Source organism: Cognatishimia sp. WU-CL00825 (assembly GCF_040364665.1).
Lineage (GTDB): Bacteria > Pseudomonadota > Alphaproteobacteria > Rhodobacterales > Rhodobacteraceae > Cognatishimia.
On record NZ_BAABWX010000005.1, the window covers coordinates 171,505 to 214,185 of the forward strand.

General features: G+C 53.5%; 30 protein-coding genes and 3 pseudogenes (1 of these 33 only partly in view). 24 read left to right on the forward strand and 9 right to left on the reverse strand.

Annotation, left to right across the window (positions count from 1 at the left end; translation table 11 throughout):
* Together ABXG94_RS15475 and ABXG94_RS15480 are read left to right on the forward strand one after the other, a co-directional pair.
* A protein-coding gene (locus tag ABXG94_RS15475) for an autotransporter assembly complex protein TamA (protein WP_353535710.1) crosses the window boundary here: on the forward strand, nt 1-374 show its 3' portion. 1,405 nt of this gene lie to the left of the window's left edge; the window shows 374 of its 1,779 coding nt (coding positions 1,406-1,779); its start codon lies beyond the left edge, outside the window; it ends in the stop codon at nt 372-374.
* Complete coding sequence (locus ABXG94_RS15480) at nt 371-3,589, forward strand: translocation/assembly module TamB domain-containing protein (protein ID WP_353535711.1); 3,219 nt, start codon at nt 371-373, stop codon at nt 3,587-3,589. The genes ABXG94_RS15475 and ABXG94_RS15480 overlap by 4 nt, the downstream gene beginning before the upstream one ends.
* A gap of 9 nt (nt 3,590-3,598) precedes the next feature.
* On the opposite strand, the gene ABXG94_RS15485 is transcribed toward ABXG94_RS15480, so the two are convergent.
* The gene (locus ABXG94_RS15485) at nt 3,599-4,390 is read right to left on the reverse strand and encodes a FadR/GntR family transcriptional regulator (protein ID WP_353535713.1); all 792 of its coding nucleotides are present in this window, start codon (nt 4,388-4,390) and stop codon (nt 3,599-3,601) included.
* 416 nt (nt 4,391-4,806) lie between these two features.
* On the opposite strand from ABXG94_RS15485, the gene ABXG94_RS15490 reads away from it, so the two are divergent.
* From ABXG94_RS15490 to dld, 3 genes are all read left to right on the forward strand, one after another.
* Complete coding sequence (locus ABXG94_RS15490) at nt 4,807-5,859, forward strand: TRAP transporter substrate-binding protein (RefSeq protein ID WP_353535714.1); 1,053 nt, start codon at nt 4,807-4,809, stop codon at nt 5,857-5,859.
* Between the two features lie 104 nt (nt 5,860-5,963).
* Nucleotides 5,964-8,030: a TRAP transporter large permease subunit gene (locus ABXG94_RS15495; RefSeq protein WP_353535716.1), complete on the forward strand. Its 2,067-nt coding sequence runs from the start codon at nt 5,964-5,966 to the stop codon at nt 8,028-8,030.
* A gap of 21 nt (nt 8,031-8,051) precedes the next feature.
* Nucleotides 8,052-9,806: a D-lactate dehydrogenase gene (gene dld / locus ABXG94_RS15500; protein ID WP_353535717.1), complete on the forward strand. Its 1,755-nt coding sequence runs from the start codon at nt 8,052-8,054 to the stop codon at nt 9,804-9,806.
* Nucleotides 9,807-9,833: 27 nt separating this feature from the next.
* Here dld and ABXG94_RS15505 read toward each other — a convergent pair whose 3' ends face one another.
* Nucleotides 9,834-11,063 carry a CaiB/BaiF CoA transferase family protein gene (locus ABXG94_RS15505; RefSeq protein WP_353535719.1) on the reverse strand — a complete coding sequence of 410 codons (1,230 nt, stop codon included), beginning with the start codon at nt 11,061-11,063 and terminating at the stop codon, nt 9,834-9,836.
* 682 nt (nt 11,064-11,745) lie between these two features.
* Here ABXG94_RS15505 and ABXG94_RS15510 point away from each other — a divergent pair.
* The 7 genes and pseudogenes from ABXG94_RS15510 to ABXG94_RS15540 all read left to right on the forward strand — a co-directional run bounded on the left by ABXG94_RS15510 (nt 11,746) and on the right by ABXG94_RS15540 (nt 18,857).
* Nucleotides 11,746-12,729 carry a TRAP transporter substrate-binding protein gene (locus ABXG94_RS15510; protein ID WP_353535721.1) on the forward strand — a complete coding sequence of 328 codons (984 nt, stop codon included), beginning with the start codon at nt 11,746-11,748 and terminating at the stop codon, nt 12,727-12,729.
* Nucleotides 12,730-12,821: 92 nt separating this feature from the next.
* The gene (locus ABXG94_RS15515) at nt 12,822-13,316 is read left to right on the forward strand and encodes a TRAP transporter small permease (RefSeq protein ID WP_353535722.1); all 495 of its coding nucleotides are present in this window, start codon (nt 12,822-12,824) and stop codon (nt 13,314-13,316) included.
* Nucleotides 13,313-14,623 (forward strand): TRAP transporter large permease, encoded by a 1,311-nt coding sequence (locus ABXG94_RS15520; RefSeq protein ID WP_353535724.1) that lies wholly within the window; start codon nt 13,313-13,315, stop codon nt 14,621-14,623. The genes ABXG94_RS15515 and ABXG94_RS15520 overlap by 4 nt, the downstream gene beginning before the upstream one ends.
* A 95-nt stretch (nt 14,624-14,718) precedes the next feature.
* A complete protein-coding gene (locus tag ABXG94_RS15525; RefSeq protein WP_353535726.1) occupies nt 14,719-15,462 on the forward strand; it encodes an SDR family NAD(P)-dependent oxidoreductase in 744 nt (247 codons plus the stop codon).
* A gap of 222 nt (nt 15,463-15,684) precedes the next feature.
* Nucleotides 15,685-16,881 carry a mannonate dehydratase gene (gene uxuA / locus ABXG94_RS15530; protein ID WP_353535727.1) on the forward strand — a complete coding sequence of 399 codons (1,197 nt, stop codon included), beginning with the start codon at nt 15,685-15,687 and terminating at the stop codon, nt 16,879-16,881.
* 1,045 nt (nt 16,882-17,926) lie between these two features.
* A pseudogene (locus ABXG94_RS15535) lies at nt 17,927-18,037 on the forward strand (IS481 family transposase); the annotation flags it as partial.
* Between the two features lie 409 nt (nt 18,038-18,446).
* Nucleotides 18,447-18,857 (forward strand): hypothetical protein, encoded by a 411-nt coding sequence (locus ABXG94_RS15540; protein ID WP_353535729.1) that lies wholly within the window; start codon nt 18,447-18,449, stop codon nt 18,855-18,857.
* A 292-nt stretch (nt 18,858-19,149) separates the two neighbouring features.
* Here ABXG94_RS15540 and kduI read toward each other — a convergent pair whose 3' ends face one another.
* Complete coding sequence (kduI, locus tag ABXG94_RS15545) at nt 19,150-19,986, reverse strand: 5-dehydro-4-deoxy-D-glucuronate isomerase (protein WP_353535731.1); 837 nt, start codon at nt 19,984-19,986, stop codon at nt 19,150-19,152.
* Nucleotides 19,987-20,034: 48 nt separating this feature from the next.
* On the reverse strand, nt 20,035-20,817 hold the full coding sequence (locus ABXG94_RS15550) for a GntR family transcriptional regulator (RefSeq protein ID WP_353535733.1): 783 nt from the start codon (nt 20,815-20,817) through the stop codon (nt 20,035-20,037).
* 165 nt (nt 20,818-20,982) lie between these two features.
* Here ABXG94_RS15550 and ABXG94_RS15555 point away from each other — a divergent pair, with 165 nt between their 5' ends.
* From ABXG94_RS15555 to ABXG94_RS15570, 4 genes are read left to right on the forward strand one after another with little or no spacing between them, the layout of a single operon-like run.
* On the forward strand, nt 20,983-21,954 hold the full coding sequence (locus tag ABXG94_RS15555; protein ID WP_353535735.1) for a sialic acid TRAP transporter substrate-binding protein SiaP: 972 nt from the start codon (nt 20,983-20,985) through the stop codon (nt 21,952-21,954).
* Nucleotides 21,955-21,975: 21 nt separating this feature from the next.
* Complete coding sequence (locus tag ABXG94_RS15560; protein WP_353535737.1) at nt 21,976-22,557, forward strand: TRAP transporter small permease; 582 nt, start codon at nt 21,976-21,978, stop codon at nt 22,555-22,557.
* A 16-nt stretch (nt 22,558-22,573) separates the two neighbouring features.
* Entirely contained in the window at nt 22,574-23,851 is a 1,278-nt protein-coding gene (locus ABXG94_RS15565; protein WP_353535738.1) for a TRAP transporter large permease, read from the forward strand.
* Between the two features lie 45 nt (nt 23,852-23,896).
* Nucleotides 23,897-24,667 carry an SDR family oxidoreductase gene (locus tag ABXG94_RS15570; protein ID WP_353535740.1) on the forward strand — a complete coding sequence of 257 codons (771 nt, stop codon included), beginning with the start codon at nt 23,897-23,899 and terminating at the stop codon, nt 24,665-24,667.
* A gap of 283 nt (nt 24,668-24,950) precedes the next feature.
* Here the strand turns inward: ABXG94_RS15570 and ABXG94_RS15575 are convergent, their stop codons facing one another.
* The 3 genes from ABXG94_RS15575 to ABXG94_RS15585 form a co-directional block, all read right to left on the reverse strand.
* Complete coding sequence (locus ABXG94_RS15575) at nt 24,951-26,774, reverse strand: BCCT family transporter (RefSeq protein ID WP_353535741.1); 1,824 nt, start codon at nt 26,772-26,774, stop codon at nt 24,951-24,953.
* 145 nt (nt 26,775-26,919) lie between these two features.
* Nucleotides 26,920-29,427 (reverse strand): CoA transferase, encoded by a 2,508-nt coding sequence (locus ABXG94_RS15580; RefSeq protein WP_353535742.1) that lies wholly within the window; start codon nt 29,425-29,427, stop codon nt 26,920-26,922.
* A gap of 40 nt (nt 29,428-29,467) precedes the next feature.
* Nucleotides 29,468-31,135: a GMC family oxidoreductase gene (locus tag ABXG94_RS15585; protein WP_353535743.1), complete on the reverse strand. Its 1,668-nt coding sequence runs from the start codon at nt 31,133-31,135 to the stop codon at nt 29,468-29,470.
* Nucleotides 31,136-31,344: 209 nt separating this feature from the next.
* Here ABXG94_RS15585 and ABXG94_RS15590 point away from each other — a divergent pair, with 209 nt between their 5' ends.
* On the forward strand, nt 31,345-32,256 hold the full coding sequence (locus ABXG94_RS15590) for a LysR family transcriptional regulator (protein ID WP_353535744.1): 912 nt from the start codon (nt 31,345-31,347) through the stop codon (nt 32,254-32,256).
* Between the two features lie 673 nt (nt 32,257-32,929).
* A pseudogene (locus ABXG94_RS15595) lies at nt 32,930-33,523 on the forward strand (recombinase family protein).
* 76 nt (nt 33,524-33,599) lie between these two features.
* Here the strand turns inward: ABXG94_RS15595 and ABXG94_RS15600 are convergent.
* Entirely contained in the window at nt 33,600-34,517 is a 918-nt protein-coding gene (locus ABXG94_RS15600) for a LysR family transcriptional regulator (RefSeq protein WP_353535746.1), read from the reverse strand.
* 92 nt (nt 34,518-34,609) lie between these two features.
* Here ABXG94_RS15600 and ABXG94_RS15605 point away from each other — a divergent pair, with 92 nt between their 5' ends.
* The 6 genes and pseudogenes from ABXG94_RS15605 to ABXG94_RS15630 form a co-directional block, all read left to right on the forward strand.
* On the forward strand, nt 34,610-36,109 hold the full coding sequence (locus tag ABXG94_RS15605) for a CoA-acylating methylmalonate-semialdehyde dehydrogenase (RefSeq protein WP_353535748.1): 1,500 nt from the start codon (nt 34,610-34,612) through the stop codon (nt 36,107-36,109).
* Between the two features lie 24 nt (nt 36,110-36,133).
* Nucleotides 36,134-37,411, forward strand: coding sequence for a CaiB/BaiF CoA transferase family protein (locus ABXG94_RS15610; protein WP_353535750.1), 1,278 nt, complete (start codon nt 36,134-36,136; stop codon nt 37,409-37,411).
* A 23-nt stretch (nt 37,412-37,434) separates the two neighbouring features.
* Nucleotides 37,435-38,298 (forward strand): enoyl-CoA hydratase-related protein, encoded by an 864-nt coding sequence (locus tag ABXG94_RS15615; protein ID WP_353535751.1) that lies wholly within the window; start codon nt 37,435-37,437, stop codon nt 38,296-38,298.
* A gap of 20 nt (nt 38,299-38,318) precedes the next feature.
* On the forward strand, nt 38,319-39,278 hold the full coding sequence (locus tag ABXG94_RS15620; RefSeq protein ID WP_353535752.1) for an enoyl-CoA hydratase/isomerase family protein: 960 nt from the start codon (nt 38,319-38,321) through the stop codon (nt 39,276-39,278).
* Between the two features lie 55 nt (nt 39,279-39,333).
* Nucleotides 39,334-40,935: a GMC family oxidoreductase gene (locus ABXG94_RS15625; protein ID WP_353535754.1), complete on the forward strand. Its 1,602-nt coding sequence runs from the start codon at nt 39,334-39,336 to the stop codon at nt 40,933-40,935.
* Between the two features lie 339 nt (nt 40,936-41,274).
* Nucleotides 41,275-41,721: pseudogene (locus tag ABXG94_RS15630) on the forward strand (IS21 family transposase); the annotation flags it as partial.
* Nucleotides 41,722-41,758: 37 nt separating this feature from the next.
* Here the strand turns inward: ABXG94_RS15630 and ABXG94_RS15635 are convergent.
* Nucleotides 41,759-42,172 (reverse strand): helix-turn-helix transcriptional regulator, encoded by a 414-nt coding sequence (locus ABXG94_RS15635; protein WP_353535755.1) that lies wholly within the window; start codon nt 42,170-42,172, stop codon nt 41,759-41,761.
* Between the last annotated feature and the right edge of the window lie 509 nt (nt 42,173-42,681).

The window sequence follows — 42,681 nt, forward strand, 5'->3', positions numbered from 1 at the left end:
GATCTATCGGGTCTTTGCCACCGGACTGGCTGTTTTATTCTGGTGGGCCAGACACTGTGCGCGGGCTGAGCTATCAGTCACTGGGGGCGCTGCAAGGCGGCGTGGCCACTGGCGGGCGCAGTTTTGCGGGTGCTTCGTTTGAAATGCGCCACGACATTACCGGACCCTGGGGGGCCGCAGTTTTTGCAGACGCTGGGATGATTTCGGCGGGGGCTGGCTGGACCGGCAGCAGTGATTGGCATGCGGGTGTGGGCATTGGTGCGCGGTATAATACGCCAATTGGGGCCATTCGCGTTGATGTGGCCACCCCGGTGCGCAGCCCAACTGCCAGCAACAATCTGGCCTTTTATATCGGAATAGGACAGTCGTTTTGAGGCAGGTTTTTGTGATCTTGGCGGTGCTGCTTTGGGCTCCAATGGCTTTGGCACAGCAAGAGGCTCAAGAAGGCCAGTCGCGCATTGTCGCCTTTCTAGAGGAGGCTTTGTCAGATGGTGCACGCACGGTGCGTATTCAGGGCTTTAAGGGCGCGTTGAGTTCTTCGGCAGAGCTGGATTTGCTGACGATTTCTGACGCTAACGGCGTTTGGTTTAAGCTAGAACAAGCCAAATTGGTCTGGCAACGCTCGGCACTGCTGCGCGGGGCATTGAACATCGAAAAGATATCCGCAAAGCGCATCGAGCTGATCCGCACGCCTGTGCAAAGCGCTGCAGCGCCAACCCCAGAAGCAACCCCGTTTGCCTTGCCTGATTTGCCTGTCTCAGTGGCGCTGGGCGCGTTGGAATTTGCTGAAATCAAACTTGGGGACTCGCTGTTTGGTTTGGCGGCAACCGTGTCTGCGCGTGGCAATGCCAGCCTTAAAGATGGGGCGGGATCTGCGCGATTGGTGCTGACGCGGCTGGACGGGCCAAGCGGCACGTTTGATGTGGCGGCGACGTTTGACAATGTTGCGCGTGCCTTGGATTTGAACCTGAACGTCAGCGAAGATAGGGGCGGGGTGATTGCCACTCTGATTGATTTACCCGGCAAGCCCGCGCTGGAGGTAACCGCGCTGGGCAAGGGGCCCATCGATGATTTGGGCATTGACCTAAAGGTTGCAACAGATGGGGTAGCGCGGTTTGGCGGCCGGATTGAAACCCAACGCACAGAAACCGAGGCACGGGTGTTTCGTGCGGACCTATCGGGCGATCTGAGCGCGCTTTTTCTGCCGGAATATCAAAACTTTTTTGGGGATGATGTTGCCCTGTCGGCGCGCGCATTGCGCGCTGCGGATGGTGCGCTGGATGTCAGCACGCTTACGGTTTCCACGGCGGCGCTAGATATCAGCGGCTCGTTGGCGCTTGCACCAGGGGGGCAGCCAAAGCGAATAGCGCTGAACGGCAATCTGGGTCAGGGTGACCGGTCAAAAACACGGCTTCCTATTGCGGGACAAGCGATTGACGTCACTTCTGCGCAACTTGCGTTGAACTATGATGCCGCCCGCGGCGATGCGGTGTATGGCGTGCTGCGCTTTGATGCTCTGGAAACGCCGGACCTGGAAATTGCGAGCGGCCAGCTGCGACTGGACGGACGGTTGGACCCGGTTGATGCCTCTGAACTTTCGGCCAGGGTTTCGGCTCAGCTGGCGGGATTTCAACCACAAGACAGCAAATTGGCATCCGCGTTTGGGCCCAATCTGGATGTGTCGTTTCAGGCGGACTGGCAAAGGGGGGGGCCATTGCATCTTGGCGCGCTCGCGCTGCGCGGCCAGACGCTGAGTGTTACCGGGGATGCGGAAATTCTGACAGCGGATCGCAAGATCGCGCTGACCACCTCACTTTCTGGCACGGTGCAAGACCTTGCTGCTTTTGCAGAGCTGAGCGGCATGGCGCTGGCAGGGTCCCTGAAGATGGACCTGACCGCCGAAGCAGAGCTTTTGTCCGGAGCGTTTCAGGCCGATCTTGCGGCGACAGGGCAGGACTTGGCGATTGGCCAAGCGATGGCTGATAAAATGCTGCGTGGCTCAAGCCAGCTGACGCTTGCGGTGGCGCGGGATCACACTGGGGTGCAGTTAAAGTCACTGGCTGTTGAAAATCCATCGCTGTCGGTCACTGCACAGGGGGCCGTTTCGTCTGACGATGGGGCCTTGCATGTGAAAGCCCACCTGAATGATGCCGGACAGATCAGCACAGCTTTGGCGGGGGCGTTGTCGCTGGAGGCGGATTTGAACCGGGATGCGGCAGATGCCGCTTGGGTGCTAGATGCAAATGCGCAGGGAATTGCCGGATTGCAGGCACAAGTTAACGGGCAAGTGGGGTTGCCACAGGGGGCTGTGGCGCTGGATGTGTCAGGCACTGCACCTTTGGCGCTTGGCGACAGCTTTATTGCGCCCCGGTCTTTGCGTGGTGCTGCGCAGTTTGATTTGGCAATCAATGGGCCGCCCACGCTGGGGGCTGTCAGCGGGCAAATACAGACCAGAAATGCGCGTCTGTTTGATCCGCAATTGGGCACTTCGCTTGAAAACCTGAACTTGCAGGCAGATCTGGCAGGCGCACAGGCGCGTATTCAAGCCAAAGGATCCGCCCGCGCCGGGGGCACTTTTTCCGCCGAAGGTTGGGTGGATCTGGCAAAACCCGGGCTGCCGGGGCAGATTGATATCGGGTTTCAAGACCTGCAATATGTCAGCGCGGCCTTTGAGACCGAGATCGCCACAGGTGACTTGCGCTTGGCCGGTCCATTGGCCACCAACAGTCAGATAACCGGCGTTCTACGCCTGAAGCAAACCGACATCATGCTTGACGATCTGTCCTCTGGTGGGGCGGAACCCATTCCCGACATCCAGTTTACCGGGCAAAGTGCCGCGCAAATTGCGACGCGCAAAAAGGCGGGATTGATCAAGAGGCCCTCTGGCTCTCGTGCAACGCGGGTTGCTTTGGACGTGTCGGTGCAGGCCCCCAGTCGCATTTTTGTGCGCGGCAAGGGGTTGGATGTCGAGCTTGGCGGGGCCATTCGCCTGGGTGGCACAACCGACGACCTCGTGCCTTCGGGGGGCTTTGATTTGATCCGTGGTCGGTTTTCGCTGCAGGGGCAACGCTTTGATGTAGACGAAGCCTCTGTACGGTTGCGCGGCAGTTTTGATCCCTATATTCGCATTGTGTCCAGCGCATCAGCGGCCAATACCCGGATTACGCTGACGCTGGAGGGACCGGTGTCTGCCCCGGAATTATCGCTGACATCTGTCCCAAGCTTGCCGGAAGATGAAATTCTGGCGCGGCTATTGTTTGGACGTTCCGCTGCAAAGCTTTCACCGGTGCAGGCGCTACAGCTTGTCGACACCATTTCCAGTCTGGCTGGGGGGAAAACCCTGACCAGCGGCTTGCGCAAATCTTTGGGGGTTGATGATTTTGACCTGAGTACTGATGAAACGGGTCAGGCCCAACTGCGGCTGGGGCGTTACATTTCTGAAAACGCCTATTCCAATGTCGAATTGGATGGCAACGGCGATGTCGAGATTCAGTTGAACTTTGATGTATCGCCCAATCTGACCCTGCGCGGGCGGGTCAACAGCCAGGGGCAAAGCGGCGTGGGTGTCTATTTGGAGCGGGATTATTGACCGAGATTTCTAGTCCAGGACCCGTTCTGGAAACACCGCAATGCGGCCCAGAGCTGTGGCCTCGCGCGCAACGCGGGTTTGTTCAGTCTCATAGGATTTGCGCACAAACTCGATGTGGGCCACTGCGGCATCTGCAGCCCCGTCCGGGTCTCTGTTGATGATCGCATCACAGATATCATGGTGTTGCTGCAACAGGATTTCGCCGGTGCCATCAATCGACCGCAGCATTGCCCGGTTGTAAAAGATGTTCTGTTTGCTGAGCGCATAGATCGAAGACATCGTGTGCACCAGCAGGGAATTATGCCCCGCATCCACGATGGCGGAATGAAACTGAATATCTGCCCGTTCGGACGCAGCGGAATCTTGGTCCGCGTGGGCTTTGTCCAAGAGCTTCATCACTTCTGTCAGAATGGTGCGGTCATGTACCGTGGCCCGTTCCGCGGCCAATCTGGCGGCAAAGCGTTCTTGTTCTAATCTGAATTCAAGATAGTCGTGAAAGGCCGAAGTGTGGCGTGCATAAAGCTGGATCAGCGCATCTGACATGGCAGTGCCCAGCAATGGCGCGATGAAATTACCCTCGCCGTGCCGCACAAGGATCAGGCCATCACTCTCTAACTGCTTGATGGCTTCGCGCACTTTGGGGCGCGATACATTCATGCGCTCGGCCAAGTCCCGCTCGGACGGTAGTCGCGCACCGTCCTTTAGGATCCCATTCAAAATGAGCGTTTCGATCTGCTCTGTGACCGCCTGAACAACCGAAGATTGGTTGATGGGCTGAAACAATGTGTCATGCGAATTCATGGCTGATTCTTTCTGAAAAACCTATCCGGTTGTGGTGATCATTGAACGTCAGATGTGGTGACTGGTTGCAAAAATTGCCAGTGTGGTAAACATTCTAGTCCTTTTTTTTAAACTGACAACTCTGTTTGTGTTTGGTTTTGATAGCTTGAGGAATTTTTTCATAGAATGTTGATTTATAACGTTAAATTTTTAGGATGCGCATGTATTCAGGGACAAAATTGGCGTTAGAGGTCCGCAAAATCTTGCAGGGATTTCAGAATAAATTGTCGCAGTGGTTACGAAATTGTTGACGAACCTAAGTGGTAAACTTTATTAACCAGTATCAAGATTGCTGTTTTACGCTGACGCATCGCAGAGGAAACGATGCCGAGTTTGGCGGCGCCCAACGCCCAAAAGGCACCCTTAGGAGGAAGACTATGAAATCGATCTTAACCGGACTTACCCTTGCTGCATCGCTGGTAACGGCCCCCGCAGCCTTTGCCGCAGACAAGCTGCTGCTTAAGACACCCATTGCATTTTCCACAGCGTTGCCTGGATTGGGTTCTCCGATCCCACGTGTGGCTGAACAGCTTGGCCTGATGTCAGGTGGCTCGCTGAAAATGAAAGTTTATGAGCCCAGCAAACTGGTGCCGCCTTTTGAAATTCTTGATGCGGTTTCTTCGGGCAAAATCAATTCTGGTTATACGACTGCCGGATATTGGGCTGGTAAAATTCCAGCGGCACCCTTGTTCTCGGCTGTGCCATTTGGCCCAGAAGCCGGCGAATACATGGCTTGGATGTACTATGGCAACGGCTTAGCGCTGTATCAGGAAATGTATGACCAAGCCGGCTTCAACGTGCATGTGATGCCCTGCGCGGTGATTGCGCCAGAAACATCTGGTTGGTTTGCAAAAGAAATCAATTCCCCCGAGGATCTGAAGGGTTTGAAAATGCGTTTCTTTGGCCTTGGCGGCAAAGTGATGCAGAAATTGGGTGTTGCAACGTCACTGCTGCCCGGCGGCGAAATTTTCCCAGCGCTGGAAAAAGGCGCAATTGATGCGACCGAATTCTCGATGCCTGCGATTGATGCCCGTCTTGGGTTCCACAAGCTGGTCAAATACAACTACTTCCCAGGCTGGCACCAGCAAGCGACCGTATTTGAGCTGATGATCAACAAAGACGTTTGGAACGAGGCGTCCGAACAGCACAAAGCGATCATCGAAAACGCTTGTAAAGCTTCGATGACAGATAGTTTTGCCGAAGGCGAAGCCATTCAGCACGCAGCCTTGATCGATAATGTTGAAAACAACGGCGTGATCATGAAGCAGTGGTCCCCGGAAATGTTGGACACTTTCAAGACAACATGGAACGAGATTGCCGCAGAAGAAGCCGCCGCTGATGCCTTCTTTGCTAAAGTTCTGACTGACATGAACGAATTCCGCGACGGCTATGCTCTGTGGAAAGAAAACGCCTTCTTGCCACGCAAGTAAGCACCAAAGATTGGGGCGCATTTAGACGCCCCAATCGCCCATTCAATTTACCCGCAACAGATGACCATGACCGCATGTTCTGACGCGCATGCAAGGAGGGGACTATGGCTCAGATCGACCAAAGAATTGACGATCCGGTTCACACGTACGAAGAAATCACCGAACACAACGACAATGACAATCAGGCGATTGCCGTTGGCTTGGACAACTTTGTTAAACTGATCGGCCACATTGTCATGTGGGCAAATATTTTGCTCATCTCTGCCATCGTTGCGCAGGTTTCATTTCGCTATCTTGCCAATCAAAACTTTCCAAAACTGGATGAAATCCAATGGCATTTCTACGGTTTGGTGACGATGGTTGGCATATCCTATGCCTTGGTCACTGACAGCCACGTGCGCGTCGATTTATTGCATATGCAGCTCAGCCGTCGCTCCCAGCGGGTCATCGAAGTGATTGGTATCCTAACCCTTCTAGTGCCATTCATTTACCTGATGATTGACCAAGGCTATGATTATTTCTCGGAAAGTCTGCGCGTCAATGAACGCTCTGACAGCCCAACCGGATTGCCGGGACGCTGGGCCTTTAAAGCGGTCATTCCGATCAGCTTTTTCTTGCTGGCCATCGCAGCGCTTGCACGTTTGATCCACGACGGACATGCATTAATCGCAAATTATGCCGAAGAGCGTGCTGGCAAAGGATTGCGCATCATTGTCCTAGCGTTGCTGACCTTTGCGGTTGCCGCAACAGCTTTGACCTTCCTGGTGGAAACCACCGAGGAAAAACTGGTTATCGCGATGTTCATGACCTTTATTGCGTTGCTGTTCACCGGTTATCCCGTGGCGTGGTCTCTGGCAGGGGTTGGCGTGGCCTTTTGCGGGCTGGCCTATCTGTTTGACAACGGGTCGATGAATTGGACGGGACTAGAGGAAACCTTTACCGGACTTGATTATCTGACGCTGGGCGCAGTGGTGAACCGGGTCTATGCGACCATGTCCAACGCGGTTCTTGTGGCGCTGCCGATGTTCATTTTCATGGGGCTGATGCTGGACCAAAGCGGGGTTGCCGAACGGTTGATGACCGCGATGCAACGGTTGTTTGGCAAGACCCGCGGCGGATTGGCGATCACGGTCACCATGATCGGGATCATCCTTGCGGCCTCTACGGGCATCATCGGCGCTTCGGTTGTTTTGCTGGGTGTCTTGTCGCTGCCATCCATGATGGAGCAAAAGTATTCGCCAACGCTTGCGGCTGGTGTTGTGTCAGCCTCTGGCACCTTAGGGATTTTGATCCCGCCGTCGATCATGTTGGTGATCATGGCAGACCAAATGGCCTTGTCTGTGGGGGACCTGTTTATGGCAGCCGTCTTTCCAGGCATCATCATTGGTGGTCTGTATCTGGTCTATATCTTTATCATCGCGATGGTCAAAAAAGACGTTGCACCGGTGCCCGAAGGGGCGGTGTCTCCGGATTGGGTGGCCATCAAGGATGTAATCATCGCGGTCTTTCCAACTTTGGGCCTGATTTTGGCTGTGTTAGGGTCGATTTTTGCCGGTATCACCACGCCAACCGAAGCCTCAGGTATTGGCGCTCTTGGCGCCACGTTGTTGGCTATCCTGTATCGCAAGCTGACGTTTCAAAAGCTGGTGAATGTGTTGATCTCGACCTTTAACACCACCGCCTATATCTTTGCGATCTTCCTTGGCGCGACCGTGTTTTCCTATGTTCTGCGTGAACTGGGCGGGGACGAATTGATCGAACATATGATTGCGTCAACGGGCTTTGGGGCCACCGGCACAATCCTGTTCATTCTGTTTATTGTATTCCTGCTGGGATTTGTCTTGGATTGGATCGAAATCACCTTAATTGTGCTGCCGCTGATGCGCCCGATTGTGAATGGATTGGGGCTGGATATTCCGGGGTTTGGTGTGATTGATGAACCTGCATTGGTCTGGTTTGTGATCCTGGTGGCCGTGACCTTGCAGACATCGTTCTTGACACCTCCGGTTGGCTTTGCGTTGTTTTATCTCAAAGGGGTCTGCCCGCCCGAGATCAAGTTGCTGGACATCTATAGAGGTGTTGTGCCTTTCGTCTTGCTTCAGCTCACCGGCTTGGCCCTGGTCTTCCTGTTGCCCCAACTGGCCACATGGCTGCCTTCGGTTGCGTATTAAGAGTGAAAAAGGACTTGGCCCATGACTGACACCCTGACGGAAACCCGGTCTGAAACCCTGCCCAGTATTGGGGCTGACAGGCAGACGGGCACCACAAGCGACGCCGGTCTTTTGCAAAACTTTCGCGATATTGTTGGCAAGTCCAACGTCTTGACCGGGGCCAAAAAGACCGAGCGTTTCCGCAAGGGGTTTCGGTCGGGGCAGGGGGACGCGCTGTGTGTGGTGCGACCCGGCACCTTGATAGAACAGTGGCGGGTTTTACAGGCCTGTGTGGCGGCAGACAAAATTGTCATCATGCAGGCGGCCAACACCGGCCTGACCGAAGGTTCGACCCCAAACGGCAGCTATGATCGGGGGGTCGTTCTGATCAACACGCGGCGGCTGGATGGGTTGCATTTGGTGCGTGATGGCCAGCAGGTACTGGCCTTGCCAGGGTCAACTTTATTTGATCTGGAAAAGCGGTTGGCCCCATTGGGCCGGCAACCGCATTCGGTGATCGGGTCAAGCTGTATCGGCGCGTCTGTGGTCGGCGGCGTGTGCAACAATTCCGGGGGATCGCTGATTGAACGAGGCCCGTCTTATACCGAATTGTCGCTTTTTGCGCAGATCACGGCAGACGGCGAGCTGCAGCTGGTGAACCATCTGGGCATTGCGCTTGGGGATGACCCCGAAACGATTTTACACAATGTGCAAATCGGGGCATTTACCGAGCACGATTTAGAGCCGACCAACAAAAAGGCCTCGGACACCGATTATGCCGAAAGGGTGCGCGATGTGGATGCCGAAACCCCGGCGCGCTTTAATGCGGACAGCCGTCGGCTTTATGAAAGTGCGGGCTGTGCTGGAAAACTTGCGGTGTTTGCGGTGCGTCTGGACACCTATCCCATCAACGAACAGGAACAGGTGTTTTATATCGGCACCAATGATCCCGACGATCTGACAGAGTTGCGCCGGCATATGCTGGCCAATTTCAAATCCTTGCCGGTCAGCGCTGAATACATGCAGCGCGAAATCTTTGATATCTCTGAAAAATACGGCAAAGACACGGTATTGATGATTGATCTGTTTGGCACAGATAAACTGCCCCTGTTCTTTTCCATCAAAGGCGCTGTTGATGCCCGGCTGAACAAGATCCCATTTCTGCGGGGGTTTACCGATAAATTCATGCAGACCATTGGCAAGCTGTGGCCGCGCATTCTCTCCAAGCGTCTGATGGACTATCGTGACAGGTACGAGCATCACCTGATTCTGAAAATGCGCGATGGTGGGATCAAAGAAGCGGACAATTTTTTATCCGCATTCTTTGCGGAACGGGCAGGTGATTTCTTTGTGGCGGAAAAACGCGAAGGGAAATTGGCTGGATTGAATCGGTTTGCGGCGGCGGGGGCCGCCATTCGCTATCAGCATATACACGCCAAAGAGGTCGAAGATATCTTGGCTTTGGATATTGCCCTGAAACGCAACGAGCGCGCCTGGCTGGAAGAACTGCCACCACGTATCGCCGATAAACTGGTGCACAAATTGTACTATGGCCATTTCATGTGCCACGTGTTGCATCAGGACTACATCGTTAAAAAAGGCGTCGACGTCAAAGCACTTAAAGCCGAGATGCTAGAGCTGCTGGATGCGCGCGGCGCTGAATATCCGGCAGAACACAATGTCGGTCATATCTATGAAGCCAAGCCTGATTTAAGCGCTTTTTACAAATCGGTGGACCCGACAAATTCGATGAACCCTGGCATCGGCAAGATGTCGAAAAAGAAGAATTACGCCTGACGCGTAGTCTGCTTTAACGCCACAGGGCTAGTCACACTTGGGTTTTGCCTGTGTCAGGCCCGGCAACAGATCCGGCAGCGCATCCAGATCTTGACCAAACCGCGGGGGTGGTCGGCGATAGGTGACTGGGGTTTTGGAAAACTTCAGCGGATTCCCAAGCAATTGCACCGACTTGGTCGTGGTGCCGTTGTGCGGCACACGCACCGTTGCGTCACGCGCTTGTGCTTGATCAGAGGCCAGCGCATCTGCCACCGAATGAATGGGGCCACAGGGCACTTTGACCTGTTGTAGCCTCGATAAAATGTCCTGCATTGGCCGCAGGATCAGTGTCTTTGCGATCTCGGCAGTCAGCGCTTGGCGATGGGTTATCCGACTGGAATTCGTGGCAAACCGGGCGTCACCTCCAAGATCAGCACGATCAAGCGCGACGCAAAACCGCTGGAATTGAGCATCATTGCCCACAGCGATGATGACGTGGCCGTCTTTGGCACCAAACACGTCATAGGGCACGATGTTGGGATGGGCGTTGCCGCGACGTTGGGGTGGCGAACCAGAGGTCAGAAAATTGGTGCCCTCGTTGATAAGCCAGGCCATTTGCGTGTCGACGAGCGCAAGATCAATGTGCTGTCCTTCGCCGGTTTGATCGCGGTGTCTTAGGGCTGCCAATACGCCAATGGTGGCGTACATGCCGCACATCACATCGGCAATTCCGACGCCAACTTTCATCGGCGGGCCATCAGCATCTCCGGTCAGGGACATGATGCCTCCATAGCCCTGTGCCATAAGATCATAGCCGGGCTGATCCCGATTGGGGCCGGTTTGTCCAAAGCCTGAAATGGAACAATACACCAACTCTGGGTGTTTGGCGCAAAGGGTCGTGTGATCCAGGCCATATTTGCGCAATCCATCCGGTTTGTAATTCTCGACCACCACATCTGCCTGGGCGGCAATTGCTGTGACAAGCGCTTGTCCCTCGGGGCTGGAGAGGTCAGCAGGGATGGAATATTTATTGCGGTTTGCTGCCATGTAATAGGCGCTTAGGTCGCTGTTTTGGTCCGGGGTTTCGGCATAGGGCGGCCCCCAGGCGCGGGTGTCATCGCCCCCGGTTTTTGGGTTTTCAATCTTGAGAACTGTGGCCCCCAGATCCCCAAGCATCTGCGTCGCCGTTGGCCCTGCCAGGATGCGCGTCAAATCCAATATGATCAAACCATCCAAAGCCCCTTTGGTTGGCTTGTTGGCGGTGGGTTCATCTGTCATTGGGGCGGCCATTCATTGGGGAACACTCCGGCGAACTTGGCGGTATTTTTCGGGGCCGTCAAAGCGTTTTAGGGTAACGCTTGGGCAAGCGCAGTCTGAATGACCCAGGCGCGATAGGCCCAAGTTCAGACTAAGGGACCAAACCGCTTTGGGATTTGGACCTCGCGACACCATTGAGTGGTGCGGCGCGCCAGAGAGACGATTTCGAATGCAAAGTCTTGTCGTCCCAGGACACAAAGTAGCTTGTGGGACTGATAGTCAAATTCGTGAAACCTGGTGAGTCTTGCAAGCCGCCGATCAAGGGCGAAATGACTGCATGTCGTACATTCAAGCGTTCCCACGTTTGGTTTTTCTAACCTTAGGTTGACGCTAATTTTGCAGGATTGTGTCGAAAAAAAACGGACAATCGTGTGTGCTAGAAGGTTTTTTCTCTCTTTGTTTTCAACGAAAAATAGCAATTTTCTGGGAAACACCTAAAAATTATGTTGACTAGTATACCAGTTTTCGTGTTGATTGATGCCATAAACGAGGGCGGAACAATCGCATTTGCTGGAAGGAAAACAGGCCATCCAAAATAGGGTGAGCGCTGAACTGGCAACGCAACCCGTGAAGTTTTGAATTCCTGAATCGGCCTCGGTGGGCCGGTGGAGAACAAGATCTGAATCTATTCTGGGAGGATAGAATGTTTAATTTTTCACTTAAATCGATGGCTGTGACGGCTGTATTGCTAAGCGGTGTTTCGATCGCGCAGGCAGACGTTACCCTGCGCGGTGCAAGCATGTTTGATGAAGAACATGCATTTACCAAAACTCTGCGCGAATTTGAACGACAAGTAGCGGCAAACTATTCCGGTGATGTCAGCTTTGATCTGCGTCTGAATGGTGAATTGGGTGTCGAATCTGACTATGTGACCTATCTCAACCAGGGCGTCGCAGTGGATTATACAATCCTTGCGCCCTCCAACATGGCGGTCTTCTCTGAATCTATTCCGCTGATGGATATGCCTTTTTTGTTCCGTGACCTTGATCACTGGAACGCTGTGCTGTCATCGGATGCGCTGAAGCCTCTCGAGGATGACCTGCGCGAAGCGGCTGGCATTGTGATTGTCGGTTACCACGGTGGCGGCGTGCGTAACCTTGCCTCTGCTGCACCGATAACAAACATGGATGAACTGGCTGGGCACCGCATGCGTGTCATGGGCGCTCCTATTCAAGCGCAAACGTTTTCAGCGGTTGGTGCGGCACCGTCTGCCATTGCTTATAACGAAGTGTACAACGCCATCCAAACAGGCGTCATCGCCGGTTTCGAAAACGAAGCGGCTTCGATCCAAAACCTGAAGTTTTACGAAGTTGCGCCGCATATCTCGCTGACCCAGCACACAATCACGGTGCGCCCAATCGTTATGTCGGCAAAGATCTTTGATGGACTTCCCGCAGACCTGCAGGCAGCTATCCTTGCTGCCGGAGCTGGCGCTGGTGCATTTGGACGTGCACTGGAAAGTGGCCAGGACGGTGAAAAACTGCAGGCGATGATCAAAGCGGGGCAGATCGAAGTGCACGACTTTGCCGGACGCGAGAAGATGCTTGAATTGGTTCAACCGGTTCAAGACGCGTATGCAAAAGAGCTCGGTGCGACCGAATTGCTCAATAACGTTCGCGGTATGTGATCTCACAGCTGGCGGGCGATGCCTGCACCGACCCGCCAGTTGCCACTGCTATAACGTGGTTCGCCACGTCAGACCGCGAAGCGAGGGAAACCATGCTTGGAAATTATCTTGATACATTCTGCAAGGGGCTTCGCATTCTGCTTGGCGTGATGATGGGGGCCTTGGCGATACCAGTCGCGATGCAAGTCGTCTCACGTTACACGCCCTTGATCCCCACCTATCTCTGGACCGAAGAGGTCGCAACATTCCTTTTTGTCTGGATTGTTATGATTGGCTCCATTGTTGCCGTATGGGATGGCACGCATTTTGATGTCCGCATTACCCCCGATGCAGTCCGGCCCTTACCAAAACTTCTTCAGGACAGCGTTGTGCATATCGGCATCATGATATTCGGCGCAATGTTCCTGATCTATGGCATCGAATACGCCGCGTTTGGGGGCAATCAACGCTCTGTCATGATGCGCGCCAATCTGATGATCACACATATATCTGTTCCGATTGCGGGCGGCTTCTGGCTTCTCTTCGCAGGCTACCGGCTGTTCCAAGCAATCGCGCAATATCTGACCCGAAAGAACGGCCAGTCATGATCCTTGATACCTCTACTGCAGCCACGATGCTGATCGCCGGATTTCTGATCCTGATATTCATTCGAATTCCAGTGGCCTTTGCCCTGGGCCTGTCAACTATTCCCGTCGTCTTACTTGAACTGCGTTTGACTCCTTTCATTGTGCTAGATCGCATGTTCCAATCGTATAACTCCTTCATTTTGCTTGCGGTTCCGTTTTTTCTTTTGGCCGCTAACCTGATGAATTCCGGTAAGGTAACGGACCGCCTGATTGAGCTGGCACGTGTCCTCACCGGGTGGATGCCTGGCGGGCTAGGGCATGTGAATGTCGCGGTTTCAATGCTGTTTGCGGGCATTTCCGGGTCATCTACCGCAGATGCTGCGGGTATCGGGAAAATCCTGATCCCAGCGATGCAAAAAGAAGGCTATGACACTCGCTTTGCCGTGGCGATAACCGCCTGTTCGTCGGTGATGGGCGTTATCATCCCACCCTCGATCTTGATGATCGTCTGGGGCGGCGTGATGCAGGTCTCTGTAGGGGCCCTGTTCTTGGGTGGCGCGGTGCCGGGTCTGATGATTGCCTTTGCCCTGATGGCAACCGTCTATGGCTTTGCGAAAGCCCGCAACTATCCCGTAACAGCAACCCCTAACTGGGGTGAATTCTGGGCCGCTTGGAAAGGGGCCGCTCTTGCCCTTTTGACACCGGTCTTTGTGATTGGCGGGATCGTTGGCGGCCTCGTCACGCCAACCGAAAGCGCCATCATTGCCGCAGGCTATGCGCTGATCCTTGGGATGTTTGTTTATAAGACAGTAACACCCAAAGACCTGGGTAACATCCTCTATGATACCGCTCGCTTTGCTGCCATTTCGTTGTTTGCAATTGGCACGGCGTCGGCCTTTGGGTGGTTGTTGTCCTTTTATAATGCTCCGCGCCTGATCGTTAGCGTTTTGACCGCATGGCAGTTCGGCCCGTTTGGGACGGCCCTGTTAATCGCTGCATTGTTTCTGGTGTTTGGCCTGTTTATCGACGCTATTCCGACAATTATTATTCTTGGCACCGTGCTTATGCCCGTGGCGCAGGCCGGTGGCGTGGACCCGATTGCATTTGCAATCATTGGCATTGTTTCGCTGGCCTTTGGATTGGTGACGCCGCCCTATGGGCTTTGCTTATTGATCTCCGCTGCGATTGGCGGGCTGAATGTCGTGCACGTGCTGCGCGAGGTTGTCCTGATCCTCGCCCCAATGCTGGTCATCCTGATACTGCTGGCAGCATTCCCCGAAATCATTCTGTGGCTTCCCAAGGCTCTTATGCCGGGAGCGTTTCGATAGTGGCGTCTTTTGATGCGCCGTAAGCGCTTAAACAAATCGCCAACATTTACCCATAACAACAGCGAAGCTGCTGTTTCGCAAAAGGAAACTACGACATGAAACTTGCAGGAAAAACCGCAATCATTACCGGAGGCGGCCGCGATATTGGTAGCGCAGTGGCGATCAAACTTGCATCCGAGGGGGCGAATGTTGCGATCAACTATTTTTCAAGCTCCAAGGGGGCAGATGAAACAGTTGGTGTGATCCAAGCGGCGGGCGGCAAGGCATTTGCCATGCAAGGCGATCTCAACAACAAGGCAGATGTTGACGCTCTGGTGTCAGCAGCAGTTCAATCCTTTGGTGGCGTCGACATTCTGGTGAACAACGCTGGCGGGTTGATTGCACGCAAAACCATTGCCGAAATGCCGCTTGAACATTGGGAGGCCGTGATGCGCCTGAACGTGACAAGCATGTTCCTGATGACCCAGGCTTGCCTTGCCAATATGACCTCTGGGACTATTGTTAACCTGGCCAGTCAGGCCGGACGCGATGGCGGTGGGCCAGGTGCGGTCGCCTATGCGACGGCGAAAGGGGCGGTGATTACAATGACACGAGGTCTTGCCAAAGAACTTGGCCCAGACATTCGCGTGAATGCTCTGTGTCCGGGCATGATCGATACCGATTTTCACAATGTGCACACGCCAGACGCGGGTCGACGCGGCTTTGAGGCCAACGCGCCGCTGAAACGTCAGGGTGTTGTAGAAGATGCGGCCAATCTGGTGCTGTTTCTCGCCAGTGACGACAGCGCTTTCATCACGGGCACCAACATCGATATCAATGGTGGTATGCTGTTCTCGTAAGCAAAGGGTCGCAAGCTGGCTGACTATCCGATTTGTCCAATCGGCTAGCACATCACGCGTCAGGCGCTGTCTGATCACCCCGGATCTTATGGTCGTGGCGTTCAGGCTTGGTGCGAAACTATTGCAGCATGCGCTGTCTTCGAATGTCGTGTCGCGAGGCCAAGTTGCCGAATGCAATGGCGCGTTTGTCCCAGTCATATTGGATAAGAAAGAAGCAATACTATGAAACAGACCTGGCGCTGGTTCGGCCCATCCGACGCGATAACGATCGCCGAGATCATGCAGACTGGCGCTTCGGGCATCGTATCCGCGTTGCATCAAGTTCCAACCGGGCATGCTTGGCCTGTGACCGATATAAAGACCCGTCAGAAGCAGATTGAACAACCTAACGGCAGGCCATCAGGTCTGACTTGGGATGTCGTTGAAAGCGTCCCAGTATCGGAGGTGATAAAATCGCAAACCGGCCCGGTGAAACAGCATCTGCGAGCCTATAAACAAAGTCTGCGCAATCTGGCTGAATGCGGCATTCACACCGTCTGCTACAACTTTATGCCGGTATTAGACTGGACGCGCACCGATCTCTGTTCGGCATTGCCAAATGGCGGGCATTCGATGCGGTTTGACCTTGTAGATTTCGTTGCGTTTGATTGCTTTATTCTCTGCAGGCAAGGCGCGCGACACGACTATTTGGCAGAGACGGTCGAGGCTGCTTGGGCTCGGTTCGAAGACCTTGCCGATGCAGGACGACAAGCGTTGTCAAACAACATTGTCGCCGGCTTACCAGGAGCAAACGACAAGTGGTCGCTTGAGGATGTTCAGCGATGCCTTGATGCCTATGCGCATATGACACCTGAAACGCTCCGCTCTCACCTGATTGATTTCCTGTCCGAAGTTGTGCCAACCGCTGAAGCTCTTGGTATCAGGCTGTGTTGTCATCCTGATGATCCCCCCTTTCCGCTGCTGGGCTTGCCACGCGTGATGTCGACACAAGACGACTATGCCAAGGTTTTGGACGCAGTGAAAAGCTCTGCGAACGGCGCGACGCTTTGCACGGGGTCATTGGGGGTGGTCGCCGATTTTGACCCAATATCGTTCATCACGCAGTTTGGCGACCGTATCCACTTTGCCCATCTTCGCAACACTGTCCGCCACGGCCCAAGCGACGGCCAGCGCCACAGCTTTTCAGAATCCGAACATTTGACCGGAGACACCGATATGGTCGCGACCATCCGTGCATTGTTGGCCGAAGAACAACGGCGCCGGGGTCAAGGACGCGCTGATCATGAAATTCCGATGCGCCCAGATCACGGCCATGCCCTATTGGCGGACCACAATCGGCCGGTTCAACCGGGTTACCCTCTGATCGGACGTATGCGCGGTTTGGCTGAGCTTCGTGGCGTGATGCATGCCTGTCGTTAACTGCTAGCTGGCGCATTTTTTTGTGGGAGGCGTAACGCTACGACCCAAGCGCTGGACCAAGCTTAGCCCAACCGCTTGCCTTAGTCAGGCAGTTTGAGGTCACTCTGTTACGAACAGTCAAATTGTTGGTGCCTAAGGTCAATCTCGGATGCGGTGCAAAACCAAGTCCAGGACGTACTCGAAGCCATCGCTGATATCGCGGAAGAAGCAGAAGACGAGATCCTCGATGGCTTCGTAGATACGTAAGAACATTGGCGAAGACTTCGCCCTCGTAGGTTTGCCTGTTGTGGTGACTGTTGTGTGCCATTGCGGTCCTCTATGTCCAAAGGGAAATTCGTATTATCTCTGCCAGACAAAGGGCTGCGAAAGCTATGGTCAGTCGATCCCTCGTGATCGCCTAGAAACTGCCTTTGCCGGCTTCATCAAAACGCTTGAGCCAAGTCCATCCTTGTTTTTGTTGGCCAAGTCCATGTTCAAGCAAGCTTGGGATATTCGACGACAAAAGGGATGGCGTTTGGATCATTCCCGGAAACCGAACCAAAACGGGAAATGAACATAGAAAACCGCTTGTGGACGAGGCGCGAAAGATTGTTTTAAATCAAGAAGCAAGTACAAGTAGCGGATATATTCCCATCTCCAACTGGTAAATTGATGTCGGATGCTGCGATGAGTAGGTTCATGGAGAGAGAGGGCTACAGCGAACGCCCGCATGGGTTTCGCGCCAGTTTTCGAACATGTGTTGAAGAAAAACAGATACGCCATTTGAAGTTAAAGAGGCCGCCCTTGGCCATATTGTGGACGGTGGGGTCGTACGTGCATATCAAAGGTCTGACCGCTTCGAAAAAAGGCGGGAGCTGCGTAATCTATGTGCTAGCTTTCTGTCTACGAAGCAAAGAAAAGAAACCGATTTCTCACTGTTCCTGACGAACGGCATGTTTCTCGATCTTTTTTCTGATCAATTCAAAATTAGCCTTTGTTTCGACAACATCGGTGTGACTTTCGTCATCAAACAGAAAAGCCAAGTTTCGATAATCGTGCCCTGCTAGAGTTCTACCAGCTCTTCAGTTGCAAAGTCGATCTCGAAGCCAAACTCGACGAATGGGAGTGGTTCTACAACTTCGCTAGACCGCACGGCGCACGCAACGGCCAGACCCCTTGTTACAACAAGGGTGTGCTGGTTCTACAGACGCTGGGCAACCATGAAATCCGCTATGATTATCACATCACCGGCGGCGTTCAGCGTGAGCGTCACAAGGTCGATAGTCGCGAGCTTGCGCTGGAAAATCAGTTCAACGCAGCCGGTGGCATAAGCAATCAAAAACTGCCCTATCAGCCCGGGACGCAAAACACCCAATGGGAGGCTTCTAGGAATATGATACATCGGGGCGGCTTTGGTATGCCAACCGCACGGGCGAGAGCAAGCTGATCAATGCGATCACTTGTGACCTGCGCGGTCAGCCGACGGAAATCCAATACGGGTCTGGGGCGAAGGACACCTTTGAATACGATACCCATCGCGGCTGGGTGGATCGCATCCGGTCTTATGTATCCGGGGCCTCCAGCCATTGCAGGATACGATCTACACAAGGTTCAATTCCGGGCGCGTTAAGCGTCAGAACACCACGGAAACGGCGAGTGATTATGACTACATCTACGACTATGCAGGGCGTCTGCTGACAGCCGCGAACGTCTCTGGCCAGAACACTAGCCGGACCTTCACTTACCGTCGTGGTGGCAGCATTGCCTCCAAGAGCAATGTCGGGACTTATGACTACACCACTTCTCGCCCCCGCCAGGCATCGAAGTCGATCAGCCTAAGCGGTGGTTGCACGGCCAGGCTGACCTATCCGCACGGCAACATCCGACTGGAAACCGGTGCGCTTAGCCAGATGCACAAGGATCAGCTTGGATCAATCCGAGCGGAAACTGGTGCCAACGGCAAGAAGGACGAGACCATTGCCTACCAGCCAATTTAGGTCTCGCGACTACGCCGAACGCTGGCGTTCATTGGCCGCCGTTTCTTAAAGGTAGAGTGCTTAGACGCATAAACGGTTTTACACTCACAGCGAATGTCTGCATCCTACTCGTCGCTGCCTATTGATGGACGTACTCGTGTTCATGTTCAAAAATCATCCAAACCGCGCGTGCGCGTAGCTCAGTTGAAAATCTGTTTGCTCTGTTACTTTTTTCATAGGCTCCATTGATACTTACTTTGGAGCCTCCGGCAAATTGGGAGCGGTTCAATCTTTAGGTTTCCCGGCTTTGCAGTCAGCGCAAATTGGCCATTGGCACGAAATCCATATCTGTGAAGTCCTGATTGTCTCCGGCCATTGACCAAATAAAGCTATACCGCCCCGTGCCCGCGCCACTGTGAATGGACCACCCGGGAGACAGCACCGCCTGTTCATTTGTAACCAGCAAGTGGCGTGTTTCGGTTGGCTCGCCCATGAAATGGAACATAGGTGTTTCTTCTGCCATATCGAAATAGAGGTAGACTTCTGAGCGGCGGTCGTGCGTGTGGCAGGGCATTGTGTTCCAGACGCTACCATCCACAATCGACGTGATTCCCATCACGAGTTGGCAACTATCGCAGACATCGGGATGAATATACTGACGCAAGGCGCGAACATTGGCATCCGACTGCGTGCCCAGTTCGAGCAAGTTGGCATCTCTTGGCGTAATCTTCTGCGCTTTGTAAGTATGATGTGCAGGCGTGCTTATGAAGTAATAGCGGGCCGGATTCGCCGCGTTGTCGCTTTCAAACGTCACATCTTTGATGCCCATTGGCAGGTATAGACAATCGAGCCCATTCAAGGCGAAGCTATCGCCGTCTGCCGTGATCGTCCCCGGCGCGCCGATATTGATAATGCCCATCTCGCGGCGATCCAGAAAATTTGGCGATCCGATTTGCTTATTCGATTTCAGCGGCAGCTCTGTCCCAACCGGGACAACACCGCCCACAACGGTACGGTCGAGGTGGCTATACGTCATCGTTACTTCGCCATCGCGGAAAACAGCCTCAATCAGATAGTTTTCACGCAATTTCTGGGTGTCGAACGTTTTGGTTTCTGCAGGGCTGCAGACTTGGCGAATATCAATGGTCATTGTAACTCCGAATTCTTGGTTTGGCGTGCTCGTTAGGGTTTTGCTGGACTAGAGGTTGACCAGATCGTTAAGGTCCGCGTCGTGGATGAAGAAGTCAGGATGCGCCTCGACGACATTCTTGATGTGGTGTTGCAGGCCATTGAGGTGGTCGTCCATTTTCTGACGCGCGACCTTGGGGGCGTTGTTTTCGATGGCAGTGACCACCTCTGTGTGCTCCCCCAGCGCCATATGCATGCGGCCGGGTTCTGGCAGTGTTAGGCGACGGAAACGATCAATCTGGAGCTTGACCTGTTGAACCATGGTCCACAGGCTTGGCAAGCGGCCAATCTCAGCTATCTTCTGGTGAAGGGCCTCATCAGATGCGTGGAAGCGTTCAAAATCGCCTAGATCAGCAAACTCGCGTTGCTGCTCCAATAGCACTTGCAGTTCAAGTTTCTGGCTGCGGGACGCGTTTTTTGCGGCCGCAGCGGTAGTCACACTCTCTAGCGCACGACGCGCGATAAGCGCTTCGGGCAAAACGGAAACCGGAATGCGCGCTACAAAAGTCCCGGATTTTGGCGCTACCTCGACCAGTTCGTCTCGAGCCAACCTCAAGATGGCCTCGCGGACAGGCGTGCGACTGACGCCGGATTGAGCTGCCAATTCGGTCTCCGAGATGGCGGTACCGGGAAGAAGCTCCATCGAGATGATGCTATCGCGCAGCTTTTGATACTCATCCTCTGCCAGCGTAGGCGCGGCTCTGGGGCGGAAGCGCGCCTGGCCGGTCGGAGCGGTGTTTTGCGCGCGTTTTCTTGAGTTCGGCAACTGATGTCTATCCATTTCTTTGGTCATTCGTTTCAGTTGCCCTGTGTAGGTTAGCCACAGCAGTTCGGCAAATGGCTTGCGTTTCTCTGTAACTTGTATATTAGATATACTAGATGCCGTCAACTCTCTTGGAGGAGACAGACAAAGGGTTGCGGCGGAACAGCCTATTTTTGGGCACTAAGGGAGAGAAATATGACGATTCGGAATTTTGCATCAATTGTAGCCGCTGGCTGCTTTGCACTGGCTGGCTCAACGGCCGCATTTGCACAAGAAACACTGAAATGGGCTCATGTTTATGAGACCGGTTCTGCATACCATCAGGTCGCTGAATGGGCTGCTGACGAAATTAAGGAACGCACCGAAGGGCGCGTGGAAATCAACGTTTTCCCGGCATCAACTTTGGGAAAAGAAGTTGAGATCAACGAAGGCCTTGGCCTTGGTGCAGTTGACATCATCTACACCGGACCAAGCTTTGTTGAGCGCTATTACGGTCCGATTGCGATTTCCGATTACCCGTTCATCATGCGCGGTTGGGATCACTGGCTGTCCTATCGTGGCAGCGACCTGTTTTCCGAACTGTCAGATGGGTATCACGACGCCACCGGCAACCAGGTAATGGGCCTCGTTTACTACGGTCAGCGTCACGTAACCTCAAACAAGCCGATCCTGAGCCCCGCTGATATGGAAGGCCTGAAAATTCGCGTTCCTAACTCACCTGTTATGTTGATGTTCCCGAACGCAGTTGGCGCAAACCCAACGCCGATGGCGTTTTCCGAAGTGTACCTTGCGCTTCAGCAAGGTGTTGTAGACGCGCAAGAGAACCCACTGCCAACAATCCAATTCAAGAAGTTCTACGAAGTGCAAACCAACATCAACTTGACGGGCCACATCCTGAACTCGTTGCTGGTGATTGCTTCTGACAGCGCTCTAGATCGTGTTGGCGATGATGCAGCCGTTGTGCGCGAAGTGCTTGATGCAGCCGCATTGAAAGCATCCGAAGAAATCAATCAGGCCGAACTTGATCTGGTCGCATGGTTCCGCGAACAGGGTATCACCGTGAACGAAGTCGACAAAGCGCCGTTCCAGGATGCGGTTAAGCCGATGCTTACAGGTGAGGATGTTCCCTACACCATGGAACACTTCCGCCGCTTGGGTGAACTCTAAAGCCACGTAGGGAGTTCGGTTATGCAGAAAAACCCAAAACCAATGGAAGGGCGCGCCGACAGTGCGCGCCCGGACATTATATTTAAAGATGAAGAAGTTGATGTTTCCGATTTTGGAGTGGCCGACCTTCCAGGGTTGATCGCGCTCTGGGTGCTGGCATTCATTGTCTTTCTTCAGTTCTTCACGCGGTATGTCCTGAACGACAGTCTGGCATGGACAGAGGAAATCGCGCGATACCTCTTGATCGTCGTCGCTTTCTTTGGCGCTGTTTCAGTCACTCGGAAAGGTACGCATATCTTCCTTGAGTTCTTCTATCGCTACCTCTCGGCGCGAGTAGGCAAATGGCTGGCTGTTACAATGGAAGCTCTTTCGCTGGCCTTTTACGGCTATCTTGCGTGGTTGGCGGTAGAGCTGGCGCAAAAGACTAGGACTAAAATGGCGTCGGTCGAAATACCGAAAAGCCTTCTTTACTGGTGCGTTGCGGCCGCTCTGATGGCGATGACCGCTTTCTCAATCTACTGGCTCTTGCGCAAAATCCGCCAGTCACCTGAAGCTGTTCTGCGTGAGCTAGAAGAGCGTTCACTTCACGACATATCAAACTGACAGGCGAGACATCAAAATGGCACTAATACTTTTATTCGCACTGTTATTTCTTTTGCTGATCGCCGGTGCGCCGGTGGCCGTGGCATTGGGCGTTGCGTCGCTGGTTTTCGTAATGTTGGACGGGTTGCCCAATGTTGTCGTGCTTCACAATATGGTCAATGGTATCAACTCTTTCCCGCTGATTGCTGTACCTTTCTTCATCATGGCTGGCCATTTGATGAATTCGGCCGGGATCACGACAAAAATATTTGCATTTGCGCGGGCGACAGTCGGCTGGATGTATGGTGGCTTGGGGCACGTTAATGTCGGTGCCAGCGTGATTTTTGCTGGAATGTCGGGCGCGGCTGTCGCCGATGCCGGAGGGCTTGGCAATATCGAAATCAAGGCGATGCGCGAAGCCGGTTACGACACTGACTTTTCGGTGGGTATCACTGCTGCATCGTCGACAATCGGCCCCATTATTCCACCTTCGTTGCCTTTGGTGGTTTATGGTGTGATCGCAGATACTTCCATCGGTCAGTTATTTGCAGCGGGTTTGATCCCGGGACTGCTCATGGCATTCGCGCTGATGATTATGGTCGCGATTTTTTCCAAAATCAGGAACTATCCCCGTGATGAACGTTTCTCACCGCGCCTGTTTTTATCAACATTCTGGCATGCCATCCTGCCACTTTTTACGCCACTGATTATCGTAGGCGGCATTCTGACAGGTATCTTCACACCGACCGAAGCTGCAATTGCTGCCGTGGCCTATTCAATGTTTCTGGGCGTGTTTGTCTACCGCACGCTGGACGCCAAACGCCTATTGCGCGTGTCGATGGATACAGTTGAAACGACAGCCTCGATCATGATGATCGTGGCGGCTTCGTCGATCTTTGCTTGGATCTTGACCGCAAATCAAGTCGCCCCGATGTTCGCAGAGTCGATGCTTGGGTTTACCGACAACCGGGTTGCGATTTTGTTGATCATAATGCTGATTGTTCTCGTAGTTGGCTGTTTCATGGAAACACTGGCAGCGATTACGATTTTGACGCCGGTTTTGTTGCCAGTGGCGATACAAATCGGTGTGGATCCTGTTCACTTCGGTATCATACTTATCCTGAACTTAATGATCGGGCTTCTGACACCACCTGTGGGCTTGGTATTGTATGTTTTGGCTAAAGTATCGGATGTGCCATTTGAACGCTGTGTCGTCGCAACGGCACCGTTCCTTGTGCCATTGGTGCTTGTCTTGTTGATGCTGACCTTTATCCCAGCGTTGTCGATGTGGCTGCCAGAGATGATCTACAAGTAGAAAACCAAACCCGTCGGCCCCAGACACTCAACAATTGGAAGACTCATGACTGTAGCGAACCTCTTTGATTTAAGCGGTAAGACCGCACTTGTTACCGGCTGTAAACGCGGCATTGGGCGTGGCATGGCAATAGCCTTGGCGCGGGCTGGCGCCGATGTCATTGGCGTTAGTGCGACGCTTGAAACAACTGGCAGCGCCGTTGAACAGGATGTTGCCGCACTTGGGCGTTCCTTTCGAGGATACGCCTGCGACTTTTCCAGTAAACAGGCCATTTTGGCGTTTGCTGAACAAGTCAAGCGGGATGTTGGACAGATTGATATCCTCGTCAACAATGCCGGCACCATCAAACGCGCACCCGCGGCTGAGCATGCCGATGACCTGTGGGATGAGGTGATCGAGGTCAATCTATCCTCTCAATTCAGACTGACCCGTGAAATAGGCAAGACAATGGTCAAGCAAGGTTCAGGTAAGATCATCTTCACAGCGTCTCTTCTAACATTTCAAGGCGGCATCAATGTGCCTGGCTATGCTGCATCCAAAGGCGGTATTGGCCAGCTAACCAAGGCTTTTGCCAATGAGTGGGCTGGGTTTGGCGTCAACGTGAATGCCATTGCACCGGGTTATATTGCTACGGATAACACCCAGGACTTGAGAAACGACCCCGATCGCAACGCAGCGATCCTCAGTCGTATACCAGCAGGCCGGTGGGGCAAGCCCGAGGACTTTGATGGGCCGGTGGTCTTTCTGGCATCTGATGCATCACAGTACGTCAATGGCACAGTTTTGACAGTGGACGGTGGTTGGATGGGGCGCTGAGCACAATGAGGAATTCATGTGTAGGCGAGGCGATGAGAGATCTGTCACCCGATAGTTCACCGGACACCGCCTTTCTTGGTGTCGCGGTGGACACGTTGAATTTTGCGATCTATCGGCAGCTTGACAGGTGCCGAATTTTTGATTTCTTCAATATTTCAATATAGCAGAAGGGTCGCAACGCGGCCCTTCTTTTTATATGTGGGTGGTCATCGGCTAAGAATTATCGAGCGACCCGTGTTGTGTCACAAATTCCGGAATGCGCCAACGACCCCATTTCCAATTTTCATTCGGCTACGTGCACCGTTTTCACACCGTTCTTCTCACGTATGCCGTCCTTCACAATAGCTTTGACGAGCGAAACGCACATCAATACCATCACAAGCGAAAAGGGCAACGCGCCGATGACCATGGCGGATTGGATTGCTCCGACACCTCCAGCGATCAAAAGTCCGCCGACGACCAGCGACAGGGCAACACCCCAGAAGATGATGTGTGGACGACCGGATGGCTTTTCTGCGCCGGCAGCATTGATCGTGTTCACGATCAGGATCGCGGAGTCAGCTGTTGTCACAAGATAGGTGAGCAGCAGAACAACAACGATCACAGCCATGATCCATGCAAGACCGTCATCCAACATAAAGTCGAGCATCGCAAACAACTGGTTCTGTTGGCCAGCACCGGAGATCGCATCGCCAGCCCCACCGTTCAGGGTCAGGTCGATCGCTGTACCGCCCACGATTGTGAACCAAACGAAACACATCAGGGATGGGATGATGATCGCACCCAGGATGTATTCGCGAAGCGAACGACCCCGAGAGATACGCGCAAGGAACACACCAACGAAGGGTGCAAACGCAATCCACCATGCCCAGTAGAAGACAGACCAAGCACCCTGCCAGCCCGTCAGGCGGCTGTCGGTACCCGCAGAGTAAGCTGCGGCGATGTCTTCTTCGGACAGGCCGGCTGCGGATGCTGGCAGACCTTCGGTGAAGGACGTAAGCGAACCCCAGGTGTTGGTTGCATCTGAATAGATGGATGCAATGTCTTCAGCGGGCAGAGCCTGCACAGAAGCGGGCAATGCGGCGTTGAAGGTATCCTCAGGTACAGTGCTCCAGACGGTGAACAGCAGCTGTGGCAGTTGAACGATATAGGCGATCAGACCCTCAAACAGGGCAGTCAGGCCAAAGAACGTCGAACCAAACAACAAGAAGAAGGCCAGCAAGAAGAAGCTGAGGCCCATGTTGATGTTGGACAGCCATTTGATGCCTTTGCCAACGCCAGACAATGCGGACACAGTAGACGCGCCCATGATGATCAAAAGCGCCGTGATAACACCAGCAGTCGATGACTTGCCTGTTTCAGCAACGATCAGCCAATCGCCAAAACCAATACGGTGTAGGCCGGAAACGAACTGCTCAACGCCAAAGCCCAGCGTCTGTGCCACACCCAGAATCGTTGCAACAACGGCCACAACGTCAACGATATGGCCAAGAATACCGGACATTTTCTCACCAAACAGCGGTGTCAGCGCCGAACGGATCGTCAGCGGCAGATTGCGCCGATACGAGAAATAGGCCAGCGCCAGGCCAACAATCGCGTAGCAAGCCCATGCAGAGAAGCCCCAGTGCAGGAACGACCAAAGGTAGGCGTTGTTGACGTTGTCAGCAGCCGAAGCTCCGGTTTCTCCCATGATTGTATTGGGGTTGATTCCGAAGTGATACATTGGCTCGGCTGTTGCAAAGGTCAGCATGCCGATGCCGATGCCAGCGCCGAACATCATCGAGAACCACGAGAAGTTGGAAAATTCTGGTTTGTCACCCTCAAGGCCAAGCTTCAGCCGGCCGGTACTGGGAACAAATGCCAGAACAACACAAATGATTAAGAATAGCGCAACGACATAAATGTACCAGCTTGAGAATGATCCAAGAAGAGAGCTGTTCAGATCACCAAGGATCTTCGCAGCGGTTTCGGGCACTGCGATGGCCCAAACAATTAAGGCGGCGATCAGTATTTTGGATGTAATCGCGACGTCTTTGCTGAAACCAGCATAGAAGCCGCGCTTTGCGGTTTGGATCGGTAGATCCATTAATGGGGGCTTAGTGGTCATGTTTCCTCCTAAAATGGTAGTAAATGCCAAACACGTCGGAGCTTTCCACGCGCGCGATTGCTGCGGGCTTTGTCTTGTCTGTCTGGCGTGAAGTGGTGGGCATTGGTCAAAGGTCTCCACTCTGCGACGCATGCCCACCAGATGGTTAGCTCGGCAAGTATTCCTTGCTCCAGGACTCACTTAGATTGCCTGTTTTTATCATCGCCTCGATGGCGGTTTCGACGTAGCCCAACTCGCGCAGGATCGCGCGGGTCGAGGTCCCGAATTTTTCTGCAGGCGTCACGGCTATTATTTTGGCACGCACCGATCGCACAGCGTAAGGGTCCAATTGGATGACTTCGTGTCCGCTTGGATGATCAGGATAGTTGGAAAACGAATAGCTGCCGTTCTCTGTTCCAGCCGACCCATCCGCTTCACGCAGATTCATCGCGCGCAAAGAATCGAGGTTTTCACAGATTACCGCGCCAATGTCGGCCGCTTGCAAACGCTCAACCCACTCGTCGGCTGGTTGGGTTTGGAACGCAGTTGACAAGAAGGCCGCGCGTTCTTCTTCTTCAAGATCAGGCAGGTCCTCTAGGCCTTCGACGTTGCGGAACAGTGACAGGTCATTCTCATAAGCGCTGAGCAGGATATGACGTGATGCAGTGCTGTAAAATCGCGTGAGCGCGTCATAGCCGCTTGCTTCTGGCCCTGACGGTTCATCATACAGTCCGCGGCCTTTGTAATCGAATGCAAACGGCACTTGCAGCAACCCACTGTTTGACGACAGGGAGGTGCGGCCGCGACCGATGCGCCCATGGCGGTGTTTCTGATACAGCGCCGCTGCAACGCTCAATGCGCCGCCAAATCCGCACATGACATCGATTGTGCCGACGTGCGCATGTTCCTCGGGGCGGTCCATCCCGCCGCCAAATCGCAACATGATGCCCGTGGTGGCCTGCACAAGATCGTCGTAGCCAATGTAATCGGTCCGCGCTCCGCGCCGCACGCCACTGAAACAATCCAGTTTGCAGAACAAGGCATCGGGATTGAGTTTGCGCAGGTTGTCGGGATCTAACCCCATTTTCCTGATCTGGTTGTCGGGCGCATTCCAGACAATCACATCAACGGACTTCACCAAATCTTCAAACACCCGCCGCCCGTGGCGCGATGTGATATCCGCAAGGATTGAGCGTTTGCCACGCATCTGCGACATGCCATAGATCACCGTGTTCCAGCTGTCATACATCGGATCAGCAGGCTCAAGCTTGATCACATCGGCGCCGAAGCGCGCCATATAGCTGGCCGAATGCGGTCCCGCGATCACATTGCACAGGTCCAAAATTTTCACGCCAGACAACCAAGACTCTTGGCTTTCGCCCTCTGATTCGTCTGGAATTTCGGTCCTGTGTTTCTTCAGAATTTTCAACGCTTCATCGAAATCGACCCAACGGCGTGGCTTTGGTTGTAGCGCTTCCTCGCCACTTTCTTCCATCCAGACAACGGGGCCGGGTTGGGTCATTTCACCGTAAACCGGGTCGTGCACGTCGATCATCAGGCCCGATGTTTCCGCGTATTCGTCATGCATCCATTCTTGCAACCAGCGTTGCGGCGCGCCAGGAATAAGGCCGCGCCCAAACATCTTTTTCCATTCATGCGAGGTGCGGGTCATGAAGACCTCTTTCATCCGTGCAGAAATTTTGTCGGCCCAGTTCTTGGGCATAGGGTACACACCAAGCGAGGTTTTACTCTCCCACTCGGACCATGGCTTGTAGGTGTCTTCCTCTGATGTCAGGCCTTCTTCAACCAGTTCATCATAAATGCCGAGCACCTCGAGGCAGCGCCGGGCGTGGTTCTTGTGACTTGGACACACAACGTAGAACCCACGCCCGTCCTTGCACATGTAGCTGCGAAAAAACGGATCCATCAGTTCTTGGAGGTCTTCGTAACCGACATTCATCGGCAGGCCCTCGACGCGGCGGCGTTCGATTTCCACCTCGCGCTGCGTCAGGTAACGCTCCGGCATTCCGCCAACGTGAAGCGAGTTGTAGCACAACCCTTCCATCACGGCGGCAGCCAAGGGCACCTCGATCTGGTCTCCAAGGCCCGTAACCTGTCGCGATTGAAGCGCCAGAACCGTGGCCGATGCTGCAATCTGGGATGCATAGGCAGACGCGAGCGGAAGCGGAGAGAACGATGGGTTCAGTCCCATAAGAACACGATTCAGTCCCATGTCGGTGAACACTCCTGAACTGGCCGAGACGATGCTTTCGTAAGCACGAAGCTCGCGGCGCGACGGGTCATTCGAAGCAAAGCCCGGCAGCGAAATCGTGATTAGTTCCGGGCGCTCTTCGCGCATTTCTGCGAAATCAATCCCCAGCTTTGCCATTTTGCCCGGGCGGAAATTCTCAACAATAATGTCAGCCTCGGCGCACAGCGTGCGAGCCTGCTCCAGCCCTTGTTGCGTCTTCAGATCAAGGTTCACGATGACCTTATTTCGGTTCAGTGTCGCATTCGCTGGGCTATCCCACATAGGGCCATTCGGAGGGTCGATATGAACGATCGTGGCCCCCAGATCCCCAAGCAACATTGCAACAGCGGGCCCTGCGATATACTGGCCAAAATCGACGACTTTTACACCTGTCAGCGGCAAGTTGGAAAAAGAATTACGCATGTGATCTCCTGTTAGGCATCAAATTTTCAGAGATATCGGGTTACTGACCGGACAGAATCCAGCGAGCAGCCTTTTCGGCGACCATGATCGTCGGTGAATTGGTGTTTCCGCTGGTGATCTCAGGCATGACGGAGGCATCCACTACTCGTAGGCCCGAGACACCCTTCAGGCGCAGATGGGGGTCCAGTACAGCGGTTTCATCGTCCTCGCGGCCCATTTTGATGGTGCCAACTGGGTGGAAAATCGTGCTGGCAATATCACCAGCAAGCCGCGCCAGTTCTTCGTCGCTTTGATACTGGGTGCCGGGTTTGTATTCTTCTGGTTCGTAAGGTTGCAACGCCGATTGCGCCATGATCTCGCGCACTTGGCGCAGGCTGTCGGCGGCAACCTTTCGGTCATCTTCAGTGTCCAAGTAATTCGGTGTGATTTTGGGTGGGACACGAAAATCGGAAGAAGAAATGCGAACATGCCCGCGACTGGTCGGATTCAGGTTGCAAACGCTCACCGTCATTGCGGGAAAATCGTGCAAGTCATCGCCAAAAGCCTCAAGGCTTAGGGGTTGCACGTGGTATTCAAGGTTGGCATAGCTACGGCTCGGGTCCGAGCGCGTGAAGGCGCCCAGCTGGCTTGGGGACATGCTCATCGGGCCGGACCGCTTAAACAAATACTCCAGACCGATTTTGGCTTTGCCAACGATCGAATTTGCGAGCGTGTTCATTGTTTCTGCACCCTTCACCTTGAAGACAGAACGGATTTGAAGGTGATCCTGAAGGTTTTCACCAACATAGGGCTGATCCATGACCACATCGATGCCATGCTCTTTGAGTAGTGTCGCGGGCCCGATACCGGAGAGCTGCAGGATTTGCGGTGAGTTCACCGCCCCCGCCGAAAGAACAATTTCCTTGCCGGCCTTCACATCTACTGGCTTGCCCTCATGGTGGACCTTGGCACCAACACAGCGCAGCGCGCCATCGGCGCATTTCTCGAACGTCAGCCTTTCAACGTGCGCTTCGGTCCAGATCGTCAGGTTGTCCCGCTTTTTCGCGGGGCGCAGGAATGCCTTGGACGTATTCCAACGCCAACCAGACCGCTGGTTCACATCGAAATACCCGACACCAGCGTTGTCGCCTTTGTTGAAATCATCAGTCTTCCGAATGCCTGTCTGCTCGGCTGCATCCGAAAAGCTGTCCAACACGTCCCACCGAAGGCGTTGTTTTTCGATACGCCATTCACCACCATGTCCGTGCATATCCGAAAACCGGCTGTTGTCACCGGTGACTGGGTCCGCAGCGTCATCAAGTTTGTAATGGTCTTCATGAGACTTGAAATCAGACAGAGAGTTTTCCCAGTTCCACGCCTTTTCGCCTGTTAGTTTCGCCCAGTTGTCATAATCACGTGCTTGACCTCGCATGTAGATCATGCCGTTGATAGAAGAGCATCCACCCAAGGTTTTGCCGCGGGGATACAGCAGGCTGCGCCCGTTGAGGCCTTTACACGCTTCTGTTTTATACATCCAATCGGCACGCGGGTTACCGATACAATAAAGGTATCCAACAGGGATATGAATCCAAGGATAGGTGTCTGGCTTTCCCGCTTCCAACAAGAGGACCTTGTTGGCAGGGTCGGTGCTCAGACGATTGGCCATCAAGCAACCGGCGGAACCACCACCAATCACGATAAAATCGAACCCGTTCAAACATTCAGACATGCCTCATCCACCCATCAGTCGCTTCGTTTTAAATTGTGTACCTGGAAGAGAAATGAACGATCGGAGCTACGCAGGCTCTGAAAATTGGCCGCTCAACGCCCGAACTGCGGTCCGCGTTCCCTCCCAGGACGCCGATTTTCGATTTTGTGGGCGATGAAGTCGAAAAAACCTAATGACAAATCAAAAAATACGATATTAGTGATTTTAATATGGATCGTTTTTCAAACATTAACAGTATATTGGCTTTTGTGACTGTGGCCCGTGAAGGCAGTGTTTCGCGCGCGGCCGAAGTACTGAACCTAACGCAGCCTGCCATTAGCCATCAGCTCAAGCGATTGAACGAGGAAACAGGAATCGCCTTGTTCAATCGCACTCCAACAGGGCTGCAAATCAGCCTCGACGGTGCCGCAGTTCTTGCGAAGGCAGAGCATATACTTGAGGCGATGAATGATTTTCATCGCAGCGCTCGCCAAAGATCTGGCCGGATCGCTGGCAAGCTCAGGATCGGAACGATTGTGGACCCGGAATTCATCCGGCTTGGTCGGATGTTGGCACGTCTGCGAATAGAAAACCCCGAAATTGAAACCGAACTAAGCCACGGCGTCAGCGGAGATGTCATGGCACGGTTGAAGCGCGGTCAGATTGATGCGGGTTTCTATTTGTGCGGGCCTGACGACCTTGCCCCGATGGGATTGGACACTGATGATCCAATTCATGCGATCAAGCTTGCCGATTTCACCTATCGCGTAATCGGGCCGGTCGGATGGCAAAGGAAAATTGAAAATGCTGATTGGGCCGCGCTTGCGAAACTGCCTTGGATCGGCACGCCCGAACGGTCTGTCCACTATCGCTTGCTATCCAAAATTTACACCAATCCGGCGGACCGCCAAGGGGTTGTTTCGCGTGTCGATCAAGAAGCGTCGATGCTTGAAATGGTGCGCTCAGGCATCGGTCTAAGCCTTTGCCGGGATTCTATAGCGCTTCACCAAAAGCAATCATTTGGCCTTGCCGTATGCAATTCGGTCTCCGTTCCAGCTTGCCTTTGCTTCATTACCCTTGACCGTCGAAAAGAAAGCCCGATACTATCAGAGGTATTCAAGCTGTTACGGAGTTCTTGGTGACGCAAGGACTGCGGTTTTAAGCAGGGCAAACTGGTGTGCCTTGGGCACAGTTTGCTAAGCGCTATCAAGATCGCTGATTTATGGGGCTAGTTCAAAACAACAGCCAGCAGGTCCAACCTAAAAGACTACAAATCTACTCCGTCCTGAATCATACTTTTACGGGCGTCATATGAAGAGTTAGTGCTCCCACGACTTGCTTCTCTACAAATCGTTTCGGCATTGCAGAACTCGGATTCCGAATCCAACCTTTGTCATATTCCGAGCGTGCAACATGAGTTGTTGCGCGCCCGCAGCGAATGTCCACTTCGCTAATTGGGTGTCTGGGTCACGCTTCTATTTGCAATCTGGTTTGGGGCTCGAAATGGCCCCGCTGCATGCATGTGTCGGACTGGACGTAGAGAGCTACGCTTTCCGGCGCGCTAAAATTGCCCAGCAGACATTTTCGGCTTCGTCCACGAGTCTCGTCCGGATTGGACGTGAGGTGCCCTTAGATTTGTAGAGGCTTTTCTGCCGCTTGCTGCAACTGCGTCTATGACTGCTTTCGCTCATTTGATCAAAAACGGTCGTTTTTGGTCCGCCCACCCAGCCCTTCGCATCTACTGACCTTTTCGAGGCTCAAAAACCCGGTGCAAAATCTTTTTGTGTCTTGAACCGTTTTAGAAACCATCAGAACATGATTATTGGATATGCACGTGTCTCGACCAAGGACCAACACCTCGACGCTCAGATAGCCGCTTTGAAAGACGCTGGTGCTGAGCGCATTTTTGCGGACAAGATCAGCGGATCCAAATAGCCACGACCGGAACTCTATTGCATGTTAGACCAGCTTCGAAGTGGCGATGTGGTTCTGGTGTCAAAGTATGATCGCCTTGCGCGTTCACTGGTCGAACTCCTAGACATCGTCGCTCAGATTGAAACCAACAAGGCTGGGTTCAGATCACTAGCAGAAGACATCGACACGACCACTCCAGCTGGACGGCTGATTTTCCACGTTTTCGCATCCATTGCACAATTCGAGCGTGAGCGCATTCGGCAACGAACTATGGAAGGCCTGCAAGCTGCTCGCGCAAAAGGGCGCATCGGTGGCAGGCCCTGTGCCCTGTCTGAAGATCAGAAAACCGAAGGACGGTCGCGCGATAAAAGACATCGCCGCCTCGCTCAAAGTCAGCCCGGCTACGGTGAAACGAGTGTAGCAAAACACCTTAGAAGTTATGAAACTGAATTGCCGGGCGACTTTTGGGGTCGCATTGAAGCCAGCTCCCTTTAGCCCCACAAGGCATAGGTGATGGAGTATCTTTCAACAGGCACTGAATTTCACCGCCCTAAAGATCACTCAGGAGAAACTATCGCCATGTGGTGTTTAACGCGTCAAATGCGGCTATGATATTAGGCTCTGCCTTTCGGGAGGCAAGGGTGATGAAGCGCAAAGAGGTTTCAATTTTGACCCGGTCAGAAATGGCGAGCCCACGAGATTGCATTTCCTCCAAAGCGATCGATTCCCGACACAGACTAAGTCCAATACCGGATCGAACCATGGCCAGCATCGAAGGTTCTTGATCCACTAAGCAGACGGGATCAGGCTTGCCGGCGTGGGCGGCATAAACCCCCGCCAACAATCGATTATGCACAGATTGTACCGGTGTACCAATCCACGGCATCGTGGCGAGATCTGGCCAATCCTTACCAGAAATCCGCTTTCCCCAACCTGCAGGCGCGATGACTCGATACGTAAATTTGGTCAACTCGCGCTGATAGAAGTACGTTTCCCCCTGGCTCGCGCTTTCGGGTTCGTACTGCTCCAACCCACCCAGAAAAAAACCCACATCCACCTCTCCATCGATCAAACGATTGATGACATCGCCACTGATACCGTGGACAAGCTTTGTTTGCAGGTCGGGGTGGCAATCGACTAGGGCCGCCAGAAATGCCCCGAGTCGGATGAAATCCGGGTCCACAATAGTTCCAAGTGACAAGGTGCCCCTGACATTACCGTTGATTCGACGTGCTGTCTGTCCGAATTCAGCGATGGCTGCCTGAATTTTTTCAGCTTTGGCGACAAGGGTCTCTCCATCCCTTGTCAATTCCATGCCCTTGGAGGTGCGTCGAAACAGATCTACGCCGATTTCTTGCCTCAAACGTTTTAGTTGAAGGCTGACTGCAGGTTGGGTGAGGTGTAATTTCTTTGCCGCGCGCGAAATGTTGCCCTCTTGGGCAACTGCCACAAAGGAGTTGAGGATACGGATATCAGAAACGGGCTTCATATAAATTACACTTATATCATTTGAGTAGATTAGTCATTGGATTTTTGGAAGCCATTTCCCGAAGATGGCATCAAGCCAAGGAGGAGGCATCCATGACAACCACAGAAATAGGCCATTTCATCAACGGCGAGGCCTTCGCTGGTACGCGCAAAAACACGCAGGACGTATTCAACCCTGCAACGGGTACACTGACTGGCAAGGTCGATCTGGCATCTGCTTCGGAGGTGGACAAAGCCGTCTCTGCTGCCAAGGCCGCGTTTCCTGCCTGGTCAGACATGCCTCCGATCCGGCGCGCCCGGTTAATGAACAATTTCTTGAATTTATTAAACAAAAACAAAGATAAGCTGGCTCATTCAATTACGCAAGAGCATGGCAAAGTCTTCACCGATGCACGTGGTGAAGTTGAGCGCGGCATTGATATTGTCGAATTTGCCTGTGGAATGCCCCAGTTGTTGAAAGGTGACTTTACCGATCAAGTTTCTACTGGCATCGACAATTGGACCATGCGCCAACCTCTGGGTGTTGTCGCCGGTGTGACCCCGTTCAACTTTCCAGTCATGGTGCCAATGTGGATGTTCCCCGTCGCGATTGCGGCAGGAAACACCTTTGTCCTCAAGCCCTCACCGACGGATCCAACCCCCTCTTTAATATATGCGGAACTAATGAAAGAGGCCGGGTTCCCGGATGGCGTGTTCAATGTCGTTCAGGGGGATAAGATTGCGGTGGATGCGATTCTGGAGCATCCCGATGTGCAGGCAGTGTCCTTTGTCGGTTCTACCCCGATTGCTAATTATATTTACGAAACCGGCGCACGCCATGGCAAGCGGGTACAGGCATTGGGCGGTGCCAAAAACCATATGCTGGTCATGCCAGATGCTGATCTTGAAAAGGCCGTTGATGCTTTGATGGGCGCGGCCTTTGGGTCTGCGGGCGAACGCTGTATGGCGATTTCCGTGGCGACACTGGTCGGCGACGTGGCCGACAAAATCGTTCCGATGCTCAAGGACCGTCTGGCCAATCTCAAGGTCAAGAACGGTGTCGAAATGGATGCCGAAATGGGTCCGATTGTCACCCATGCAGCCCATGAACGCATCACAGGCTATATCGCCAAGGGCGTAGAAGAAGGTGCGGACCTAGTTGTGGATGGTCGGGGTTTTGCACCCGAAGGCCTGGAAGATGGTTATTGGATGGGCGGCACGCTGTTTGACAATGTCACCTCTGACATGACGATCTACAAGGAAGAGATCTTTGGCCCCGTACTGGCCTGCGTCCGCGTCAAAGATTTTGCGGAAGGCGTGCAGCTGATCAACGATCACGAATTCGGCAATGGTGTCAGTTTGTTCACCCGCGACGGGAATGCGGCACGTGAATTTGGCCGCAAGATTCAGGTCGGCATGGTCGGAATCAATGTACCACTTCCAGTCCCTATGGCCTGGCACGGGTTTGGCGGCTGGAAGAAGAGCCTGTTTGGCGACATGCATGCCTATGGTGAAGAAGGCGTGCGCTTTTACACCAAGCAGAAATCCTTGATGCAACGTTGGCCGGAAAGCATTTCCAAGGGTGCGGAATTCGCCATGCCGGTGGCCAAGTGATCCCAATCGGGAAGAGGGAACACAATGCAAAAACCTGAAGACGAAAAGCTAGAGGGCGGCCCTCTTTCCGGCATCACCGTGCTTGATTTCTCACGCGTGCTGGCAGGGCCCTACTGCACGATGGTTCTGGCGGATCTGGGCGCGCGGGTCATCAAGGTCGAAAAATTCGGGACAGGCGACGATACCCGCGCCTTTCCCCCCTTTATTGATGCAGAAAGCGCGTATTTCATGTGCTTTAACCGTGGCAAGGAAAGCATCGTTCTGGATGTCAAATCTCCACGAGATCGTGAACTGCTCGAGCGGTTGCTAGACACATCCGACGTTTTGGTCGAAAATTTTCGGCCCGGTGTCATGGATCGGTTGGGTTATGGAGCAGAACGCCTGGCGAAGACACATCCCCATTTGATCTATGCTTCGATTTCTGGCTTTGGTCACTCCGGCCCGATGACCGATTTGCCCGGATACGACATGGTGGTTCAGGCCATGGGCGGCGTCATGAGCTTAACTGGCTGGCCGGGCACACGCCCCGCGCGTGTCGGCACAAGCTTTGGTGATCTTGGGGCGGCCCTGTTTGGTGTTATCGGCATCTTGTCAGCGCTTTATAAACGCACCAAAAATGCGCAGGGCGAGCGTGTCGACATTGGCATGCTGGACTGTCAGGCCGCGCTGATGGAAACGGCACTTGCACGCTATGATGTCGAAGGCAAGGTGCCCACCCGTACCGGAGATTGCCACCCGTCGTTGGCACCGTTTGAAACCTTTCAGGCCGAGGACGAACGCTTTGTCATTGCCGCCGGGAATGACCAATTATTTCTGCTGATGGCCGACGCCCTTAACGCACCGGAACTGGCGCTGGCTGCGGATTTTTCGACCAACGATTTGCGCGTGCGCAATCGATCCAAAATGGTCACTGCAATCGAGGCCGTGACATCGAAGAAACCGGTGGCCCATTGGCTCGACGCTTTGAACGAGGCCGGGGTTCCATGCGGCCCAATTAATACGATTGATCGGATTCTGGATCATCCGCAACTTTTGTCCCGCAACATGATCGTGCAGGTCGAAGGTCAGGGCAAAAAGCCGTTCCGGACTGCGGGAAACCCGATCAAGTTGGAGGCCTACAAAGACATTGACCCTAGTCGCCCCCAGGCGGCTCCGGGGTTGAACCAGCACCGCGAGGCTATTCTGGCCGAGAAAATGGCAGACTTTGAAGCCTATGATCAAAATGGCTCGGCCCATGCCAAACACACTGATGAAGCGCCCTCACAAGGCACAAACTGGACCGAGTTAGGTCTGAAAAGCTGACACCAGATTTCGGGATAAAACCAATGGCAACAAGCAAAACAAAACCCAAAGTGGCGTCCGACGCTGCCCCCCAGGCTGTTCAGGAAAAAGGGAGCGCCGCAAAACTCGAACGGGAGGCCTTTGATGAAATCATCGTTGAACGCCGAGACAGTGTCGGCTTGATCACGTTGAACCGCCCCAAGAGCCTCAATGCTCTGAACCTGCAACTGGCTGCGGAGGTCATGCAAACGCTCAAAGACTTTGACGCAGATAACCGGATCGGCGCCGTGGTCATCACCGGCAGCCCGCGCGCCTTTGCCGCTGGTGCCGATATCGAAGAAATGGCAGAAAAGACACTGGTCGAATTGCTCGGAAATGACATTTTCGCCGAGTGGGATCAGATGCGGTTTATCAAGAAACCGGTGATTGCTGCCGTGAGCGGTTTTGCCCTGGGCGGCGGGTTCGAGTTGGCGTTGATGTGCGATTTCATTATCGCCACTACTGATGCACAATTTGGCTTGCCTGAAATCAAGCTGGGTATTTTGCCTGGTATCGGCGGGTCCCAGCGTTTGACAAAGTCAATTGGCAAGTCTCTGGCTATGGATTTGATCTTGACAGGGCGGACAATCGGTGTGGAGGAAGCCAAATGCGCTGGCATCGTCGCACGTGTGGTTCCGCCCGAAGATCTGTTGCAGACCGCATTGGAAGCAGCGCACCAGATCGCAGGTCTGAACGCCCCGGCGGTCGCCATGGCCAAAGAAGCCGTGAACAATGCTTTTGAAACAGGCCTATCTGCTGGCGTGTTGCACGAACGCCGTTTGTTTCAGGCCGCGTTTGCCACCGAGGGACAAAAAGAAGGCATGGCGGCTTTTATCGCCAAACGCGCACCCGTCTTTCGCAATCGCTGAGTTTGGTAAGGACGATAGAGATGTCTAATATCCGCGTCGAAAAACAAGGTCGGGTTGGGCTAATCGGTCTGGACCGCCCCAAGGCCATGAACGCTCTGAATCTGGACATGATACGCGATCTTGATGCGGCTCTGGACCGGTTTCAAACGGACCCAGACATCCATTGTGTGGTGTTGAATTCGGCAAACGAGCGCGCCTTTTGCGCCGGTGGTGATATGCGCCGGGTGCGCGAATTGGTTCTGGAAGGACAGTTTGAAGAGGCCGAGACTTTTTTTCGCGAAGAATATGCGTTGATCGAAAGGATCGCAGGTTTTGCCAAGCCCTTTGTGTCTCTGATTGACGGTATCTGCATGGGCGGTGGTATGGGGCTTTCGGTGCACGGCACCTATCGCATCGCGACCGAACGTGCGGTGTTTGCCATGCCAGAAACTGCCATCGGCTTTATTCCTGATGTGGGGGGCAGCTATTTCTTGCCACGTATGCCCCATCAATGCGGTATCTGGATGGGATTGACGGGTGCATCGGTGCGGGGGTTCGATGCGCATGGCCTTGGGGTTTCGACGCATATGACAGTGGCAGAATCCTTGCCGCAAATTCTGGACGAGTTGTGCAACAGTAGGCGCGATTTGGAAGATATCTTTTCCGATCTGTGTGCCACATTGGGATACCAGCCCGAAGTGCTGATGCTGGCTGAAACCACCATGTGTTTTGATCAGCCAACGCTTTGTTCGATTTTGGATTGTCTGAAACAGTACCAAACCAAGTCACAAAACAGAGCCCTGGAAGCTCTCAAAAGCGCCTCACCTCGCAGCCTTCAAGAAACTTTGACACTGCTTCGAAACGGACAGGAACGAACGCTCTCAGAGTGCCTGAAACAGGAATACGAAGCCATATGCCTGGCGATCCGTCACCCCGACCTGGCCGAAGGTGTGCGTGCGGTGTTGGTCGACAAGGACCACAAGCCAAATTGGTCCTCCTGAAAGAATTGAAGCGACACATCGGAACGTGTCCTCGTGATAAAGAAAAGGTAGATAGATGACCCAAGGTACGGAAAAATTTGACTATGTTATCGTGGGTGGGGGTTCGGCCGGGTGTGTGTTGGCAAATCGCCTGTCGGAAAACCCGAAAAACAAAGTTCTGCTTTTGGAGGCTGGTGGGAAAGATAACTACATTTGGATCCACATCCCGGTTGGCTATCTATACTGCATGGGCAATCCAAGAACGGATTGGGGGTTCCAGACCAACAAGCAGGATGGATTGAATGGCCGGGCATTAAACTATCCGCGCGGGCGTGTCTTGGGGGGCTGTTCCTCGATCAACGGCATGATCTATATGCGCGGTCAAGCACAGGATTATAGCACCTGGCAACAAATGGGAAATACCGGCTGGGGTTGGGATGACGTTCTCCCGTATTTCAAAAAGTCGGAAGATTACTATGCAGGCGCGGATGATATGCACGGTGCCGGTGGCGAATGGCGGGTTGAAGAGCAACGTCTAACTTGGGAAATCCTTGATGCCTATCGCGACGCCGCTGCAGAAGCGGGCATTGCCAAGGTCGAGGATTTCAATTGTGGCGACAACGAAGGTTCTGCCTATTTCCGGGTCAACCAACGTCGCGGATGGCGTTGGAACACCTCTAAGGGGTTCCTTCGGCCAGCGCAAAAGCGGCCCAACCTTAAGGTCGTAACCAATGCACAGGCGCAGCGCGTGTTGTTTGAGGGCAAACGCGCAGTCGGGGTCGAGGTTGAACTCAATGGCAAAGCCATCCAGTACAGGACACAAGGCGAGGTAATCCTTTCGGCCGGTGCGGTCGGATCGCCACAGCTTTTGGAACTGTCAGGAATTGGCAACCCCACTCACCTTCGCAAACATGGCATAGATGTGGTGCACCAAAATGACTCGGTTGGCGAAAACCTGCAGGACCATTTGCAACTGCGGGCGGCGTTTCGTGTTGAGGGCGTCAAAACACTGAACCAGCGGGCTGGTTCATTATTGGGTAAAATGGGGATCGGGCTTGAATACATACTGAAACGCTCTGGCCCCATGTCTATGGCACCAAGTCAGCTTGGCATTTTCGCAAAATCCGGTCCCGAAGTGGAAACCGCAGATCTCGAATTTCATGTTCAGCCCTTGTCGCTGGAGAAATTTGGCGATCCGCTGCACCCCTTCCCCGCCTTCACTGCCAGCGTTGTGCCGCTTCGCCCGACCAGCCGCGGGTCGATCCACATTTCTTCTGGCGACCCCAAAGCTCATCCCTCCATTGATCCCAATTACCTGAACACCGAAACCGACAAGATGGTTGCGGTGCGTGCCATTCGTCTCGCGCGTGAAATTGCCGGCCAAGACGTCATGCGTAAATACAACCCGTCTGAAATCAAGCCCGGTGCCGCCTATCAGTCTGATGAGGATCTGGTCAAGGTTGCTGGCGATATTGGCACGACAATCTTTCACCCGGTCGGCACCTGCCGCATGGGGCCGGATGCCGGCGCGGTTGTTGATCCGGAATTGTGTGTCAAAGGGGTCGCAGGACTGCGTGTCGTCGATGCATCGGTGATGCCGACGATCACCTCAGGCAACACCAACTCCCCGACAATCATGATCGCAGAGAAGGCCGCGAGCTATATTTCACAGAAATAACTTCTGTGAAATATTCCAAGAAGGATGTAGCAGCAGCTATCTGGAGACAGGCACGTCCAGAGGCTTTGAAGTGGTCCCCCAAAACCTTATGGCTTTGGGTCCGAAAAGAACACCGTGGCCTTTTAAAATCTCACGCTCCTCCTTGAAAACTGGGCTCACAGAGGTGGATTCTGGCAGGGGGCAGGATCGTACCACAAGCCGAAATGACTGCTCTCATAGAAGAGGTTGTCGCCAATCGCTGCCGTCTTGTGAACGGCGGAGCTATACTCGGCCACGGTAGCGGCGGCAAAGTGCGGTCGCGAGCGGCGTAAAAGTCGGCCGCTTTTGCCCTTTCATTTGATGGGAGGGCTTGGGGATATTCACTGTGAAAGGTATTTGAAGGTTCGTCACGCTCATTTTGAAGAAGGTTTGAGTGGTCATCAGATTTCTCATGATTTTGGGATCAGCCGGGACAGTGTTGCGAAGATGTTGGCGTACTCGGAACCGCCAGGGTATCGGCGCACTGCACCGATCAAGCGGCCAAAGCTTGATCATTACACAGACCAGATTGATAGCTGGTTGGCAGAAGACAAGACCCGCCCGCGCAAACAGCGCCATACAGCCAAGAAGATAATTGAACGATTGCGCCATGAATGCCGATTTGATGGCGGATATACGATTGTCAAAGACTATGTGCGTGCGCAAAAGCGCGGCTCGCGGGAGATGTTTGTGACGCTGAGCCATCCTCCAGGGCATGGTCAAGCTGACTTTGGCGAAGCGATGGCTGTTATTGGCGGGATCGAACAGGGGCATCAAGCGTCAGCATCAATTCCTAAGCCCCTAATTAATCGGGTGACCAGGAAGTGCATACCTGGCCATCCAGCTCCCATGCAGGAGTGTCGGGTGGGGTTCCCCGATCTGCCAAGCGTTTCTTAAGCCAGTCCAATACTTCTGCTTCTACCCATCCCACCCTGTTCGGGCCCAGCTGTACCCGCATTGGGAATAGGCATGCCTTTTCCAAGTGTGCGATGTGTTGCGGCGAACAAAAGACCAACTCCTTTAGCTGACGTTTCAATAAAATCTTCATCACGATTTCTCCATGGATGAAGAGCATCGCGATGCCCAAGGTTACGACAATACCTAGGCGGGGAAAACGTAGCATCATTGGTGGCTCAGAGCGAATGATTGCTGAGTATCGAATTCCAATTTGTTGTAGATAGTCTAAATTTGAAATTTTAGATTGATAGATGTTAGCCATTTTTTAAGAGGGCGAACGGCATCCAGAATTTCGCTAATCTTAGCGCCCCGGTTATGTGATTTCGAATTCAATACTGGGGTCGCGCCCTTCAACATACGCTGCGACCTATGTCCTTAATACTGGCATCGCTCGTCCGACACCTTTGCAGTTAATGTGCTCGCGTCTTTGCTAAACTTAACTACTTGCTAGGCGTGACAGCACACTGGAAGCGTCATCAAATTCCCAGAACAGATGGGACGGCGGCCAGAGTCTCGCAGATTTGGAAGGTTTTGGTCGAACGGATTTGTCTACGACGCGCATGGAAGCTCAAAGCTCGTTTAGCGCGGACGTCGGAGGTGGTCTGTGGGGTGGACTGAAAACATCACCAGAAAACATACTTATTAGCAATGGTTTGAAATAAAAGTTGGTGCCAGAAGAGGACTGATATATACTCTGTAAACATTTAATTAAAAACATTTAATACTGTGTAATTTTAAGAAATACCCCTATTTGCACCCCCAAGCTGACTT

Excerpts from the sequence above, each read along its gene's own strand:
- ABXG94_RS15485 (WP_353535713.1), bottom strand. The coding sequence starts at position 4,390 with ATGAATTCGCATGACACATTGTTTCAGCCCATCAACCAATCTTCGGTT.
- ABXG94_RS15490 (WP_353535714.1), top strand. The coding sequence starts at position 4,807 with ATGAAATCGATCTTAACCGGACTTACCCTTGCTGCATCGCTGGTAACG.
- ABXG94_RS15495 (WP_353535716.1), top strand. The coding sequence starts at position 5,964 with ATGGCTCAGATCGACCAAAGAATTGACGATCCGGTTCACACGTACGAA.
- dld (WP_353535717.1), top strand. The coding sequence starts at position 8,052 with ATGACTGACACCCTGACGGAAACCCGGTCTGAAACCCTGCCCAGTATT.
- ABXG94_RS15505 (WP_353535719.1), bottom strand. The coding sequence starts at position 11,063 with ATGACAGATGAACCCACCGCCAACAAGCCAACCAAAGGGGCTTTGGAT.
- ABXG94_RS15510 (WP_353535721.1), top strand. The coding sequence starts at position 11,746 with ATGTTTAATTTTTCACTTAAATCGATGGCTGTGACGGCTGTATTGCTA.
- ABXG94_RS15515 (WP_353535722.1), top strand. The coding sequence starts at position 12,822 with ATGCTTGGAAATTATCTTGATACATTCTGCAAGGGGCTTCGCATTCTG.
- ABXG94_RS15520 (WP_353535724.1), top strand. The coding sequence starts at position 13,313 with ATGATCCTTGATACCTCTACTGCAGCCACGATGCTGATCGCCGGATTT.
- ABXG94_RS15525 (WP_353535726.1), top strand. The coding sequence starts at position 14,719 with ATGAAACTTGCAGGAAAAACCGCAATCATTACCGGAGGCGGCCGCGAT.
- uxuA (WP_353535727.1), top strand. The coding sequence starts at position 15,685 with ATGAAACAGACCTGGCGCTGGTTCGGCCCATCCGACGCGATAACGATC.
- kduI (WP_353535731.1), bottom strand. The coding sequence starts at position 19,986 with ATGACCATTGATATTCGCCAAGTCTGCAGCCCTGCAGAAACCAAAACG.
- ABXG94_RS15550 (WP_353535733.1), bottom strand. The coding sequence starts at position 20,817 with ATGACCAAAGAAATGGATAGACATCAGTTGCCGAACTCAAGAAAACGC.
- ABXG94_RS15555 (WP_353535735.1), top strand. The coding sequence starts at position 20,983 with ATGACGATTCGGAATTTTGCATCAATTGTAGCCGCTGGCTGCTTTGCA.
- ABXG94_RS15560 (WP_353535737.1), top strand. The coding sequence starts at position 21,976 with ATGCAGAAAAACCCAAAACCAATGGAAGGGCGCGCCGACAGTGCGCGC.
- ABXG94_RS15565 (WP_353535738.1), top strand. The coding sequence starts at position 22,574 with ATGGCACTAATACTTTTATTCGCACTGTTATTTCTTTTGCTGATCGCC.
- ABXG94_RS15570 (WP_353535740.1), top strand. The coding sequence starts at position 23,897 with ATGACTGTAGCGAACCTCTTTGATTTAAGCGGTAAGACCGCACTTGTT.
- ABXG94_RS15575 (WP_353535741.1), bottom strand. The coding sequence starts at position 26,774 with ATGACCACTAAGCCCCCATTAATGGATCTACCGATCCAAACCGCAAAG.
- ABXG94_RS15580 (WP_353535742.1), bottom strand. The coding sequence starts at position 29,427 with ATGCGTAATTCTTTTTCCAACTTGCCGCTGACAGGTGTAAAAGTCGTC.
- ABXG94_RS15585 (WP_353535743.1), bottom strand. The coding sequence starts at position 31,135 with ATGTCTGAATGTTTGAACGGGTTCGATTTTATCGTGATTGGTGGTGGT.
- ABXG94_RS15590 (WP_353535744.1), top strand. The coding sequence starts at position 31,345 with ATGGATCGTTTTTCAAACATTAACAGTATATTGGCTTTTGTGACTGTG.
- ABXG94_RS15600 (WP_353535746.1), bottom strand. The coding sequence starts at position 34,517 with ATGAAGCCCGTTTCTGATATCCGTATCCTCAACTCCTTTGTGGCAGTT.
- ABXG94_RS15605 (WP_353535748.1), top strand. The coding sequence starts at position 34,610 with ATGACAACCACAGAAATAGGCCATTTCATCAACGGCGAGGCCTTCGCT.
- ABXG94_RS15610 (WP_353535750.1), top strand. The coding sequence starts at position 36,134 with ATGCAAAAACCTGAAGACGAAAAGCTAGAGGGCGGCCCTCTTTCCGGC.
- ABXG94_RS15615 (WP_353535751.1), top strand. The coding sequence starts at position 37,435 with ATGGCAACAAGCAAAACAAAACCCAAAGTGGCGTCCGACGCTGCCCCC.
- ABXG94_RS15620 (WP_353535752.1), top strand. The coding sequence starts at position 38,319 with ATGTCTAATATCCGCGTCGAAAAACAAGGTCGGGTTGGGCTAATCGGT.
- ABXG94_RS15625 (WP_353535754.1), top strand. The coding sequence starts at position 39,334 with ATGACCCAAGGTACGGAAAAATTTGACTATGTTATCGTGGGTGGGGGT.
- ABXG94_RS15635 (WP_353535755.1), bottom strand. The coding sequence starts at position 42,172 with ATGGCTAACATCTATCAATCTAAAATTTCAAATTTAGACTATCTACAA.